Genomic DNA, 42,691 nt, shown 5'->3' on the forward strand with positions numbered 1-42,691 from the left:
CCCACGACGAGGGGGAGCCCCCGGGCGGCGATCGACTGGAGGAAGCGCACGTGACCAGACGGTCCCCACCCCCCTTCGCGTTACCGGGGTCAGGCCGGTGCGGTGCCCAGGACCCCGCTGATGTGGCGCACCCGGTGGAAGACCGGCCGGGTGGGGGAGAGCGCCGAACACGTGCTGGGGCACTCGGTGCCCTCCTCGGTCTCCACCGACACCGAGTACAGGCCTCCGTCGTGGCCCAGGAGCACCCGGGCCCCGCGCTCGGTCTCCTCCTCGGCCAGGTGGGCGAGTGCGTCGACGCCCACGGGGACGCCCAACCGGGAACGCAGCGCGGCCTCGGCGGCCTGGGCGGGGGAGGAGTCGGTGCAGCGGCCCCGGTAGTTCTCCGGGAGCACCAGTCCGCGCTCGAGGGCGGCCACGGTGTCCTGGGCCGACTCGGGTGTGAGGCGGCCGAAGTAGACGCCCTGGGGCAGGGCCACGAGGTTGGCGGCGAAGCGGTCGCCGCCCACGTGGGTGGTCTCCCAGACCTCGGCCTCGCCTCCGGCCAGCGCGGCGGCGACGGGACGGCCCAGCATGGCGCAGCAGGGGTCCTTCTTGGCGTGGGTGCACACCAGGTAGAGGGTGTGGTCCACGGGACTGCCGAAGGCGGGCGGCTCGGGGCGTTCGGCCGCGGTGACGTCGACGTCCAGCAGCTCGGCGAGGTCGTGGAAGTCGATCCGGCGCACCCAGGGCCGGGCCCGGCTGGTGTGGACGAGGTAGGCGCGCAGCGGGCGGTCGTCGCGGGTGCGCCGTTCGCGGGTCCCGGGCCGCTTGATGAGCTGGGGCCGTACGTCGCGTCCGGCGATGCGCCGGGACAGTTCGGAGACGACCGCGCGGTCGAGGCCCTCGCTGGCGAAGGCCGGGTTGCGCCAGGGGCCGTCGTGCTCGATCAGCAGCCATCCGCCGGTGCGGCCCGCGGTGCCCGCGATCTGTTCGTCGGTGTGGCGGGCCAGGGCCGAACAGCCGCGTCGGCCGTCGGGGGTGGTGGGAAGACGCACGGGTCCGTCCAATCGGATGGGGCTCACTGCCGCGCGCACACGAAGGGCCGGCAGGGGCGTCACCCTCGGCCGTGTGGCGGTTTGGTTAGGCTACCCTACCCCGTTCGGCCCGTGCGGGTCGGGTCGACGGCGGCCCCCGCGCGCCCCGGGGTTTCCCCGGGAAGAGGTCCTGACCAGGCGTGGTCATCCGACCCTTCGCTGTTCACGTGTCCCAAATGTGCCCCGGTCACACCTTGACCCGGTGATGCGGATCACCTATGTTCACTTTCAGAACACATGTTCGCTAGGCGTACAAACGTGGGTGGCCGCGCCCCCACCCCTCACAGTTGGAGTTGCGATGCGTCGTCCCACCCCGGCCGCCCTCGCCGCGACGGCCGCCCTGCTGGCCGCCACGGCCTGCGGCGGCACCCCGACCGCCGACGACGCCGACGGTCTGACCACCGTCACCGCCGGGGTGATCCCGATCGTCGACGTCGCCCCCGTGTACCTGGGCGTCGAACAGGGCTTCTTCGAGGACCGCGGCATCGACCTGCGGCTGGAGTCCGGCTCCGGCGGGGCCGCGGTCGTCCCCGGCGTGATCAGCGGCGAGTTCGACTTCGCCTTCAGCAACATCGTCTCGCTCGTCATCGCCCGTGAACAGGGCCTCCCCCTGACCGCGCTCAGCAACGGCGTCACCAGCGCCGGTGAACAGGGGGCCGACTTCGGCGGCGTGTTCGTCCTCTCCGACAGCGACGTCACCGGCGCGGCCGACCTGGAGGGCCTGACCGTGGCCGCCAATAACCTCAACAACATCGGCGACACCACCGTCCGCCAGTCCGTGCGCGCGGCCGGAGGCGACCCCGCCGAGGTCGACTTCGTCGAACTGCCCTTCCCGGACATGCCCGCCGCGCTGGAGACCGGCCAGATCGACGCCGTCTGGGCGGTGGAACCCTTCGCCTCCACCATCCGCGAGGCGGGCCACCGCGAGATCGCCTCCAACTTCGTCGACACCCACCCCGACCTGTCCGTCGCCGCCTACTTCACCTCCGAAACCCGGATCGCCGAGGACCCCGACCTCTTCGAGGACGTCACCGCGGCCCTCCACGAGTCCCTGGCCTACGCCGACGCCAACCCCGACGAGGTCCGCCGCATCCTGGCCGACTACACCGAGATCGACCCCTCCCTCATCGAGCGCATGGCCCTGCCCCGCTTCCCCGAGGAGATCCACGAGGAGTCCGTGCGCACCCTCGCCGACCTCATGGTCACCGACGGACTCGTGGACGAGGCCCCCGACCTCGACGGCCTCCTGCGCTGACCGCCCCCCGCCCCCGCCCCCGCGCCCCCGCTCCCGCCATCCCCGCCCCACCTCCCGCCTCCCACCCTGACCCCGCCCGTCCCCAGGAGTGACCACATGACCGCCAAGAAGACCGGACCGGGCGTCCTCGCCGCCGTGGCCGCGCTGACCCTGACCGCCACCGCCTGCGGTTCCACCGGAACCGACACCACCGAGGACGGCCTCACCCCCGTCACCGTGGGCGTCCTGCCGATCACCGCGGTCGCCCCGCTCTACCTCGGCGTCGAACAGGGCTTCTTCGAGGAGCGCGGCCTGGACGTGACCATCGAGACCGGCGGGGGCGGCGCCACCACCGTCCCCCGCGTCGTCAGCGGCGAACTCGACTTCGCCTTCGGCAACGTCGCCTCCCTGATCATCGCCCGCGAACAGGGACTCCCGCTGACCGTGGTCGCCAACGGCATGACCACCACCGGTGACGCCGCCACGGACTACAGCGCCCTGGTCGTCGGAGCCGACAGCGACGTCACCAGCGCGGCCGACCTGGACGGCGCCACCGTGGCCATCGACAACCTCAACAACATCGGCGACACCTCGGTCCGCAACTCCGTGCGCGTGGCGGGCGGCGACCCCGCCGACCTCGACTTCATCGAACTCGCCTTCCCCGACATGCCCGGTGCCCTGGACAACGGCCAGGTCGACGCCGCCTGGGTCGTCGAACCCTTCCTCACCATCGCCCTCGAACAGGGCGCCACCGAGATCGCCGGCAACTTCGTCGACCTGCACCCCGAACTGTCCATCGCCACCTACTTCACCTCCGACGACCTCATCGGGAGCGACCCCGACACCGTGGACGCCTTCACCGAGGCCATGAACGAGTCCCTGGCGTTCGCGTCCGACAACCCCGAGGAGACCGCCCAGAACCTCACCGCCTACACCGAGATCGACCCGGCCCTGTTCGACCAGCTGCGCTGGCCGCGCTTTCGCGCCGAGATCGACCGCGACGCCCTGGAGACCCTCGCCGACCTGATGGTCACCGACGGCATCGTCGACGCCGACCCCGACCTGGACTCACTGATCCGATGACCACCACACGGACCGCCCCGCCCCGGGGCGCGGCCCGACGCGCCGCGCCCCGCCGCCCCCTCCTGGGCGCCCTGGGCATCGCCGGCCTGCTGACCCTGTGGGAACTGGCCCCCCGCCTCGGCGCGGTGCCCGAACGCTACTTCCCACCCGTCTCCGAGGTCCTGGCCACCCTGGCCGGGCGCGCCACCACCGCCCCCTTCTGGGAGGCGGTCGGCCACACCCTGTACGGATGGGCCCTGGGCCTGGCCATCGCCCTGGCCGCCGCCGTCCTGCTCGGCTTCGCCCTCGGTTCCACACCGCGGCTGCGCGCCTTCACGACCTCCACGGTGGACTTCCTACGCCCCATCCCCTCGGTGGCGCTCATCCCGCTCGCCGTCCTCATGTACGGCACCGACATCCGCTCCACCCTGCTCCTGGTCGTCTACGCCTGCTTCTGGCTGATCTACATCCAGGTGCTCTACGGAGTCGCCGACGTGGACCCGGTCGCCGAACAGACCGCGCGCTCCTACGGTCTGGGGCGCCTGGCCCGCATCCGCCACGTCGTGTGGCCCACCACCCTGCCCTACCTCATGACCGGCCTCCGCCTGGCCGCGGCCGTCGGGCTCATCCTGTCCATCACCGCCCAGCTGATCATCGGCTCCCCCGGCATCGGGGACCAGATCACCAACGCCCAACAGGGCGGCGCCGTCGCCCTCGTCTACGCCTGGATCGTCGCCACCGGCCTCCTCGGCGTGGTCATCAACACCGGTGTGCGCGCCCTGGAACGCCGCGTCCTGCGCTGGCACACGTCCGTCCGCGGGGAGGCCGCAGCATGAGTCAGCCCGCACCCGCGCCCGCCCGCCGCAGGCCCGCGACCCCCGGCTACGCACTGCGCCTGCTGCACGTGCTCGCGCTGCCCACCGTCATCGTCGGCGTGTACTGGGCCGTCACCGCCCAGCCCGGCGCGAGCTTCTACACGCCCACCCCCGCCGCCATCGCCTCGGCCTTCGCCGAACTGTGGTTCTCCGAACGCTTCTTCGTGGACGTGCTGCCCAGCCTGGGCCGACTCCTCGTCGGGTTCGCGCTCGCCGCCGTGATCGGCGTCGGGCTGGGAATCGTCCTCGGCCTCGACGCGCGCGTGCGCGCCACCGTCGAACCCGTCCTGGAGTTCCTGCGCGCCATCCCGCCGCCCGTGCTCGTCCCGCTCATGATCATGCTCGCCGGTATCGACGACTCCATGAAGATCATGGTCATCGTCTTCGGCTGCGTGTGGCCGGTCCTGCTCAACACCGTGGAGGGCGTGCGCGCCGTGGACCCCGTGCTCGCCGACACCGCGCGCTGCTACGGCCTCTCCGGCCCGACCCGGCTGCGGGTCCTGGTGCTGCGCTCGGCGAGCCCGCAGATCATGGCGGGACTGCGCCTGGCCCTCGCCCTGGCCATCATCCTCATGGTGATCAGCGAGATGTTCGCCAGTTCCAGCGGCCTGGGCTTCGCCATCGTGCAGTTCCAGCGCACCTTCGCCATCCCCGAGATGTGGGCCGGGATGGTCCTGCTCGGCGTCATCGGATTCCTGCTCTCGTCCGTGTTCGAGTTCGTCGAAGGGCGCGTCCTGGGCTGGTACCGCGGCCTGCGCGCGGCCAACCGGGGGGAGTGAGCCACCATGCACCACCGCGACCACCAGGGAGAACGCCCCGCCATGCTGAAGGTCACCGGCCTACAGAAGATCTACAACGGGGGAGCGTCGGCCGTGGAGGCCGTCCGCGACCTCACCTTCGAACTCGCCGAGGGGGAACTGGTCTGCCTCGTGGGCCCCTCCGGCTGCGGCAAGACCACACTCCTCAAGTGCATCGCCGGGCTCATGGCCCCCACCAGCGGAACCGTGGAGCTGGCCGACCAGCCCGTGCTGGCCCCGCCGCCCGGCATGGCCGTCGTCTTCCAGGAGTACGGCCGCAGCCTGTTCGCGTGGATGAGCGTGCGCGACAACGTCGAACTCCCGCTCAAGGAGAAGAAACTGCCCAAGGCGCGGCGCACCGCGCTCGTCGAGGAGTCCCTGGAGGCGGTCGGCCTCACCGCCTTCGCCGACTCCTACCCCTGGCAGCTCTCCGGCGGCATGCAGCAGCGCGTGGCCATCGCCCGCGCCATCGCCTACGAACCCCAGGTGCTGCTCATGGACGAACCCTTCGCGGCCGTGGACGCCCAGACCCGTGCCGATCTGGAGGACCTGGTCCGCCAGATCTGGCAGCGCCTGGGCGTCACCGTCCTGTTCGTCACCCACGACATCGACGAGGCCGTCTACCTCGGCGAACGCGTCCTGGTGCTGTCCAACTCGCCCACCGTGGTCCAGGACGACATCACCGTGGACCTGCCCGTGGAACGCGACCAGCTCACCACCCGCCAGGACGAACGCTTCACCGACCTGCGCGCCCGCGTCTACGCCCAGATCCAGCACGCCAAACGCGGCACCGCCCCGACCACCGACCGTCACCCGTAGGGAGCCCACCATGAGCCTACTCACCGCCGAGGAGTACACCTCCGCCGTCTTCACCGGGGCGTGGACCCCGGCCCGGGGCGGGGACGCCGAGGTCGTCTCGCCCTCCAGCGGCACCGTCCTCGGCCGCACCGGCATCGCCGACGCCGAGGACGTGCGGGAGGCCGCCGCACGCGCGGCCGCGGCCCAGCGCGCCTGGGCCGCCACCTCCTACGAGCGGCGCGCCGCCGTGCTGCGCCGCGCCGGGGACCTCCTGGAGGCCCACGAGGAGGAGATCATCGGGTGGCTGCGCCGCGAGGGCGGCGCGGCCGCCGGGATGGCCGGGTTCCAGGTGCACGTTGCCTCCGGGGAGTGCTTCGAGGCGGCCGCACTGGCCTCCCAGCCCCACGGGGAGATCCTGCGCACCGGCAAGCCCCGCCTCAGCTTCTCCCGACAGGTCCCGGCGGGCGTGGTCGGCGTCATCGCCCCCTTCAACGTCCCCCTCATCCTGGGCATCCGCTCGGTCGCCCCCGCACTGGCGCTGGGCAACGCCGTCATCCTCAAGCCCGACCCCCGCACCGCCGTGTGCGGTGGAGCCGTCCTGGCCGAGGTCTTCCGCCTGGCGGGCGTCCCCGAGGGCGTGTTCCAGGTGTTGCCCGGCGGCGTCGAGGCGGGCGAGGCGCTGGTGGCCGACCCGCACGTGCGCGTCATCTCCTTCACCGGCTCCACCCCCGCCGGACGCCGGGTGGGGGAGGCCGCCGCCCGCCACCTCAAGCGCGCCCACCTGGAGCTGGGCGGCAACTCGCCGCTGGTCGTCCTGGAGGACGCCGACGTGGAGCACGCCGCCTCCATCGGCGCCTGGGGCTCCTTCCTGCACCAGGGCCAGATCTGCATGACCACCGGCCGCCACCTGGTGCACGAGTCGATCGCCGACGCCTACGTGGAGCGCCTCGCCGCCAAGGCGGACGCCCTGGCGGTGGGCAGCACGGAGGAGGACGGCGCCGCCCTGGGGCCGATCATCGACGCCGCCCAGCGCGACAAGATCCACCACCTGGTCACCAGCAGCGTCGAGGCCGGAGCCCGGCTGCGGGCGGGCGGCACCTACGAGGACCTGTTCTACCGGCCCACCGTCCTGGACCGGGTACGCCCGGACACCCCCGCCTACGCCGACGAGGTGTTCGGCCCGGTCGCCCCGGTGGTGCGCTTCTCCACCGTCGACGAACTGGTGGACCTGGCCAACTCCACCGAGTACGGGCTGTCCCTGGGGGTGGTCACCACCAACCCGATGCGCGGCATGGAGATCGCCGACCGCATCCCCACCGGGATCGTGCACATCAACGACCAGACCGTGGACGACGAGGCCGTGGCGCCCTTCGGCGGGGTCGGGTCCTCCGGGACCGGCTCGCGCTTCGGCGGCACCCGCGCCAACCTGGAGGCCTTCACCGAGACCCAGTGGATCACCATGCAGGCCGACCCCGCCCGCTACCCCTTCTAGGAGGAGATCCCGCCGTCGCTGCGCAGGAGCTGGCCGTTGACCCAGCCGCCCTGCGCCGAACACAGGAAGTCGACCAGGTGCGCGGTGTCGCCCGGGGTGCCCAGCCTCCCCAGCGGCGTGTGCGCGGCGCACTCCTCGCGCACCTGGTCGGGCATCCATCCGGTGTCCACCGGACCCGGGTTGACGACGTTCGCGGTCACGCCCCTGTCGGCGAGCTCGCGCGCGGAGGCCAGCACGATCCGGTCCAGGGCGCCCTTGCTCGCCCCATAGGGCAGGTTGCCCACCACGTGGTCGCTGGTCAGGGCGATGATCCGACCGCTTCCGTGCTCACCCTGGAAGCGCCGCCCGAACTCGCGGACCAGCAGCCAGGAGGCACGGGCGTTCACGGCGAAGTGACGGTCGAAGCTCTCCACGGTGGTGTCCAGCAGCCCCGAGTCCACCGACTCGCAGTGGCACATGACCAGGGCCCGTACCGGTCCCAGCCTTCGTTCGACCTCGTCGAGGACCCGCGCGGGCGCCTCGGGGTCGGCCAGGTCGGCCTCGATCGCGACCGTGGCGGCGCCGCGAGCCGTCAGTTCGGCGCCCACCGCGTCCGCGGCACCGTCCTCCACGCCCCAGGGCATCCGGTCGTCGTAGGGCGTCCACTGGGTGCGGGCCACGTCCCAGCCCGAGCCGGCCAGGCGCCGTGCGACGGCCGCCCCGATCCCCACGGTGCGGCCCACCCCCGTCACCAGTGCGACCGGACGGTTCGGTGAGGTGTCGCGGTGTGCGTTCATGGCGCCCATACTGGTGCCGCCACGCCCTCCCCACAACGGGTTTTCCCCACCGGGGGACCCGCTTCGGCCCGGGGCGGCCAAGACCCGGCCCGGACCCACCCACGGCGCGGGCACGGCACGATCTGAGGACGCCGAGCCCTCACCCCGTGAGGTCCGGGATCACCCTCGGCCCCACCCGGCGCACGTAGTCACGGAACAACGCCACCGCCGGGGGCACGTAACCGCCTCCCGACCCCTCCTCCGGCCAGACCACGCCCACCGGCCGCTCGGCGGCGCCGTCGCTGATCGCCAGTTCCACCGTTCCACCGAGGGCGCCCCTGGGGCGGGCGGGGAGCACGGACACCCCCAGCCCCGCCGCCACCAGCCCCCGCGCCGTCGCGATGTCGTCGGCCTCGAAGGCCACCCGGGGCGTGAACCCCGCCCGGTCGCCGAGACGGTCCGTCAGGTGCCGCACCCCGCGCCCCGGCTTGAGCAGGATGAACTCGTCGCGCACCTCGGCCAGCGACACCGGCCCCGCGCCCGCCAGACCGTGGCTCTCCGGCACCACCAACCGCAACGACTGGGTGTGCAGCACCGCGGAGACCAGCCCCGGCCCCGAGGGGAGCGGCGAGGTCAGCGCCAGATCCGCCCCGCCCGAGGCCACCCGGCGCAGCGACTCCGCCCACGCCTCCTGGGTGAGGGCGAACCGCACCCCCGGGTGCTCGGCCCGAAACCCCCGCAGCAGCACCGGCACTACCTCCACCCCCAACGTGGGCAGGAAGGTCAGCGCCACCCGGCCCTCCTCCGCGCCCGTGAGTTCGGCCACCCCCTGGCGCAGGTCGTCCAGCGCGCGCTCCACGTGGGGCAGCAGCAGCCGACCGGCCCGGGTCAGCCGCACACCCCGCCCGGTGCGCTCCACCAACGCCATCCCCAGCTCCTCCTGCAAGCGGGCCAAAGCCCTGCTCAGCGTGGGTTGGGGCATGTTCAACGCCTCGGCCGCCTGGGTGACGTGCTCGGTCCGGGCGACGGCCTGGATCATCCGCAGCCGGGGCGCCAACGACCGGGTCAACGCCTCCACATCCGGGTCATTCATACGTATCAGTATGCAACAACGTGAAATCATGCATTGGACGTATGAAAGCGGGCTTCCTAGCGTTGAGCCATGACCGTGACCAGTAGTTCCCCCACCCATCTGGACCCGCGCCCCCGCGCGGGCACGGCCGCCTACCGGCGCACGGTCATCGCCCTGGTGGCGGCAGCCGTGGCCACCTTCGCCCAACTGTGGTCGGTCCAGCCGATCCTGCCCGCCATCGCCTCCGGCTTCGGCACCTCCGCAGGCCAGGCGGCCCTGGCCGTCTCCCTGTCCACCGGCGGCCTGGCCGGGTTCACCCTGGTCTGGAGCGGTGTCTCCGACCGCGTCGGCCGCGCCCGCGTCATCGCGCTGTCCCTGCTGCTGGCCACGCTCCTGGGCGCCGCCGTCCCCTTCTCCACCGACCTGTGGGCCCTCCTGCTCCTGCGCACCCTCCAGGGCGCCGCCCTCGGCGGGGTCTCCGCCGCCGCCGTGGCCTACCTCGCCGAGGAGATCCACCCCCGCGACGCCGCCAAGGCCACCGGCCTCTACATCGCCGGTAACCCGCTCGGCGGCATGGGCGGACGCCTCCTCGCCGGATTCGCCGCCGAACACGGCGGCTGGCAGTGGGGGGTCGCCGCCAACACCCTCCTCGGGTTGGCCGCCCTCCTGGTGTTCGTCCTGGTCCTGCCCCGCCAGAAGCCCACCGGGCGCACGCGTCCCGCGGGGCGGGGCGAGCGTCCCCGCGGGCGGCTCAGAGCCGCCCTGACCACTCGAGGGCTCGTGCCCATGTACGCCCAGGCCCTCCTGCTCATGGGCGCGTTCATGGCCGTCTACAACGTCCTCGGCTTCCGCCTCACCGACCCGCCCTTCGGCCTCTCCCAGGCGGTCGCCTCCCTGCTGTTCCTCTCCTACACGGCGGGCATGGTCGGATCGGCGCTGGCGGGGTCGGCCACCCAGCGCTGGGGGCGGTACGGGGTCCTCACCACCGCCACACTGCTCCTCCTCGTCGGCCTGGGCGGGCTGTTCACCACCACGGTCCTGCTCCTGCTGGTGGCGCTGCTCCTGCTGACCTTCGCGTTCTTCTGCGCCCACGCCACGGCCTCCGCCTGGGTGGGCTCGCACGCGGTCGGCGGCCGGGCCCAGGCCGCCGCCGTCTACACCCTCGCCTACTACCTGGGAGCCAGCCTCTTCGGCTGGCTCGGCGGCGTCGTCTACGACGCGGTCGGGTGGAACGGCACCGTGGCCCTGGCCCTCACCCTGACCGTGCTCGCGGGGCTGATCGCCCTGCGCCTGCGCCGCCTGCCCGCCCCCGCCTGAGCCGCGCGCCGGACCAGGTCAGGCCACCCGAACCGGGGACTCACCCCAACGGCCGCACCGTGAGGCACTGCTCGGCCGTCCCGACCTCGCCCAGCCGGTCGTGCAGCACCGTGCTGGTCAGCCCCAGGCCCGTGGGCCCGAACACCACCCGGGTGTCCAGGCCCACCCACGGGCCCCGCGGACGCCGGTGCAGGTGCACCGTGAGATCCACGTTCGGGAACATCCACTCGGTGGGGGACTGGCGCACGGCGACGCCGTTGGCCGTGTCCACCAGGGCGAGGTAGGACGCCACCGGTCCCGCCCGCTCGCCCTCGACCAGCGCCACGTCCGTGGTCAGCCAGGCGGTGCCCCGGCCCCGTTCGGGTGCCCCGACCGGTCGTACGTCCAGCGAGGCGATGTAGCCGCCCGGCCACAGGTCACCCATCGTCCGGGTCGCGAGCCCCTCCGGCGAGGGGAGCGGTTCGGTGGCGCCCCCCGCCACCGCCCGGGTGTCCCCGGGCATCAGCAGCCAGGCCCGCGCCCGCACCAGTGCGCGCTCCCCGGCGTACACACGGGCCTCCACGAGCTCGATGGTGCGCCCGGGCCGCAGGACCTCCACCTCGGTGCGGCACTCCGTCATGGGAAGCCGGCCCAGGATGTCGAAGGAGATCCACGACAGCAGCAGGCCCCTCTCCTCGGAGTGGGCCTCGATGACGTGGGTCACCAGACCGCCCAGGGGGCTGAAGTGCTGTTCGGCGGTGTTCCAGGCGCCGCTGACGTGTTCGGTGGGCAGGTAGCGGTCGGTGCCCGCCCGAACGAAGTACGCGTTCTGTCCCAAGGTGATCTCCTGTACGACGGGTGCCTGACCCGGGCATCATGCCCCACCCGCCCGCACCTGCCCTCCACCGAGGTCCTCCGGAGAGGGGTCCGTGCTCCTCGTCGCCAGGTGCCGCCAGACGCACAGGGCCACGGGCAGGGCCATCACCGCGGCGACCGTCCACAGGTGACCCGCAAGGACCCCGAACTCCGGAAACAGGTGCGGCGGGATGTCCAGGGGCGCGTCAGGGCCGCGGAACTCCCGCATGCGTCCTTCCAACGTGGCGGGTGTGCCGTAGCCGACGAACACCGTGGTCGCGAGGGCCACCAGCCCCCACCCGGCGGCCCACGCGAAGCTGCGCACCCCCGCCGACCAGGCCGCGGCGAACAGCGCGAACAGGACGAAGAAGGAGAGGCCGGTCCCCGGAGTGGCGTAGCCCCAGCCCTGGGGGGTGTGCGTCGCGGCCTCGATCAGTCTGCCGATGCTCACGTCCTCGACCCCGGCCTCCCCCTGGCTCCGGAAATCGAATCTCATGATCGGAACCAGGACGGCCGCGGCCGCCGCGGCGACGAAACCGACAACGCACAGACAGCGCTCCCACACCGTGCTCACGTGTGCTCCCTTCGGTCGACGGGCTCCTGGGCGGAGCGATGACGGACCTCCAACGGGGATTGTTCCAGGAGGGCGGTCGTCCTAGGAGGTAAACGGCCCGTTGGGTGGGACGCCCCGCCGGGAGGAGTGAGCCGAGGGGGCGCGGCCGGCCCCGACGGGTGTGAACTTGGCCAAGCGCCTGCGGGCCGTGAAGCCGAGTGGCTACTGTGGCCCCACCTGTTCCCGCGATCACGAGGTAGCCGATGAACCACGAGTCGTTGTTCGGACTTCCCGAGCTCACCCCCGTGCCGGTGGTGATGAGTCTGGACGACCAGTGGTACCAGCGGATGTGGAACGGCCAGAAGTCGCACGAGTACCGGCGCCGCTACGTCACCGGCGCCCCCACCCAGTGGTTCGTCTACCTCGCCGCCCCCGAGAGCCGCCTGTGCGCGGTGATCGACCTGGGCCGGGCGGTCGAGGGCTCGCCGCAGGAGATCGCGCGGCTCGCGGAGCGGGAGCACCCGGGCGACGGGGCGCCCGTGCTCGACTACCTGGCCAAGGGCAGGAACCGCACCGGGTACGCGATGCCGATCCTGCGCATCCGGGAGTTCGCCGGGTTCACCGCCTCCGAGCTGGACCGGATGCTCGACGGCGGGTTCCGCCCGCCGGAGGGCCACGTCCCGGTCGACCGGGGGTCCGGCTGGCGTACGGTGTGCGACCGGCTGGTCTCGGGCCCGGTGCTGCGCGAGACGATGGTCATCGCGGCCTACTGACGCGGGGCGCGTCGAACGCCCGAAAGGGGGTAGGTCGCGCCGCGAACCGAGGAGGAGCCATGCCGACGTGCGACCACCAGTGGGTCCCGGGGCCCAACAGCGGGACCGAGCAGTGCTCGAACTGCGTGGCCATCCGGTCCCGGAACTACTGAGCGCCGACCTCGCGCACCGCCGTTCGGCCGCAGTCCGCGCAGTCGGCGCGGCACGCGGTGGCGAAGTTGTTCATGCTCATGGACTTGCAGCGCGCGCACACCAGGCGCTGCCCACCCGGCGGGTCGTGGCGCCACTCGTGATGGCCGCGGCGGCAGATCCCTGAGGGGAGGATGCGGGTGGGGTCGCTCGTGCTCATGGGGACACCGTAACCGTGGACCACGGGGCCGGGGAAGGGCGGCCGAGGAACGTCACGGTATGCGCCACATCCGTGTGTTGGGCGGGAGTGCCCCACCGTCGGCGGACCGTCCGGGGCCGGTACGCCGGGGCCCCTCCGGGATCGTGCGCCCTTTCTTTGCGCCGCCTTGGGCGGCGGGTCCTTCTTCGCCGGGGAGGTAGGGGAGACAGCGGTCGGCAGATAGTTTAAGATTCAACTTGTTCGGCCGGACGAGGAAGGGTGAAGGACATGGACGTGCGTCCCTCGGGTATCCACCACGTGACCGCGATCGCGAGCGCCCCCCAGGCCAACGCCGACTTCTACCTGAACGCGCTGGGTATGCGCATGGTGAAGCGGACGGTCAACTTCGACGCCCCGCAGACCTACCACTTCTACTACGGCGACCGCGCGGGCAACCCCGGCACCATCATGACCTTCTTCCCCTGGCCCGACGCGCCCCGGGGCACGATCGGAGCGGGGCAGGCCACCACCACGACCTTCTCCGTCCCCGAGGGTTCCCTGGGCTGGTGGGCCGAGCACCTGGCCGCTCTGGACGTGCCCGCCTCCCGCCCCGCCGAACGCGGCGAGGAGGACGTGCTGACCCTGCGCGACCCCGACGGGCTGGTGATCGAGCTGGCCGCCAGCGCCGACCACCACGACACCGACCCCTGGGACGGGGGAGCGGTTCCCGTCGAGCACGCGATCCGGGGCATCCGCGCCGTGACCCTCACCGAGCACGACGCGGACGCCACCGCCCTGATGCTCGGTGACCAGCTCGGCTTCCACCTGCACAGCGAGGACGGGAACCGGATGCGGTTCCGGACCAACGACACCGGTGACGGGGTCGGCACCATCGTCGACGTGCTGGCCGATCCCCGCGCGGAGCGCGGCGTGGTCGCCGCCGGAACGGTGCACCACGTGGCCTACCGGGCCCCGGACACTCCCGTGCAGGAGGCCTGGCGCCAGCGGTTGGAGGACGACGGCGTGGGGGTGACCGAGATCCGCGACCGTACGTACTTCACCTCGATCTACTTCCGTGAACCCGGCGGGGTCCTGTTGGAGATCGCCACCGACGGCCCGGGGTTCGACTACGACGAACCGCTGTTGGAGCTGGGCCGTTCGCTGCGGCTGCCGCCCTGGCTGGAACCCGACCACGAGCGGATCGCCGCCCGCCTGCCGCGCGTGGAGGTCGACCGGTGACCCCGCCCGCGACCTCGGTGGAGGACTTCGTCCACGTCTTCGAGCCGGCCACCGTCCCGGACACCCCGGCGCTTCTCCTGCTGCACGGGACGGGCGCGGACGAGCGCGACCTGCTGCCCCTGGGCCGTGCCCTGGCTCCGGGGTCGGCACTGTTGTCCCCGCGCGGCAAGGTCGACGAGAACGGCATGAACCGCTGGTTCCGGAGGCTGCGCGAGGGGGTCTTCGACGTCGAGGACCTCATCGAGCGCACCGCGGAGCTGGCCGGGTTCGTCGAGGCCGCGACCGCCGCCTACGACCTCGACCCGGAGCGGATCGTCGTGAGCGGCTTCTCGAACGGGGCCAACACGGGCGCGGGCCTGTTGCTGCTCAATCCCGGACTGTTCGTGGGCGCGGCCCTGTTCGCGGGCGGAGCCCCGCTCCAGGGGCGCGAGCCCGCTCCGGTGGACCTCTCGGGCACGCGGGTGTTCCTGGGCAACGGCGCGGCCGACCCGATCACCCCCGTCGGCCAGGCGCGCCTGCTCGCCTCCCAGCTGGGGGAGCGTGGCGCTGACGTCGTGGTCCACGAGCACCCGGGAGGACACCAGCTGACCCCCGAGGTGCTGGCCGGTGCCCAGGACTGGTTCTCCCGCGCGGAGTTCTGAGCCGGGCCCCGGACGCGGGGGTCCGTCCCTCGGGCCCTCGTCGAGAGGCGGTGACACCCCCTGGCCCCGGGTGTCACCGCCTCTCTTGGCCCGGCAGTGAATCTACGTCGTAAAGGCCTCCCGATTCCTCCTTCGCCACGACCCACACCCTCACCCACCTCGCCAGATGTAAGGGGATCACTGCCCCGGTCCCGTGACGAAGCGGTACACAACGGTCGCTACATTGGCTCGCGCCCCGTTCACCGTCACGGAAAGACACCCCATGATCCCCTCGCACACCACACGGCTCCGGTGATGGACCCCGAGGTCCTCGCGCTGCTGCTGCTCGCCGCCGTCGCCGCGGGCTGGATCGACGCCGTCGTCGGGGGAGGGGGCCTGCTCCTCCTTCCCGCCCTGATGGTCGCGGCCCCCACCACACCCCTGGCCACGCTCCTGGGCACCAACAAGCTCGGCGCCGTGTTCGGCACCACCTCGGCCGCCATCGCCTATGCCCGCAAGGTGCGCATCGACCGCCGCGTCGTCGTCCCCACGGCCGGGCTCGCCCTCCTCGGCTCCGGGCTGGGCGCAGCCCTGGCCACCGCCCTCACCGCCGACGTGCTCAAACCGGTGATCATGGTGGTCCTGGCCGGAGTCGCCCTCATGGTGGTGTTCCGTCCCGCGATGGGAACCTCTGCCGACCCCGCGCTGCGCACCCGCAACCGCGTCCTGGCGGTCCTGGCGCTGGCCGGGCTCGGCGTGAGCTTCTACGACGGCGTCATCGGCCCCGGCACGGGCGTGTTCCTGATCATCGCCTTCACCGCCGTGCTCGGCATGGACTTCCTCCAGGCCTCGGCCTCGGCGAAGATCGTCAACGTGTGCACGAACATCGGCGCCCTGGTGGTCTTCGCCCTCGGCGGGCACGTGGACTGGCTCCTCGGACTCGGACTGGCCGTGTGCACCATCCTGGGGGCCCAGGTCGGCGCGCGCATGGCCCTCCGACGCGGGGCGGGGTTCGTCCGCGCGGTGCTGCTGGTCGTGGTGCTGGCACTGCTCGCCCGCATGGGCTGGGACGTTTTCGCCTGAGACCGGTCCGCTCGGGCCCGCCGCCGAGCCCTCACACGGCCGGTTCCGCCTCCCCGGTGAGCGCGGCGGTGACGTCCCCGATGATCCGGTGGGCGCCGTGGTGGTTGGCCGATCCCCAGAAGTCGTGGTCCACCCGGTAGATCCGCCCGTCGGCGACCGCGTCCAGGGAACCCCAGAGCCCGTCGGAGAAGGTCTCCGGTGCGTCCGGGTACCCGGACCCGGCCATGACGAACACGACGTCCCCGTCGGCCTGGTCCAGGTTCTCGTAACCGCGCGGGACGAAGTCGGTACCGCCCTCGCCCGCGAGCTGCCCCTCGGGCCGCGCGAACCCGAGGTCGGCCACGACCTGCCCAGGGAACGACTCCGGAGTCTCCAACCGGATCTCGGTCCCACTCTGCAACCGCACCAGGGACAGCTCGGTCCCGGCCGGGTCCACCCCGGCCCCGGCGAGGTCGGCGCGGGCGTCCTCGACGGCGGCGTCGTAGGCGGCCACGGCCTCGCGTGCCCGGTCCTCGGCGTCCAGGACCCGCGCGACCTCCTCCAGGTGACCGCGCCAGGAACCGGTACCCTCCCACTCCAGCAGTACCGTGGGGGCGATCGCCTCCAAGGTGTCCAGCAGTTCGGCCTGGCCTCCGTTGGGCGTGCTCACCCCGATGATGAGGTCGGGAGCCGCGGTGGCCAGCTCCTCGACGTTGACGTCGTCCTCGACGGGCGAGCTGGTGACCAGGGTGAGACCGGCGCCGTCCACGCCCTCGGGCAGGAAGGGAGCCAGCCCGTGGTCGGGATCGCCGGGGGAGCCCATGGTCGCGACCGGCGTGTGTCCCAGCTGGGTCAGCGCGGCCAGTGTGGGACGCCACAGGACGGCGATCCGCTCCGGGGAAGCGGGGATCTCCACGGCCCCGTTGGCCCCCTCGACCACCCGGGTGGGGCCTCCCGCGCCCGGGTCGGAGCCCGTGCCCTCGGGGGAGCAGGACGTCAGCGCCAGGGCCCCGGCCAGGGCGAACACGCCCAGGGAGCGCGGCACGCGGGTGAGATCGAACATCTGGGGGACCCTTCCGTGCGAACAGGATGTAGGTAAGGCTAACCTGTCCGGGTGGGTTTCGGCTGATTCGGGTCGGCCCCGCGACGCTCCGCCGGTCCCGTCACGGGCGAGCCCCACCACAACACACCCATCAACCGCCCAGCCAGACGAACGGGGGACCCGTGGCCCTGCGCGCGCCCGCGCCAACACGCCCCACCCTCACCAGACGCATCGTGCGCCCCATCGGCCTCATCATCGCCATGGGCGTCCTCGCCGTGTGCGCACTCCTGAGCATCACCGTCGGTGCCAAACCCATCCCCGCCACCGACGTGTGGGCCGCCCTGACCGCCTACGACGGCTCCTACGACCACGACGTCATCCGCACCCTGCGCGTCCCCCGCACCGTCATCGGGATCTTCGTCGGTGCCGCCCTCGGCCTGGCCGGAGCCCTCATGCAGGCCCTCACCCGCAACCCCCTCGCCGAACCCGGCATCCTCGGCGTCAACTCCGGGGCCGCGGCGGCCGTGGTCGTGGCCGTCTTCCTCTTCGGCGCCAGCGGCTCCGCCCTGGTCTGGCCCGCCTTCCTCGGCGCCGCCGTCGCCGCCGTCGCCGTCTACGCCCTGGGCTCACGCGGCCGCTCCAGCGCCACCCCCGTACGACTGGCCCTGGCCGGAACCGCCCTGGCCGCCGTCCTCCAAGGGCTCATCTACGGTGTCATCGTCCTCAACGACTTCGTCTTCGACCGCATCCGGTTCTGGCAGGTCGGCTCCCTCACCGGACGGGACCTGGACCTCTTCCTCCAGATCGCGCCCTTCCTCGTCGCGGGAATCCTCGTCACCCTGGCCCTGGGACCCTCCCTCAACGCCATGGCGCTCGGCGACGACCTGGCCGCCACCCTGGGCGCCCGCATCCCCCTCATCCGCGCCGGGACCGCCGTGGGGGTCATCCTGCTGTGCGGCGCCGCCACCGCCGCCGCCGGACCCATCTGGTTCGTGGGCCTGATCATCCCGCACGCCGCGCGGGTGGTCACCGGCCCCGACCAACGCTGGCTACTGCCCTACGCGGCCGTCCTCGGAGCGATCCTGCTCACCGCCGCCGACACCGTGGGCCGCGTCATCCTCCCCGGCTCCGAACTGGAGGTCGGCATCATCACCGCACTCGTCGGGGCGCCCCTGTTCATCGCCCTGGTCCGCAGCAGAAGGATGGCCCAGCTGTGAGCGACACCCTCACACCCCCGCCGCCCGCCGACGCGCCCGCGCGCCTGACCCCGCGCGGCGCGCGCGCCTGGCGGACCCCGGGCGGCCGGGTCTCGCTGCTGGTACGCCCGCGCACCCTCCTGGTCGGCCTGGCCCTGGTCGCCGTCACCCTGGCGGCCCTGGTGGTGTCCGTCGCGGTCGGCGACTACGAGATCCCGCTCCCGGCCGTGCCGGGCGCCCTGCTCGGGTACGGCGAACGCCTCGACGTGTTCTTCGTCCAGGGAGTGCGGCTTCCCCGGGCCCTGACCGCCATCGGCGTGGGTGCCGCGCTCGGGATCGCCGGAGCCGTCTTCCAGAGCCTGTCCCGCAACGCACTTGGCAGTCCCGACATCATCGGGTTCACCTCCGGCGCGGCCACCGGCGCCGTCGCCGCCATCCTCCTGCTGGGCGCCGGCCGCCTCGTGGTCTCCCTCGGCGCCATCACGGGCGGTCTGGTCACCGCGGCGGTGGTGTACCTGCTGGCCATGAAGAACGGGGTCCAGGGATACCGGCTGGTCCTGGTCGGGATCGGTGTGAGCGCCATGCTCTCCTCGGTCCGCGACTACCTCATGACCCGCGCCGACCTCACCGACGCCCTGGGCGCGCAGATCTGGATGATCGGCAGCCTCAACGGGCGGGGGTGGTCGGAGACGGCCGCCGTGTGGATCGGCCTGGCCGTGCTGGCCCCCGTCATCCTCGCCGTCGGTCAGCGCCTGCGCTTCCTCGAACTGGGTGAGGACACCGCACGCGGACTGGGCGTGGACGCCCGGTCCACGCAGATCATCGCCCTGGCCGCGGCCAGCGCCCTGACCGGGGCCGCCATCGCCGTGGCGGGCCCGATCGGGTTCGTGGCCCTGGCCGCGCCCCAGCTGGCCCGGCGCCTGGCCCGTACCGGAGGCACCACCCTGGTCGGCTCGGCGCTCATGGGCGCCGCCCTGCTGTCGGTGGCCGACCTGGTCGCCCTACGCCTGATGGCCCCCACACAACTGCCGGTGGGGGTCGTCACCGCCGTCATCGGCGGCACCTACCTCATCTGGCTCCTCTACACGGAGTGGCGCGGAGGCCGGGCCTGACCCGCCCGCGCACCGTGTCGCGAACCGAGCAGCCACCGCAGAGCCCCACCCGAAAGAGAACGATGACCGACGACGCCAGCACCCGCCTCTCGGGACGGGACCTCACCCTGTCCTACGACCAGCGCGTCATCTCCCGCGACCTGGCCGTGCGCATCCCCGACCACTCCTTCACGGTCATCGTGGGACCCAACGCGTGCGGCAAGTCCACTCTGCTGCGCGCCCTGTCGCGCACGCTCAGGCCCGCCCAGGGCAACGTGCTCCTGGACGGGCAGGTGATCGGCTCCTATCCGGCCAAGGAGGTGGCGCGCCGCCTGGGCCTGCTTCCGCAGTCCTCGATCGCCCCGGACGGGATCGGCGTGGCCGACCTGGTGGCCCGGGGCCGGTTCCCGCACCAGAGCTTCCTGCGGCAGTGGTCGGCCCAGGACGAGGCGGTGGTCACCGAGGCGATGGCAGCCACCGGGGTGGAGGCGCTCGCCGACCGGTCGGTGGACGAGCTCTCCGGCGGTCAGCGCCAACGGGTGTGGCTGGCCATGGTCCTGGCCCAGCAGACACCGCTGCTCCTGCTCGACGAGCCGACCACGTACCTGGACATCGCCCACCAGATGGACATGCTCGACCTGTGTGCCGACCTGCACGCGGAGCGGGGGCACACCCTGGTGGCGGTCCTGCACGACCTCAACCACGCCTGCCGCTACGCCACACACCTGATCGTCATGAAGGACGGCGCGATCGTCGCCGAGGGCGACCCCGCCACGGTGGTCACCGCCGACCTGGTGGAGAAGGTGTTCGGGCTGCCGGTGCGGATCATCCCGGACCCCGAGACGCACACTCCGATGATCGTTCCGGTCGACCGCAGGGGCCGGGCCCGCGAACGGGGATGAGCGGGGCCCCGGCCCGGCCGGTCGACTGTGCGGGCCGGGGCGGGGCGTTCCCGTTCAGCGCTCCAGCAGCCCGCGCAGCTCCGCCACCACCCCGGCCGGGTCCTGCTCGGCCATGAAGTGCCCGCTGTCCACGGTGGCGTGCCGCAGGTCGCTCGCCCAGGCCCCCCACAGCGCGGCGGCGTCGTACCCCAGGGCCGCCCCCCAGTCCTGCTGGAGCACCGTCACGGGCATCTCCAGACGGCGCCCGGCGGCCCGGTCGGCCTCGTCGTGTTCGAGGTCGACGCCGGCCGAGGCCCGGTAGTCGGCCACGATCGAGTCCACCGCCCCCGCACTGGCCTCCAGGTAGGCCCGGCGCACCTCGGGCGGGATCGCCGAGGGGTCCGCCGACCAGGCGTCGAGGAAGGACCCGAAGAACTCCTCCGCGCACGCGGCGATCATCCGCTCGGGCAGCCCGGGCGGCTGGGCCATCAGGTACAGGTGGTAGCCGACCGCGCCCCGCACCCCGTGCAGGGCCTCCCACATGTCCGGGGTCGGCAGCACGTCCAGGCTGGCCAGGTGAGTGACGGCGTCGGGGTGGTCGAGTCCGGCGCGGATCGCCACCAGCGCCCCCCGGTCGTGGCCCGCCAGCGCGAACCGTTCGTGGCCCAGCACCCGGGCCAGCTCCACCACGTCCGCGCCCATGGTGCGTTTGGCGTACACCTCGGGGCCGGTCGCCCCGGGTTTGTCACTGGCCCCGTAGCCGCGCAGGTCGGGACAGATGACCGTGTGGTCGGCGGCGAGGTCGGCGGCCACGTGCCGCCACATCAGGTGGGTCTGCGGGAACCCGTGCAGGAGCACCAGGGCGGGCCCCGAACCCCCGACCGCCGCGTTGAGCGACACCCCGGGCGCCACCGGCACCCGCACGTACTCGAAACCCTCGATGACCGGAGCCATGTGTTCGCCTCTTCCTTGTTGGTTGACTCCAGACTCGCGGCCCCCGATGAGCAACGGATGAGCGCGCCCCGCGACGCCTGCGGGGCGCCCGCTCGGGTCCCGGGGGCGTGACGCCCGCGCGGGCCGGGGCGCGCGGCAGGACGAGTCGGCCCACCGGGGACCAGGAGGTACGTTGACCACGAAGAACGCGTCCGACAGGGGGGAGGGGGCCGCCGTTGCGGGTCCGTTTCGGAGTACTGGGGCCGGTCACCGCGTGGGACGGGGCCGGGACCGAGCTCGCCCTGCGCGGACCCCGCCACCGCGCCGTCCTGGCCCGCCTGATCGTCGCCCGTCGGCGGGTGGTCCCCGTCGACCTGCTCGTCGACGACCTGTGGGACGGCTCCCCGCCCGGCGGGGCCACCGGTGCCGTCCGCACCTTCGTCGCCGCGCTGCGCCGCACCCTGGAACCGGACCGGCCGCCGCGCGCCCCGGCGGCGCTGCTCACCACCCGTGGGCCCGGTTACGCCCTGGAGGCCGCCCCCGACACCGTCGACTCCTGGGAGTTCGAACGGGCCCTGCGCCGAGCGGCCGACCTGCCGCCCGAGCGGGCCCTGCCCGGCCTCCACAGCGCTCTGGCGCCCTGGCGCGGCCCCGCCTACGCCGACTTCCCGGAGGCGGCCTGGGCCCGTGCCGAGCGCGCCCGCCTGGCGGAACTGCGCCTGGGCGCACTGGAACAGCTGGCCCGCGCCCGGTTGGACCTGGGGCGGGCGGACCAGGCCATCCCCGACCTGGACGCCCACGTGACCGAGCACCCCTGGCGTGAGGAGGCCTGGCGGCTGCTGGCGCTGGCCCTGTACCGGACCGGACGCCAGGGGGACGCCCTGGCGGTGCTCAGGAGGGCCCGGGCCCTGTTCGTCGAGCAGTTGGGCGCGGACCCGGGGCCCGCACTGCGCCAGCTCGAACACGACGTCCTGCGCCAGGCCGACCACCTGGACGCCGACGAGGTGCGTCGGACCGTGCTGCCCTGGGACGCCGACCCCCGCCCCTTCGGCGCGCGGCGGTGGGTCCACCCCGTGGACCCCGACCACGCGGGGGAGCGCGGACCGCGCGGGGACGCCGCTCCCACAGACGAGGTGCGCCGCGACTCGGCCTCACCGGCTCCCGGCGACGAGCTGTGGAACCGCGCCGCCGACACCTACCGTCGCTCCGTCGCTCCCGGCGCGCGGCTGCGGCTCGCCTCCACCGTCGGCCTCCTGCGCGACCTCGCCGTCACCGGTCCCGAGGGTCTCCAGGCCTCCCGGGCGCAACGCCTGGCCGCGGTGGAGGCGGCCGAGGAGCTGGGCGACCCGGTCCTGACCGCCCGCGTGATCGGCGCCTACGACGTTCCCGCCAACTGGACCCGGGTGGATGACCCCGAGCGGTCGGCTCGGGTGGTGGCGGCGGCCGAGCGCACCCTGGCCGCGCTGCCCGTCTCCGGCCACGAGGGCGCCCGTGCCCGGCTGTCGGCCACGGTCGCTATGGAGTCGCGCGGCACCCGGGGGCCGCGCGGCCCCGAGGCCGCCGCCGAGGCCGAGCGGCTCGCACGCGGCCTCGGCGACCCCACCCTGCTGGCCTTCGCCCTCAACGCCCGCTACATGCAGACCTTCCAGCGCAGTGGGCTGGCGCCCGAACGCGACGCCCTCGGAGAGGAGCTCATCGCCCTGGCCTCCCGGCACGACCTGGCCACCTTCCGTATCCTGGGCCACCTGGTCCGGGTGCAGTCCAGGGCGGCGCTGGCGGACCTGGCGGGGGCCGACCACCACGCGGAGGCCGCGCGTCAGCTGGGGGAGCGGTTCGAGAGCCCGCTGACCTCGGTCTTCGTCGACGGCTACCGGGCCCTGCGGGCGGCCGCCGACGACCGCGTCCCCTTCGACACCGCCCGGGCCGCTCTGCGCGACGCGATCGGGCGCGCGGAGGGGTCGGGTATGCCCGGGCTCACGCGGGGGTTGGAGCCCCTGGCCCTGCTGTGTCTGCGACTGCGGCGCGGGTTGCCCGCGCCCACGGAACCCGCGGACCACGGTCCGCACGAGCCCTGGGCCCGGCCGCACGTGCTGCTCGCCCGGGGGCGGCCGGACGAGGCGGCCCGGGCGCTGGCACGCGTTCCGGAGCCGCCCCGCGACCTGCTCCTGGAGGCCCGGTGGGCGCTGGTGGCGCGTGCCGCCGTGGCCCTGGACGACCACGGCGCTGCGCGCCGGGCGCTGGTCGGGCTCGCACCGGCCGAGGCGGAGGACGCCGGGGCCCAGACGGGGTGGCTCACGCTGGGGCCGGTCGCCGCCCACCTGGAGGCACTCCGGCGCCTCCTGAACCCCCTGAACGGACATTCCAGGCAATAGAGGCTTCTTGATTCCATCCCCGGGGGTGCAACTCCAAAACCCTCAACCGGGGCGTGGAAGGTTTCACTGGAACCCGACGGGCTTTCGGCCCGCACCCGCCCACCCCGGCTAGGCCCCCGACAACTCCAGACGCAACACCAACGACACCAACTCCACCACGACCTCCTTGACCGACTCACGATCACGGGCATCGCACAACAACACCGGAACCCCCTCCACCACGTCCAACGCCACCCGCACGTCCTCCGCACGGTGCGTGCGCTGACCGTCGAAACAGTTCACCGCCACCACGAACGGCACCCCGCGCGACTCGAAGAAGTCGATCGCGTCGAAGGAGTCCGCCAACCGGCGCGTGTCCGCCAGCACCACCGCTCCCAACGCGCCCTGCGCCAGCTCCTCCCACATGAACGAGAACCGCCGCTGCCCCGGAGTACCGAACAGGTACACCACCGTCGACTCGTCCAGCGTGATCCGACCGAAGTCCAGCGCCACCGTCGTCGTGGTCTTGCCCTCCACACCGTCCAGATCGTCCACGCCCACGCTCTCGGAGGTCATCACCTCCTCCGTGTGCAACGACTCCACCTCACTCAACGCCGAGACCAGCGTCGTCTTGCCCGCCCCGAAACCACCCGCGACCACGATCTTCAACGTGTCCGGAACGGGACCACCCTGGGCCTCCGAGCCCTCCATCAACACCTCACAACTCCCGGATACGGTCCAGAACGGACCGCAACGTGCGCGCGTCAGGCCTCTGCCTCTCCCAGTCGGAGGTGTGCACCACCACCAGACCCTGATCCAACAGGTCGGCCAACAGCACCCGCAACACCCCCAACGCGAACCCCGACCGCGCGGCCACCTCCGCCACCGACACCGGGCGCGCGCACACCGCCAGGATCAGCTCCAACTCCGGGTCCACCTCCCACCGCTCCTGCGCAGACACCGCCACCACCTGCGAAGTCATCGAGAAGTCCGTCCGAGACGGACGCGTACGACCCCCCGTCAACGAGTACGGGCGAATCAGACTCGACTCCGCCGACCACCCCTCCTCCGCAGGCACCGGCCTCATCCCCGCCCTCCCCGCCTCCGTGGCAGAGCCGACAGGTAGGGACCGACCTGGCGCACCAGGCGGTGCACCTCGAAGGCGGCCTGCCCCATGTCGCACGTGGAGTCGGCCACCAAGGCCAACTGCGCACCCCGCCCGGCGGGCAACACGAAGAAGAACACGTTGTCCATCTCCACCACGCACTGGCGCACCTCCGCCGCGCCCACCTGCGCCCGCGCGCCCCGGGCCAGACTCGCGAACCCCGACGCGATGGCCGCCAGCCTCTCACCCTCCTCGCGCCCCACACCCGCCGAACCCGACAGGAGCAACCCGTCCGCCGACGACAGCAACGCCTGACGCGCCCCCGCCACCCGCTCCACCAGGTCACCCATCAACCAGTCCAGACGCTGTCCGGCGGACTCCCCGTCCACACCGCCGCGCTCCTCAGCCGTCATACCAGCGGACACCGACATCACCCTTTCGTGCTCTCACCCGGACGCGCCGCCCGATCGGGCGCGCCCCCAACCTCTCCGGAACCGGCGGCGTCCGCGCGACCGCGCACGGTACCGGCCTGGAAGGCGCTCATCATGGACCTGATCTCCGACAGGGAACGCTGCCCGCCGGTGGGCTCCCCGGCCTCCTCACCCGCGGGCGCACCGGCCCCGGCCACACCCGGCTCCGGGGCAGCGTCCGACCCCCGGCGACGACGTACCGGCAACCCCATGTAGGTCCGACCCGACGCCGAAGAGGCCGACGGTCCGCCCGGCAGGGCCTCCACCCGCTCCGTCCCGGGCCCCTCACCAGCACCCCCGGGGACGCCACCCGTGTCCACTCCCCGGGCCACCGCCGTCACGGGGGCGGAACCCTCCACCGGGCCCCTCCCGGCCGCCGCCTCGGGACCCAACAGGTCCTCACGGCGCAGCGGCCCGGTCACGCCCCTGCGCTCCACCAGCCCCTCCGGGACGCGCACCAGCGCCCGCGTCCCCCGGTAGGGACTGGCCCTCAGCTCCACCCCGAACCCGTGCCGTTCCGCGATCGTGCCCACCACGAACAACCCCAGCTGGGAGTCCTCACGCATACGCGCCAGGTCGAACCCCGGAGGTTCGGACAGCAACGCGTTGGCCCACTCCACCTGGTCGGAGGTCATCCCCAGACCCTCGTCCTCGACCTCGACCAGGCAGCCACCGCCCTCCAGCGTGCGACCGCGCACGGTCACCTCCGTCCCCGGCGGCGAGAACGACGCCGCGTTCTCCACCAGCTCCGCCAACAGCCGCACCAGGTCGGAACCGGCCTCGGCGGGCAACGTCACCTGCGGCAGGGCCAGGACCCGCACCCGGGCGTAGTCCTCGATCTCGCTGGCCGCCGCCCGTACCGCCTCGTGCAACCCCACGCACGCGCCCCCGACCCGCGAGGGACGGTCGCCGCTGAGCAGCATCAGGTTCTCCGCGTTGCGCCGCATCTGCGTGCTGAAGTGGTCGATCCGAAACAGCGACTCCAACACCTGAGGATCGGTCTCGGTCCGTTCCAGACGGTCCAGCAGCGACAACTGCCGGTGCACCAGCGACTGCGTGCGCCGCGTGATGTTGCGGAACACGTTGCGCACCCCCGCCCGCACCTGGGCCTCTTCCACGGCGGCCACCACCGCGGCCCTCTGGGCGTCGTCGAACGCCTCCGCCACCTGCCCCAGCTCGTCCCGGGGCGAACCCGTGGGCGGGGGAGCCTCGGCGTCCACGTCCACACTCTCGCCGGCGCGCAGCCGCGCGGTCAGCTGGGGCAGCCGGAACCGGGCGTGGTGCAGGGTGTGCGTGCGCAGGTCCTGGAGGCGCCGACCCAGCTTCTGGGAGCCGGTCACCGCCACCACCACCGACGCCAGGGCGACCACCAGGGCGACGACGCTGACCAGGAGCACGCTCAGGAGCAGGTCGCGTGAGTGGGTGTGGCCCAGGTCGACGATCTGTGCCATACGGGCGCGCTCCATGGCGCGCAGGCGTTCGTCCAGGGCACCGGTGGCCTCGCTCCAGCTGCGGGCGTTGACGGGGATGCGGGCTCCGGGGCCGCCGGGGTTGCCGATGACCATCTCCTGGAGGCGGTATACCGACCTCTGCTGGCTGGACCCGCTGAGTTCGTGGTGGTCCTGGCCGCCCTGGGCGCTGCTGGCGGGTTCCACCCGGGCCCAGGTGTGGCGCTGCGCGCCCGCGGCGGAGGCGAACCGGGTGTGGGCCCCGGCGGTGAAGGTGTTGGTGGCCATGGAGTGGGCCAGGACGGCGTCCTGCTGGCTGAGGTACTCCCGGGAGCGCAGCAGGGAGGCGAGGGAGCGCAGGCGGGGGGAGAGGGCGACGTCGGTGCGGTCCACCTGGGCGTCCCAGATCTCCAGCCCCGACTCGATCATGCGGTCGTAGGGCTCGGCCGCCGCCTCCAGGGCGTCGTCGTCGGGGGAGAGGCCGTCGACCTCCTCGGTGCGGTGGCGGGGCAGCATGTTCAGCTGGCTCCGGAGGGCGTGGACCTCGGCGGAGAGGTCGTCCCGGTCGTAGGGGGCCAGCGCTCGTTCGAGGGTGAGGACGGCGTCGTCGGTGGCGGTACGGGCGGTGTCGAGGCGTTCGAGGGCGCCACGGGTGGGCCGGTGGCTGGCGGCCATGGTGGTGCGCCGCTCCCGCTGGAGGTGGGTGATGACGTCCACGACGGGTTCGCCGACCTCGTCGATGAAGGCCGTGGTGGCGTTCAGGTCGCGGATGTCGGTGGCCAGGACGGTACTCAGCACCGCCCACAGGACCAGGAGGGCGGTGCTGGGCAGGAGCACCAGGCTGATCATGCGGGCACGAAGCGAGGAGCGCTTCTGGTGGGGCATGGGCTCGCTTCCGGGGGGAGGGGCGCGCTTGGCCGGTGGGGGCGCGGGTGGGGGAGCGGGGGCGTGGTTTCCCAGAGTGAACCGCTCTGGAGGGGGATTTGCAAGGTTTCGGGGGTGGCCGGATGCGGATGTCACGGTGGGGATCGGGGGTGTCTCACGGAGTACCGAGAGAGAAGCTTTATGAATCTACGTCGTAAAGGTCCGGCGTCCTTTCAAGAAACGACCTCATCACACAATGGAGCGGCTCACGCCGCACCGACCACCGACGGGCTCCGTTCGAAGCGGACATCATGACCCCGCTGGGGCGGCCGGTTCCGGCCAATCCCGGATTGGCACCGAAACCGGCACCCTCCGTCAGGGTTCCACTACGACACGGATGGATGCGCTTCACCCCGCACCGGGTAGGGGACCACAACGGAGCGTCCGACGAACGAGGGGGAATCCATGGCGCGCCTGAACGACGACGAGATCCGTGACGGGCTCGAACACCTGGAGGACTGGGAGTGGGACGCCGAGGGCGGCCTCATCCACCGCACGGTGCGACTGGTCGGCTTCCTGGAGGCGGTGTCACTGGTGAACGAGGTGGCACAGGCCGCCGAACAGGCGGGGCACCATCCCGACATCGACATCCGGTACGCCACCGTACGGCTGGCGTTGAGCACCCACGACGAGGGCGGCCTCACCGAGCGGGACATGGCCCTGGCGGCCCGGCTCGACGACCTGGTGCGCGACACGGCCCAACTGGCGGACTGACTCGCCCACGGGCCCGCGAGGCCGACACCGCCACGAGGTCGCGGCCCCACCGCCGCGGTCCGCCCCTGGGCAACGGTACGGGCGCCGCCCGACCGTTCACGAGCGGGCCCGCAGGGCCGCGCACCGCACGAGCGTGTCGACGAGCCGGATCAGGTCCTGTGCGCCCGCGGGGTCGTCGGCGTGGCGGGGGAGTTGCAGGGGACCGACCTGGTCGAGCCCCCTGCCCTCGCGTGCCAGGACGAAGACGAGGGTGAGCAGGGCGGCGCGGGCGTTGCCGTCCTCGAAGGGGTGGAAGAAGGCCACGTCGAGGTAGGCGCGTGCCGCGCGGGCCGGGAGGGGGACGTGGGGCTGTCGGCTCTGGGCGAGCGCGCGGGCGTAGGTGGTCCACGTGTTCGGGCGCAGGCCGTAGCGTTCGGCGCCGTTCTTGGCGTGTGCGGGGTGGGTGCGGAGCGGGGGTGGGTCGGGTGTGCCCAGGACGCGCTGTTGCCAGTGGGCGGTGAGGCGGGGGGTGAGGGGGGCTCCGCGTCGGGCGTCGCGGGTGGTCAGTTGGTGGGCGGCCAGGAGGCGTCGGGCGCGTTGTGGGTCGCGGGGGTGGACGGTGGTGTGGCACCAGTGGGTGAAGCCGTCGCGTGTGGGGGTGAAGGGGGCGGTGGGGGGTGTGGTGAGGGTGTGGGTCCAGTCGGTGTGGTGGCGGGTGTGGAGCCAGGTGGTGAGCGCGTCGCTGGTCATCGTGGTGTGAAGGCGTGGGCGATGTCGGTGGCGACGGTGGTGGTCGTGGTGGGGTCGGGGCCGGTCCAGCTGTCGAAGCGGTCCTCGAGGAGGGTCTCGATCTGTTCGTGGAGGTCGGGGTGGGTGTGTCCCTGGTGGGTGAGGTAGAGGGCGAGGAGGTGGTGGAGTTCGAGGTACCAGGCGTCCATGGCGTCGGTGTGGGTGACGGCGAGGTTGATGAGGCGGGTGGTGGCCTGGTGGAGGTGGCGGGTGTGTTGGGCGGCGGTCTGGTGTGGGGGTGGGGTGAGTTCGGTGAAGACGGTGGCGAGGTGTTCGTACCAGGCGCGTTGGCGTCGGAGGTTGTCGGTGATGAGGGTCGCGGTGGTGCGGGGGTGTTCGGGGTCGACGGAGTGGGGTGTGCAGCACCAGGTGTCGGGGGTGGGGGTGTGGTGGGTGGACCAGGTTCGGGCCCAGGGGCCGTAGTGGTGGGTGAGGTGGTGGGTGATGGTGTGGTGGAAGGCGGGGGTGCCGTGGTGGGTGGTGATGAGTCGGGTGAGGGTGTGCTCCAGGTCGTGGAGTTCGTCGGGTGTGGTGGGGGCGGGGTGGCGTTGGGGGTCGCAGTCGGCCCAGGTGAGCGGGGTCATCGTAGGCGGGCGCGGCGCATCTTTCCGGAGGCGGTGCGGGGGAGTTCGTCGGTGAAGTCGATGGTGTGGGGTGCGGCGTGGGGGGCGAAGCGGGTGCGGACCCATGCGCGGAGTTCTTCGGCGAGTTCTGGTGTGCCGGTGTGTCCCTGGGTGAGGACGACGCGGGCGCCGACGAGGTGTCCGGCGAGGTCGTCGGGGATGGCGTAGACGCCGCTCTCTTCGACGGCGGGGTGGGTGTTGAGGACGGCTTCGACTTCGGTGGGGCCGATGCGGTAGCTGCGGGTGATGATGGCGCCGTTGTCGCGGGTGGAGAAGTGCAGGTTGCCTTGGCGGTCCATGATGCCGGTGTCGCCGGTGAGGTGGTAGGCGCCGTCTGGTGTGTGGCGGATGTCGATGGTGTTCTCGTAGCCGAGGTAGCCGTGGAACCAGTCGAGGGGGCTGTGGGCGCGGTCGATGGCGATGCGGCCGTAGGCGCCCAGGGGTGCGGGTTCGTCGGTGAGGGCTTCGAGGACTTGGATGTTCCAGCCGGGGAGGGCGGGGCCGATGGCTCCGGGGGGTGTGGTGGTGGCGGGGGTGGGGTGGTCGCCGTTGGGCAGTCCGGCGCACCAGCCGAGTTCGGTTTGGCCGTAGTGGTCGCGGATGGGGACGCCGAAGAGGTCGGTGGCCCAGTCGATGACGTCGGGGGAGAGGGGTTCTCCGGCGCTGGCGAGGCGTTGGACGACGATCTCGGGGGGGAGGGTTTTGGTGGCGGCGCGGAGGGTGCGGTAGGTGGTGGGGTCGGAGGCGAAGTTGGTGACCTGGTAGAGGCCGAGGACGTCGAGGGTGAGTTCGGGGTCGAAGAAGCCGGCGCGGAGGGCGAGGGAGTTGTGTCCGGCGAGGAGGGGGGAGATGAGGCCGTGGTAGAGGCCGTAGGCGGAGCCGGGGTCGGCGGTGTTCCAGTAGACGTCGTCGTCGTGGACGCCGAGGCCGTAGTGGTGGTAGGCGTGCATGGCCGAGAGGGCGCGGGCGGGGACGCGGACGCCGCGGGGTGGGCCGATGAGGTTGGAGACGTAGACGGTGGCGATGTCGCCGTTGCCGGTGGTGGTGTGGGGGGTGGTGTGTGGGGGGTGGTTGCTGAGGGTGGTGAGGGTGTGGTCGCCGTTGCGGAGGGGTTGGTTTCCGGTGGTGGCGATGGTCCAGGTGGGGTGGGTGGGTGTGTGGGGGGTGGGGTCGAGTTTGGTGCGGTATTCGTCGGCGCAGATGACGAGGCGGGTGTGGGAGTCGGTGAGGCGTTGGGTGATGGCGGAGGGGGCGAAGGAGGAGAGGAGGGGGACGAGGACGGCGCCGATGCGCCAGGTGGCGAGGGCGGTGATGGTGAGGTCGATGCCCTTGGGGATGAGGGTGGCGATGCGGTCGCCGGGTTGGATGCCGAGGTGGGTGAGGCCGGTGGCGAGGGATTGGGAGCGTTCTCGGAGTTGGCCGTAGGTGAGGGTGGTGGGTTCGAGAGTGGGGCCGATTTCGGTGGTGGCGGTGGTGTGGGGGTCGTGGCGGTCGCAGAGGAGGTGGGCCACCGACGTGGTGGGGGTGTCGTAGGTGGCGATCCAGTCGCGCAGGAGTTGCGCTGGGTCGGACATCGGTGGTGTTCCTCGTCTTCGGTGGGTGTGGTGCTTGGTGGGTGGTCACAACTCTATGCCCCCTGGGTGTGGTGGTGTGGGTCTGGTCTCATCGGGTGGGTTGTGCGGGTGGGGGGTAGGGGTGTTTTGCGGTGTTTGGGGGTGGTGTTGTTCTTCCCTTGGGGTGGGGTGGGGCGTCAGGATGTGCGCATGGACAGTGCGCGTGTGGTGGATCGGTTCGGGCTCGACGAGGGTGTGCGTGAGTGGTTGGCGGCGTGTGAGGGGTTGCCGGAACCGGGGGTGGGGTTGAGGGTGCCTTCGTTGGCGGAGGCGGGTGGGGTGTTGGACATGTTCGTCCTTGCGGAGGACGACCGTGTGGAGGTGGAGGGGTTGTGGCCGGGGTCGGAGGGGCCGGGGGGTGTGTGGCCGGAGGAGTTGTGGCACCTGGTGGGGTGTATGTACCGGCGGTTGTGGGCTGACGCGGATCTGCCGGTGGGGGTGTGGCGGCCGTGGCCGACGTTGGTGGGGGCTGAGGACGCGCGGGTGCGGGTGGCGGCGTTGTGGGCGTTCGTGGCGATGGTGCCGGAGCAGTTGCGGCGGGGTGCGGAGCGGGGTGTGGACCGTTCGGTGACGGTGGCGTCGTTGGCTGACGTGGGTGTGCAGGTGGCGCGGTCGCGGTGGTTGTTCGGTCGGTTGAGTGTGGAGACGGCGGCGTGGGTGGCGGCGCAGTTCCGCGGGCGGTTGTTCTGGGTGGGGGGTTTGCAGTTGGAGCCCGCGGTGTTGGGGGATCAGGGGGTGGTGAGCTGGTATTCGGCCGAGGAGGCGGCTGGTTGGGGTGAGGGGTTGGCTCCGGGAGATCCCGTGTTGAGGTTGCACATTCCGTCGGGTGGGTTGGACCCGGCGTCGGTGGATGAGGCGTTGGCGTTGGCGGGGCCGTTCGCTCGGGAGCAGTTGGGGATCGATCCGGTGGTGGCGACGTGTACGTCGTGGTTGTTGGACCCGTGGTGGGGTGAGGTGTTGGGGGAGGGGTCGAACATCGTGCGGTTCCAGCGGCGGTTCACGTTGGTGGGTGGGGGTTCGCCGGGTGAGGGGGATGTGTTCCGGTTCGTGTTCGGGATGCCGCGGGTGGATGTGGGGGCGGCGCCGCGGCGGACGCGGTTGGAGCGAGCGGCGGTGGAGCGGTTGGAATCGGGTGCGGGGTTGCGGGTGTGTACGGGGTGGTTGCGTCTGCCGTGAGCGGGTGCGTGTGTGGGGGGTCTGCCGGGTGGCGGGCCCCCTTTTTTGTGGTGAGGCTGGTGTGTGGTGTTGCTGGAGGTGTGGTGGGTGTGACGGGTGTGTGTGGGTGTGGTGCGGGGTGTGACCCGGTGGCGGGTGGGCGTGCGGCGCGGCGGGCGTTGGCGTGGGTGCGTGGGGCGTCGTGGGGTGGTGGGTTCGAGCGGGGGTGGTCGGTGACGTTGAACTTTCATCCGGATCGTGGGGTGGGCCGGTCGACCGTGGTGGAGCGGATGGCGGCGGAGGGGGTGTACCGGTCGCAGTTCGTGACGGGGGTGGGTAACGGCGGGTTGACGGCGTTCGAGGGCGGTGACCGGTGGCGGTGGGAGAGCCGGATGTTTGGTGGGGCCTATGACCGGGCGCCGGTGTGTGCGCGGCCGGTGTACGGGGCGTTGGACTGGGCGGGGAGTGCTGTGGGGGCGGCGCCGAGGTTCGGGTCGTGTTTCTTCCGGTTGGGGGAGTCGGTGGTGGGTCGGACGACGTTCTGTTATCCGGACAGCACGTTCGAGCCGTCGGCGTTCGGGGTGGGGGAGCGGATGGGGTTGGTGGGGTTGGCTCGTGCCGGGGGTGGGCGGGATGTGTTGGACGAGTACGTGGAGGCGCAGGTGCATGGGCCCGTGCGGTGGGGCGCGGACGTGGTGGAGGTGGTGTTGGATCCGAGTTTTCGTGGGACCTGGGTGGAGGAGGCGGCGGGTCGGTTGGGGTGTGCGGTGTCGTGGCACGGGGGGTTTCGGTTGGGGGTGGGGGAGTTGCGTCGGCGTCGGGGGTTTCGGGGGTCGGAGGTGGTGGAGGCGGGTGAGCGGGTGGCGGTGCGGGGGTGGTTGACGCCGTGGGTGGTGGGTGGGGCGGCGCGGTCGGGGTTGTTCGAGCCGCGGGTGGTGAAGCGGTTGTGGCACTGTCTGGCGAGGTTTGGTGCGCCGGGTGGGGGGTGAGGTGGTGGTGTCTGTGGTGTCTGTGGTGTGGCCGGGTGGTGTGGGCGCCGGGTGGTGGTTCAGTCGGGGTGGGTGTCCCAGGTGGCGCGGGCGTGGTCGAGGTCGATGTCGCGGCCCAGGGCGGGCAGGGCCCGGTAGGTGCTCAGGAGTGTGGCGGTGAGCAGCAGCGTCCACAGGATGAGGGCGTTGGCCCAGGTGGGCAGTGGGGACAGGAGGGGGAAGGCGCAGGCGAGGAGGGTCAGGGTGGTGGGGGTGATCCAGTCGCGGCCGGTGGGGTGGCCCTGTCGTCTGCGGGTGGTGGAGACGATGAGGGGGAGCAGGGCGATGGTGCCGGTGATCAGGGCGGGGGCGGCGGCCAGTGGTGCGGTGAGGATGAGGGCCCACCAGGGCAGCCAGGGGGTGAGGGCCCACAGGGTGCTGGCGGTGGCGGCGAGGGAGACGGCCAGGCCCAGGGTGACGAGGGGGAGGGGTAGTCCTTGGGGGCGTGGGTCGGTGCGCTCGGGGTGGTGGGGGTGGGGCGTGTGTTGGGTGAGGGAGTGGGCGGCGGTCAGTGTGCGGCGTAGTGACAGGGCGGCCAGGTACTGCTGGCTGTGGTCGTGTTCGGGGGTGTGCTGGCTGTCGTCCATGTTCTGCCGTTGCTGGTGGGGGTCGGGGCTCGTGTTCGAGTGTAGGAGCGTGGGCGGGGGGTGAACTCGGTGGCGGGGCGGGGCATCGGACCCGGAGACCGTGTCTGTGAGGAGCGCCGTTGAGTACTGAGCCCGAGTCCGCTCTTGAGTCCGAGCCCGTTGAGGAGTCCGGGAGCCGTCTGGCCGTGGCGGAGCGTGCCGGGTCGGAGGGGGCGCCGCCGTGGACGGGTGTGGGGTGTGTGCTGCTGTTGGCGCCGTTGTGGGGGTTGCTGCTGCCGGCGTCGGTGGTGGTGGGCGGGTTCGCTCTGGGTGCCGATGACGGTGCGGTGGCGTTGGTTGCGTTGGCGGGTTTTGCGGTGGTCGGGGGGACGTGGTGGGGGTTTCGTGTGTGGATGCGGCGCCATGGTGCGGTGGAGCGGTCGTGGGAGTTGCCGTTGGTGGTGCTGACGTCGGCGGGTGTTGGTGCTGTGGTGGGGGCGCTGCGGTTGTGGTGGGGGGTGGCGGTGGCCCCCGACCCGGTGGCGTTGGCGGGGTGGTGTCTGGTCGTGGCGCTGGTGGGTGCGGCGGTGGTGTGGGTGATGCGGTCGGGTGTGTTGCGGGTGGTGGTCTCGGTGGGGGTGGTGTTGGTGTTGAGTGCTGCGGCGTTGGGGGTGTCGTGGGGGCAACGGCGTGCTGAGGAGATGCGGGAGAACGATGCGTTGGCGCGGGAGGTCGCGGGGTTGGCAGTGGTGGTCGGGGTGTTGGAGGCGCCGGGGTGGGAGCCGGTGTCGATGGAGGTGAGGGGTGGTCGATCGCCGGTGGAGATCTCCTATGAGCCGCGTGGGGTGGGGGAGAAGGGGTTGACGTTGGAGGTGCGCACGATCGTGCGGGAGGAGGAGGGGCCAGGGGAGTCGGGGTTGCCGCGCTGGGTGGAGTGTGCGGGTGAGGAGGCGGGGGGTGAGTGGTGTGCGCGGCATGGTGCGGTGACGGTGTATGACAACACCGGTGGTGCGTTTCGGTCGTTGCAGGCGTGGGTGGAGGTTGAGGAGGGGGTCGTGGTGTTGTTGAGTCCGCGTGTGCCCAGGTTGAAGGATGGGACGCCGACGATGGAGATGCCGGAGTTGGACATGGTGGAGCTGGCGGGGTCCGTGCGGGGTGTTGGGGGTGAGCAGGCGCAGGAGGTGGTGGCGCGGGTGCGGTGAGGGGGTGTCCGCGTGGGAGTGGCTGTGTGGGGCGGGATGGTCGGGGTGTGTTCCGCGGTCGTGGGGGTCTGGGGACGGTGTGCGGTGGCGTGTGTGGGTCGGGACGCTTCGTGTTCGGGTGTGTGTTGTGGGGTGGGCCGGTTCGCTCTCTGGGAAGGGGCGGAGGTGGTGGGTTCGGGTGCGGTGACGAGGGGCTCGGGTGCGGGAGGGCGATTTTCCTGGTTCTTGGTGCGACGCGGGGGTGTTGGTGGTGGCGGGGAGCCCTTCACTCGCTCTACTTGACATAATGTGCATTATCGGCGATAGGGGAAGGCCGGTGGGGAAGGGGTTTTCGCGCTTTGGGTGGGTTCTGGGGGCCCGCAGGTGCGCCGCCGGGAGCCGTTGAGGGCCTGGTCGTGGGGACCGTGGAGGAACCGGGGCGCACCGCGCTGCGGGCGCCGTGCGCGTCACCCTTGGTGGGGCTGTTGTCCACAGGGAGCTGGGTGCGTACTGGCGGGCGCAGGCGTTCTCGGGCTAGCGTCGATGCGGGGGCGCTGTGAGCGTCCGCTGGCGGAGCGTGGAGCCCCCGCATTCGAGCGTGCTCCTCAGCGGCCCGATCTGACAACCCCCGAGCCGACGCCTGTGGACAACGTCGCTTCTCGGGACGTGGACGAACGGCGCCTCGGGCCTGTTCAGGGCCCTGCGGACGAATCCCCGGCCAGTGGCGAGCCCTCGGGTCACACGGTCTGTAGTCGTGGCCCGTTCGGGTGAATCCGCCCGGATCTGTCGTTGTGGCCCCTTGGGGGCCTTCGTGTGCCGACGCCGTGTGTTCCCGTCCGTGTTCGGGCGGGAGATTCCCGCATGGCCGGGGGTGTCCGTGGTTCACTCGCTGACCTGCGGTTGTTCATGGCGGGTGGGGTCTGACCCGAGGCCCCTTCTGGGGCGCGACCTCTCCATGTTTCATGCATAAACGGTGTTATGCATCCTTTTGTGGTTGTTTGACGACACATGACCGAGATGACTTGCAGAGTGCTCGGTGTCGGCTTCCCCGCCCTCGCTGGCGGGAGTCGCCCTCCTTGCTGGGGCGATCCACTGTCGAACACCTGTTCCCCTGGGTGCGGGGTGCACACTCCTTGGACGGCCGTACACATCCGTTCCGCCACTCCCCTGGCTCGCGTCCCCGAGTCCCCGCCTGCCCGCCGCAAGAAGCCAAAGCCTAAGTCTTCGCAGGTCAGATGTGATCGATGGGGCCCCACTCCCCCGGAGTCACCGCTCGCACCCGGTGTGAGCGCGCACGTCCGATCGTGTGGACGTACGTACACAACGGCGGCGTGGAAGACCTCCCCCTGGCGGTGTCGCTGACTGGGTGTCTCCCGAAGTCGCGGGCGCCGCGCAGTGCGGTGGTGAGTCGCCGCCGCGGATCAGGGAGGCGCGGGCGATGGCGGTGGTGGGGTGCAGGGCGCTGACGACGGTTTCGGCTGCGGCCTTTGGCCGCTCCGTGGGGGTGAGGGGGTCGGGGTGGGTTGGGGGGCCCGGTGTGGGCCGGGATCGGGAATGCTGGGGGCATGAGTGGTGACGGTGTGTCGGTGGAGCGGGCGATCGAGCGGTATTTGGTGGCGCGGCGGGCGGCGAAGCCGTCCCCGCACACGGTGGCGGCGTATCGGCGGGATCTGGTGGGTGTGTTGGGGTGTGTGGGGCGGGCGTTGGGGTGTGAGCCGGGTGGGGTGGGGTTGGTGGAGTTGGAGGCGGGGGTGTTGCGGGAGGGGTTCGCGGAGTTCGCTGAGGAGCGGGCGGCGTCGAGTGTGTTGCGGGCGTGGTCGACGTGGAACGGGTTCTTCGCGTTCTGGGTGTCGGAGGGGGTGGTGGCGGGGAATCCGATGTCGGCGGTGCCTCGGCCGCGGGTGCGTCCTTCGGGTCCCAAGCCGTTGATGGGTGAGGACACTCCGGAGCGGTTGTTGGAGGCGTTGGCGCGGGGGGCGCGGCGTGCGCGAGATCCGTGGCCGGAGCGGGATCTGGCGGTGTTGGCGTTGGCGTTGCTGACGGGGATGCGGTCGGCGGAGATGTTGTCGTTGCGGGTGGAGTCGTTGGGTGGGCGGCCGGGCGAGCGGCGGATTCGGGTGGTGGGCAAGGGGGGCGGTGAGCGTGTGTTGCCGATCGAGGTGCCGTTGGAGGCGTTGTTGGAGGCGTATCTGGAGTCGCGGCGGGTGCGGTTCGGGGTGGCGGTGCGGGGTGGTGATCCGTTGTTGGTGGACAACCGGGGTGAGGGGTTGCGTCGGGGTGGGTTGCAGTACCTGGTGAGGCAGTGTTATCGGCATGCGGGGGTGAATGATCGGGTGGCGCGGGGGACGTTGGTGCACGCGTTGCGGCATACGTTCGCGACGCGGTTGGCGGAGGACGGTGCGTCGGTCACGGAGATCATGCACTTGTTGGGGCATGCGTCGGTGACGTCGTCGCAGGCCTATATCGAGGTGACGGCACGGGCGCAGCGTGAGGCGGCGGGGTCGAACCGTACGTATGGGGTGTTGCGGCGGTTGGCTGGGGAGGAGGTGGGTGGGGTGGGGTGAGGGTGTTGTGTGGGGCTGGTGTGGGGGTGGGCTGTGGCTACTCTGTGGGGCGTGAATCAGTCGAGTTTTGTTGTGTCCAGCGTCAACGTCAACGGGTTGCGGGCGGCTGCGAGGAAGGAACCGGGGTTCGGGTCGTGGTTGTCGGCCACGGAGGCGGACGTGGTGTGTTTGCAGGAGACGCGTGCGGAGGCGGGGCAGCTTCCTGAGGGGGTGGCCTCTCCCCCGGGGTGGCATGTGGTGTTGTGTCCGGCGTTGGCGAAGGGGCGTGCGGGGGTGGCGCTGTATTCGCGGGTGGAGCCTGATGAGGTGCGGGTGGGGTTCGGTGCGCCCGAGTTCGCGGAGTCGGGTCGGTATGTGGAGGCTGATTTCGGTGCGGTGAGCGTGGCGAGTCTGTATCTGCCCTCGGGTGAGGTGGGGACGGCGCGTCAGGAGGAGAAGGAGCGTTTCATGGCGGCGTTCCTGCCGTATCTGGTGGAGCGGCGTGCTCGGGTGGAGGAGCGGGGTCGGGATCTGGTGGTGTGTGGTGACTGGAACATCGCGCACACGGAGGCGGATCTGCGGAACTGGCGGGGGAATCTGAAGAACTCGGGGTTCTTGCCGGAGGAGCGTGCGTGGTTGTCTCGGGTGTTCGACGAGGCGGGGTATGTGGATGTGGTGCGGTCGTTGTATCCGGGTCAGGAGGGGCCGTACTCGTGGTGGTCGTATCGGGGTCGGGCCTTTGACAATGACACGGGGTGGCGGATCGACTATCAGGTGGCGACGCCGGGGTTGGCGGGTCGGGCACTGTCGGGGCGGGTGGAGCGTTATCCCAGCCGTGAGGAGCGCTGGTCGGATCACGCTCCGGTGACGGTGTTCTATGGGGCCGGGAGGTAGGTGTGGTGATGGGTGTTCCGATCGTGTTGGCGCACGGGTTGCGTTCGTCGTCGAGTATGTGGCGGCCGCAGGTGGAGTTCCTTCGGGAGCAGGGGCGGACGGTGGTGGCTCCTGATCTTCCGGCGCACGGGTCCCGTCGGGGTGAGGAGTTCTCGGTGGGGCGGGCGGTGGACACGTTGTTGGATGCCATCGACTCGGTGGGTGGGCGTGCCCTGTTGGTGGGGTTGAGTATGGGCGGGATGGTGTCGATCGCGGCGGCGGGTGTGGCGCCGGGGCGGGTCGCTGGGTTGGTGGCGGCCAGTTGTACGGCGCAGCCGGATCAGTCGTTGGCGCAGGTGTATCGGATTCCGGCGGTGTTGATGGAGCGGTTGCCGGACAAGGGTGCGGCGGTCAATGAGCGGTTTCATCGGTTGACGTTGCGTGATGGTGCTGCGGACGCGGTGGTGGACGGTGGTTTGGCGGTGGAGTCGGCGACGGCGGTGATCGATGAGTTGGCGACGATCGACGCGTTGTCGGCGTTGTCGGCGTATGGGGGGCCGGTGTGGTTGGTGAACGGGTCGCGGGATCATTTCCGGATTCATGAGAAGGCGTTCTTCGACGCGTGTGTCGAGGGGCGTTTGGTGAATGTTCCGCGTGCGGGGCACATGGTGAGTCTGGATCAGCCGGTGATCTTCTCGCGGATGGTGTCCGATGCCGCTGATGTGGTGGGGGTGCGTGAGGCGCGGGCTGGTGTGGAGGGTGGGTCGGCTGTGGAGTTGGAGGCTGACGGGGGCTGAGGTGTTGGTGTGTGAGGGGGCGGTGGGCCGTGTGGCCTGCCGCCCCCTCTTTTTGTGCTGTGGGTGGGGTGGTGTTCAGCTGTGGGTGGGGTCATGGGTGGGGTCGTCGTGGTGGGTGCGGGGTCGGGGTGGGCGGGGGACGGCTTGTCCGGGGCGGGGGCGTTCGGGGAGGCGGAAGAAGATCATGGGGTTGTGGGTGGAGTCGCGGACGGGTGTGTCCAGGCCGAGTTCGGCTTTGAGGTCGTTGAGGGCTTGGTGGTGGTGAGGTGCGCGGGCGGCTGAGGCGGTGAAGTAGTCGGTGGTGTTGTTGGCGAGCCATTTGAGGATGACGGCGCCTTCGGTGAAGGGGAGGGCGTAGCGCTGGTGGAAGACGTCGTGGACGCTGACGGGGATGTGGGCGGGCAGGGTGGGCAGGAGGTGGTGGATGTACCAGCGGGCGAACCAGCCGTTGTGGGCGGCGTCGATGAAGAGGTAGTCGGTGCTGGAGGGGATGTGGGTGATCTTGGCGCGGACGTCGCCTTTGGTGAAGGTCCAGCGGTCGTCGGAGAGTTCGGGGGGGACGTGGGTGGTGGCGTGGTCGACGATGTCGAAGGAGTGGAGGTGGCCGGTGCCGTTGTCGCGGAGGGCGGAGAGAATCCAGGAGGTGGACCAGCCGTAGTAGGTGCCGATTTCGACGACGTTGGCGGGGCGGTGGTGGCGTAGGAGGAGGTAGGTGATTTCGGCTTCGAGGTCGTCGAGTTGGGGGGTCATGGCGGGGTCGGCGTCGGCGTGGTGGAGGCGTTGTTGGTCGCGGACGCGGGCGAGGTCGTCGCGGTGGGTGGTGTAGAGGGTGGTGATGAGGTCGAGGTCGATGTTTGGGGTTGTGGGCATGGGTGCTCCAGGGGTGGGTGGTGTCAGCCGCCTTTGCTTGCAGAAAGTAACAGTGTTGTTGCTTTTAGTTAGTGGTTTCGTGGGTGTGTCGTGGGTTTCGGGGGTGGGTGGCGGGTGCTGGCGGGGGTCGGTTGGGGTGGTGGTGGGCGTGGGGTGTGTCACTTTCGTTGGTTGATGGGTTGTTTTGCGGGGTCGGTGCGGGGGGTGGCCGTGGTCGCGCCCTAGGGTGGGGCCGTGACAGGCAGTGAGAAGTCGTCCCCCGAGACGACCAGGAAAGACGAAGAGTCGGGGCTGGCGCACACGTTGCGTCGCCGCCACATGACGTTGATCGCGATCGGCGGGTCGGTGGGCGCGGGGCTGTTCATCGGTTCCGGTGCGGTGATCCAGACGGCGGGTCCGGCGGCGGTGGTGTCCTACGCGTTGGCGGGGGCGCTGGTGTTCCTGACGTTGCGGGCCCTGGGTGAGATGGTGGTGTCGGTTCCGGCCGGGGGTTCCTTCTCCGACTACGCCCGGTTGGCGTTCGGGCCGCGGGCGGGGTTCGCGATCGGCTGGGTGTACTGGTGGATGTACGCGGTGTTGGTGGCCGCGGAGTCGGTGGCCGGTGCGGCGATCCTGGGCCAGTGGGTGGAGGGTGTGCCGCCGTGGGCGTTGGCGTTGGCCGTGTTGCTCACGATGACGGTGGCCAACCTGGTCTCGGTGCGGGTGTTCGCGGAGACCGAGTCGTTGTTCTCGCTGGTGAAGGTGGCCACGATCGTGGCGTTTTTGCTGGTGGGCGGGTTGTACGCGTTGGGTTTGTGGAGTGGTTCGCAAGGGGCGACGTTCGCGCACCTGTGGGATCTGGGCGGGTTCGCTCCCAATGGTTGGGTGGCGGTGCTGGGTGCCACGGTGGTGGTGCTGTTCGCGTTCGGCGGGGTGGAGATCATCACGATCGCCGCTGGGGAGAGTGCGGAGCCGGAGCGGGGGGTGGCCTCGGCGATCACGAACGTGTTGTGGCGTATCGGGTTGTTCTACGTGGCTTCGATCCTGGTGGTGGTGATGGTCGTGCCGTGGAATTCCACGGATCTGGACCGCAGCCCGTTCGTGGTGGTCATGGAGACGGTGGGGATTCCGGGCGCGGCGCTCATTATGGAGATCGTGGTGCTGATCGCGGTGTTGAGCGTGCTCAACGCGGCGATGTACACGTCGTCGCGGATGTTGTTCATGCTGACGCGCCAGGGTGACGCTCCGCGGGTGCTCAAGGGCGTCAACCGTCGCGGGGTGCCGGTGCGGGCGATCCTGTTGGGCACGGTGGTGGGGTACGCGGCGGTGGTCGCGGACTTCCTGTTCCCGGGTCGTGTGTTCGCGTTCCTGGTGGCGTCGATCGGCGCGATCCTGTTGGTGTTGTTCCTGACGATCTGTGCTTCGCAGTTGGTGGTGGGGGCGCGGGTGCGTCGTCGTGCGCCGGAGCGGTTGACGTTGCGGATGTGGGGTTTTCCCTATGTGACGTGGGCGACGTTGGTGGGTTTGGTGGCGATCTTCTTGGCGATGGCGACTCTTCAGGAGCACCGTCAGGCGTTGTGGGCGTCGGTGGCGGCCGTGGTGGTGGCGGTGGTGGCCTATGAGGTGCGTCGTGTGTTCGGTGCGACGGCACCCAGCCGTCTGGTGTTGGGTGTGGAGGGTCGGGCGACGCCCGAGGAGTTGGATCGGGTGGCGGGTGCCGGTGCCCGGCGGGGGTCGGGTTCGAGGGTGCGGGGGCCTGTGGACGAGGGCGGTGGCGGTGCGGGGCGCTGATCGGGTGCGTTCCGGTAGTGGTGTGGCGTCGCTTGCCTGGTGGGGGGCGGCGCCGCGCCGTTGTGCGGGGGGCGTGGGTGGGGCTGGGGGTGCCCCCTCCCCCGGGATGTCCGAGATGCCCATCTTGGTGGTTATGGTGCTGAACTTCGTTTTTGTCGCTAGGGTGCTGCGCAACCCCTGAGAGGAGCACCCCCGTGCGACACTTCGTCGGCTTCCTGTCGGGCCTGATCCTGGGTCCGGTTCTACTCTTGCTGACCGGCTGGGCCTTCGCCCACCTGCGGGGCCTGCACGCCGTCCAGGCCAGCGCCCTTCAGGGCACCGGCCCGGTGGCCCTGGCCGGGCTGGTGGGCGTGGGCCTGCTGGTGGCCCTGGTCGCGGTCCCGCCGCGCCTGACCCCCCTGCTGCCCTTCGCGGCCTCCCTGGTCCTGGCCGGGGCGACCGCCACCGCGCTGCTGCGTGCGCACCTGTTGGAGCGCCTGCCGGTCCTGCCCGGTGTGGAGGGCGCCCTGACCCTGCTGCCCCTGGGCGTGTTCGTGCCCCTGGCCCTGGTCCTGGCCACCCCGGTGTTCGTGGGCGCCCGCTGGGTCCGCGACGACGAGGACGGCCCCACCAGGGAGGAGTACTTCGAGGGCCTCCACGACGACGAGGACGAGGACCGGCCCCGCCCCGGCGCCGCCCGTTCCGAGCCGGTCACGGCCGCCCAGCACCAGCCCCGGCACCGACTGGAGGACGCCTGAGGAGCGGACCGCCCCGAATGCCGTGGGGCCCGGGAGAGGGACGGCTACGGGGCACCCGGCGACGAGACCGAGGACGCCCACGTCCTCGCCACCGCGAACGCGTTCGTCGCGGATCTGGCGCAGGGGAC

General features: G+C 71.7%; 41 protein-coding genes. 24 read left to right on the forward strand and 17 right to left on the reverse strand.

The features are described 5' to 3' along the window. Positions 1-89 precede the first annotated feature (89 nt). Entirely contained in the window at positions 90-1,034 is a 945-nt protein-coding gene (locus ABZ635_RS21265; RefSeq protein WP_357767913.1) for a sucrase ferredoxin, read from the reverse strand. A 337-nt stretch (positions 1,035-1,371) separates the two neighbouring features. On the opposite strand from ABZ635_RS21265, the gene ABZ635_RS21270 reads away from it, so the two are divergent. The 6 genes from ABZ635_RS21270 to ABZ635_RS21295 all read left to right on the forward strand — a co-directional run bounded on the left by ABZ635_RS21270 (position 1,372) and on the right by ABZ635_RS21295 (position 7,331). After that, entirely contained in the window at positions 1,372-2,328 is a 957-nt protein-coding gene (locus tag ABZ635_RS21270) for an ABC transporter substrate-binding protein (protein WP_357767916.1), read from the forward strand. Positions 2,329-2,424: 96 nt separating this feature from the next. Then, positions 2,425-3,390 (forward strand): ABC transporter substrate-binding protein, encoded by a 966-nt coding sequence (locus tag ABZ635_RS21275; RefSeq protein ID WP_357767918.1) that lies wholly within the window; start codon positions 2,425-2,427, stop codon positions 3,388-3,390. Beyond that, positions 3,387-4,205 (forward strand): ABC transporter permease, encoded by an 819-nt coding sequence (locus ABZ635_RS21280; RefSeq protein WP_357767920.1) that lies wholly within the window; start codon positions 3,387-3,389, stop codon positions 4,203-4,205. The genes ABZ635_RS21275 and ABZ635_RS21280 overlap by 4 nt, the downstream gene beginning before the upstream one ends. Next, positions 4,202-5,023 (forward strand): ABC transporter permease, encoded by an 822-nt coding sequence (locus ABZ635_RS21285; RefSeq protein WP_357767923.1) that lies wholly within the window; start codon positions 4,202-4,204, stop codon positions 5,021-5,023. Before ABZ635_RS21280 ends, ABZ635_RS21285 begins: the two co-directional genes overlap by 4 nt. Before the next feature lie 6 nt (positions 5,024-5,029). After that, positions 5,030-5,860: an ABC transporter ATP-binding protein gene (locus ABZ635_RS21290; RefSeq protein ID WP_357767926.1), complete on the forward strand. Its 831-nt coding sequence runs from the start codon at positions 5,030-5,032 to the stop codon at positions 5,858-5,860. 10 nt (positions 5,861-5,870) lie between these two features. Then, positions 5,871-7,331 carry an aldehyde dehydrogenase family protein gene (locus tag ABZ635_RS21295; protein ID WP_357767928.1) on the forward strand — a complete coding sequence of 487 codons (1,461 nt, stop codon included), beginning with the start codon at positions 5,871-5,873 and terminating at the stop codon, positions 7,329-7,331. On the opposite strand, the gene ABZ635_RS21300 is transcribed toward ABZ635_RS21295, so the two are convergent. Both ABZ635_RS21300 and ABZ635_RS21305 read right to left on the reverse strand, forming a co-directional pair. Then, positions 7,328-8,107: an SDR family oxidoreductase gene (locus ABZ635_RS21300; protein ID WP_357767931.1), complete on the reverse strand. Its 780-nt coding sequence runs from the start codon at positions 8,105-8,107 to the stop codon at positions 7,328-7,330. The two genes, ABZ635_RS21295 and ABZ635_RS21300, sit on opposite strands and share 4 nt — an antisense overlap. A gap of 139 nt (positions 8,108-8,246) precedes the next feature. Then, positions 8,247-9,179, reverse strand: coding sequence for a LysR family transcriptional regulator (locus tag ABZ635_RS21305; RefSeq protein ID WP_357767934.1), 933 nt, complete (start codon positions 9,177-9,179; stop codon positions 8,247-8,249). Between the two features lie 69 nt (positions 9,180-9,248). Between ABZ635_RS21305 and ABZ635_RS21310 the strand changes: the two genes are divergently transcribed. Next, positions 9,249-10,475, forward strand: coding sequence for an MFS transporter (locus ABZ635_RS21310; RefSeq protein ID WP_357767937.1), 1,227 nt, complete (start codon positions 9,249-9,251; stop codon positions 10,473-10,475). A gap of 40 nt (positions 10,476-10,515) precedes the next feature. On the opposite strand, the gene ABZ635_RS21315 is transcribed toward ABZ635_RS21310, so the two are convergent. Together ABZ635_RS21315 and ABZ635_RS21320 are read right to left on the reverse strand one after the other, a co-directional pair. Then, on the reverse strand, positions 10,516-11,292 hold the full coding sequence (locus ABZ635_RS21315; RefSeq protein ID WP_357767940.1) for a thioesterase family protein: 777 nt from the start codon (positions 11,290-11,292) through the stop codon (positions 10,516-10,518). 36 nt (positions 11,293-11,328) lie between these two features. Continuing rightward, the gene (locus ABZ635_RS21320) at positions 11,329-11,883 is read right to left on the reverse strand and encodes a hypothetical protein (RefSeq protein ID WP_357767943.1); all 555 of its coding nucleotides are present in this window, start codon (positions 11,881-11,883) and stop codon (positions 11,329-11,331) included. Positions 11,884-12,125: 242 nt separating this feature from the next. Between ABZ635_RS21320 and ABZ635_RS21325 the strand changes: the two genes are divergently transcribed. Next, a complete protein-coding gene (locus ABZ635_RS21325) occupies positions 12,126-12,635 on the forward strand; it encodes a hypothetical protein (protein ID WP_357767946.1) in 510 nt (169 codons plus the stop codon). A 145-nt stretch (positions 12,636-12,780) separates the two neighbouring features. Here the strand turns inward: ABZ635_RS21325 and ABZ635_RS21330 are convergent, their stop codons facing one another. Beyond that, the gene (locus tag ABZ635_RS21330) at positions 12,781-12,984 is read right to left on the reverse strand and encodes a hypothetical protein (RefSeq protein WP_357767949.1); all 204 of its coding nucleotides are present in this window, start codon (positions 12,982-12,984) and stop codon (positions 12,781-12,783) included. Positions 12,985-13,251: 267 nt separating this feature from the next. Between ABZ635_RS21330 and ABZ635_RS21335 the strand changes: the two genes are divergently transcribed. The 3 genes from ABZ635_RS21335 to ABZ635_RS21345 all read left to right on the forward strand — a co-directional run bounded on the left by ABZ635_RS21335 (position 13,252) and on the right by ABZ635_RS21345 (position 15,905). Beyond that, complete coding sequence (locus tag ABZ635_RS21335; protein ID WP_357767952.1) at positions 13,252-14,202, forward strand: ring-cleaving dioxygenase; 951 nt, start codon at positions 13,252-13,254, stop codon at positions 14,200-14,202. Next, a complete protein-coding gene (locus tag ABZ635_RS21340; RefSeq protein WP_357767955.1) occupies positions 14,199-14,843 on the forward strand; it encodes an alpha/beta hydrolase in 645 nt (214 codons plus the stop codon). Before ABZ635_RS21335 ends, ABZ635_RS21340 begins: the two co-directional genes overlap by 4 nt. A 294-nt stretch (positions 14,844-15,137) precedes the next feature. Next, positions 15,138-15,905: a TSUP family transporter gene (locus ABZ635_RS21345; protein ID WP_357767958.1), complete on the forward strand. Its 768-nt coding sequence runs from the start codon at positions 15,138-15,140 to the stop codon at positions 15,903-15,905. Positions 15,906-15,936: 31 nt separating this feature from the next. On the opposite strand, the gene ABZ635_RS21350 is transcribed toward ABZ635_RS21345, so the two are convergent. Next, positions 15,937-16,947, reverse strand: coding sequence for an iron-siderophore ABC transporter substrate-binding protein (locus ABZ635_RS21350; RefSeq protein ID WP_357767961.1), 1,011 nt, complete (start codon positions 16,945-16,947; stop codon positions 15,937-15,939). A gap of 161 nt (positions 16,948-17,108) precedes the next feature. Between ABZ635_RS21350 and ABZ635_RS21355 the strand changes: the two genes are divergently transcribed. The 3 genes from ABZ635_RS21355 (at position 17,109) to ABZ635_RS21365 (ending at position 20,115) form a co-directional block, all read left to right on the forward strand. After that, positions 17,109-18,143, forward strand: coding sequence for an iron chelate uptake ABC transporter family permease subunit (locus tag ABZ635_RS21355; RefSeq protein WP_357767964.1), 1,035 nt, complete (start codon positions 17,109-17,111; stop codon positions 18,141-18,143). Then, the gene (locus tag ABZ635_RS21360) at positions 18,140-19,234 is read left to right on the forward strand and encodes an iron chelate uptake ABC transporter family permease subunit (RefSeq protein WP_357767967.1); all 1,095 of its coding nucleotides are present in this window, start codon (positions 18,140-18,142) and stop codon (positions 19,232-19,234) included. Before ABZ635_RS21355 ends, ABZ635_RS21360 begins: the two co-directional genes overlap by 4 nt. Before the next feature lie 62 nt (positions 19,235-19,296). Continuing rightward, complete coding sequence (locus ABZ635_RS21365) at positions 19,297-20,115, forward strand: ABC transporter ATP-binding protein (protein ID WP_357767970.1); 819 nt, start codon at positions 19,297-19,299, stop codon at positions 20,113-20,115. Between the two features lie 54 nt (positions 20,116-20,169). On the opposite strand, the gene ABZ635_RS21370 is transcribed toward ABZ635_RS21365, so the two are convergent. Next, a complete protein-coding gene (locus tag ABZ635_RS21370; protein ID WP_357767972.1) occupies positions 20,170-21,048 on the reverse strand; it encodes an alpha/beta hydrolase in 879 nt (292 codons plus the stop codon). A 215-nt stretch (positions 21,049-21,263) separates the two neighbouring features. On the opposite strand from ABZ635_RS21370, the gene ABZ635_RS21375 reads away from it, so the two are divergent. Then, positions 21,264-23,399, forward strand: a complete 2,136-nt coding sequence (locus ABZ635_RS21375; RefSeq protein WP_357767975.1) for a BTAD domain-containing putative transcriptional regulator — start codon at positions 21,264-21,266, stop codon at positions 23,397-23,399. Between the two features lie 108 nt (positions 23,400-23,507). Here ABZ635_RS21375 and ABZ635_RS21380 read toward each other — a convergent pair whose 3' ends face one another. Genes ABZ635_RS21380 through ABZ635_RS21395 form a run of 4 tightly spaced genes read right to left on the reverse strand, consistent with a single transcriptional unit; the run spans position 23,508 to position 27,286 of the window. After that, a complete protein-coding gene (locus ABZ635_RS21380; protein WP_357767978.1) occupies positions 23,508-24,089 on the reverse strand; it encodes an ATP/GTP-binding protein in 582 nt (193 codons plus the stop codon). Between the two features lie 7 nt (positions 24,090-24,096). After that, positions 24,097-24,465: a DUF742 domain-containing protein gene (locus tag ABZ635_RS21385; protein WP_357767980.1), complete on the reverse strand. Its 369-nt coding sequence runs from the start codon at positions 24,463-24,465 to the stop codon at positions 24,097-24,099. Continuing rightward, on the reverse strand, positions 24,462-24,914 hold the full coding sequence (locus tag ABZ635_RS21390; RefSeq protein ID WP_357767983.1) for a roadblock/LC7 domain-containing protein: 453 nt from the start codon (positions 24,912-24,914) through the stop codon (positions 24,462-24,464). The genes ABZ635_RS21385 and ABZ635_RS21390 overlap by 4 nt, the downstream gene beginning before the upstream one ends. Continuing rightward, on the reverse strand, positions 24,914-27,286 hold the full coding sequence (locus tag ABZ635_RS21395) for a nitrate- and nitrite sensing domain-containing protein (RefSeq protein WP_357767986.1): 2,373 nt from the start codon (positions 27,284-27,286) through the stop codon (positions 24,914-24,916). The genes ABZ635_RS21390 and ABZ635_RS21395 overlap by 1 nt, the downstream gene beginning before the upstream one ends. Before the next feature lie 444 nt (positions 27,287-27,730). Between ABZ635_RS21395 and ABZ635_RS21400 the strand changes: the two genes are divergently transcribed. Continuing rightward, positions 27,731-28,039 carry a 4a-hydroxytetrahydrobiopterin dehydratase gene (locus tag ABZ635_RS21400; protein WP_357767989.1) on the forward strand — a complete coding sequence of 103 codons (309 nt, stop codon included), beginning with the start codon at positions 27,731-27,733 and terminating at the stop codon, positions 28,037-28,039. Positions 28,040-28,135: 96 nt separating this feature from the next. On the opposite strand, the gene ABZ635_RS21405 is transcribed toward ABZ635_RS21400, so the two are convergent. Genes ABZ635_RS21405 through ABZ635_RS21415 form a run of 3 tightly spaced genes read right to left on the reverse strand, consistent with a single transcriptional unit; the run spans position 28,136 to position 31,004 of the window. Beyond that, positions 28,136-28,768, reverse strand: coding sequence for a Fic family protein (locus tag ABZ635_RS21405; RefSeq protein WP_357767992.1), 633 nt, complete (start codon positions 28,766-28,768; stop codon positions 28,136-28,138). After that, positions 28,765-29,391: a hypothetical protein gene (locus ABZ635_RS21410; protein ID WP_357767994.1), complete on the reverse strand. Its 627-nt coding sequence runs from the start codon at positions 29,389-29,391 to the stop codon at positions 28,765-28,767. Before ABZ635_RS21410 ends, ABZ635_RS21405 begins: the two co-directional genes overlap by 4 nt. Beyond that, positions 29,388-31,004: an AMP-binding protein gene (locus ABZ635_RS21415; RefSeq protein WP_357767997.1), complete on the reverse strand. Its 1,617-nt coding sequence runs from the start codon at positions 31,002-31,004 to the stop codon at positions 29,388-29,390. The genes ABZ635_RS21410 and ABZ635_RS21415 overlap by 4 nt, the downstream gene beginning before the upstream one ends. A gap of 189 nt (positions 31,005-31,193) precedes the next feature. Between ABZ635_RS21415 and ABZ635_RS21420 the strand changes: the two genes are divergently transcribed. Then, positions 31,194-32,219, forward strand: coding sequence for an acyltransferase domain-containing protein (locus ABZ635_RS21420; RefSeq protein ID WP_357768023.1), 1,026 nt, complete (start codon positions 31,194-31,196; stop codon positions 32,217-32,219). A gap of 212 nt (positions 32,220-32,431) precedes the next feature. Continuing rightward, complete coding sequence (locus tag ABZ635_RS21425; protein ID WP_357768000.1) at positions 32,432-33,187, forward strand: DUF3626 domain-containing protein; 756 nt, start codon at positions 32,432-32,434, stop codon at positions 33,185-33,187. Between the two features lie 59 nt (positions 33,188-33,246). On the opposite strand, the gene ABZ635_RS21430 is transcribed toward ABZ635_RS21425, so the two are convergent. Next, positions 33,247-33,813, reverse strand: coding sequence for a hypothetical protein (locus ABZ635_RS21430; protein ID WP_357768003.1), 567 nt, complete (start codon positions 33,811-33,813; stop codon positions 33,247-33,249). Between the two features lie 239 nt (positions 33,814-34,052). On the opposite strand from ABZ635_RS21430, the gene ABZ635_RS21435 reads away from it, so the two are divergent. The 4 genes from ABZ635_RS21435 to ABZ635_RS21450 all read left to right on the forward strand — a co-directional run bounded on the left by ABZ635_RS21435 (position 34,053) and on the right by ABZ635_RS21450 (position 39,186). Next, positions 34,053-34,994 (forward strand): hypothetical protein, encoded by a 942-nt coding sequence (locus tag ABZ635_RS21435; RefSeq protein WP_357768005.1) that lies wholly within the window; start codon positions 34,053-34,055, stop codon positions 34,992-34,994. A 1,544-nt stretch (positions 34,995-36,538) separates the two neighbouring features. Beyond that, entirely contained in the window at positions 36,539-37,537 is a 999-nt protein-coding gene (locus tag ABZ635_RS21440) for a tyrosine-type recombinase/integrase (RefSeq protein ID WP_357768008.1), read from the forward strand. Between the two features lie 51 nt (positions 37,538-37,588). Next, complete coding sequence (locus tag ABZ635_RS21445) at positions 37,589-38,410, forward strand: exodeoxyribonuclease III (RefSeq protein ID WP_357768011.1); 822 nt, start codon at positions 37,589-37,591, stop codon at positions 38,408-38,410. Between the two features lie 8 nt (positions 38,411-38,418). Then, positions 38,419-39,186 carry an alpha/beta hydrolase gene (locus tag ABZ635_RS21450; RefSeq protein ID WP_357768014.1) on the forward strand — a complete coding sequence of 256 codons (768 nt, stop codon included), beginning with the start codon at positions 38,419-38,421 and terminating at the stop codon, positions 39,184-39,186. 75 nt (positions 39,187-39,261) lie between these two features. On the opposite strand, the gene ABZ635_RS21455 is transcribed toward ABZ635_RS21450, so the two are convergent. Beyond that, a complete protein-coding gene (locus tag ABZ635_RS21455; RefSeq protein ID WP_357768017.1) occupies positions 39,262-40,056 on the reverse strand; it encodes a class I SAM-dependent methyltransferase in 795 nt (264 codons plus the stop codon). Between the two features lie 318 nt (positions 40,057-40,374). Here ABZ635_RS21455 and ABZ635_RS21460 point away from each other — a divergent pair, with 318 nt between their 5' ends. Both ABZ635_RS21460 and ABZ635_RS21465 read left to right on the forward strand, forming a co-directional pair. Next, entirely contained in the window at positions 40,375-41,826 is a 1,452-nt protein-coding gene (locus tag ABZ635_RS21460; RefSeq protein WP_357768026.1) for an amino acid permease, read from the forward strand. 194 nt (positions 41,827-42,020) lie between these two features. After that, the gene (locus ABZ635_RS21465; protein WP_357768020.1) at positions 42,021-42,563 is read left to right on the forward strand and encodes a hypothetical protein; all 543 of its coding nucleotides are present in this window, start codon (positions 42,021-42,023) and stop codon (positions 42,561-42,563) included. Positions 42,564-42,691: the final 128 nt, after the last annotated feature.

The organism is Nocardiopsis sp. NPDC007018 (assembly GCF_040635075.1).
In the GTDB taxonomy this organism is placed as follows: domain Bacteria; phylum Actinomycetota; class Actinomycetes; order Streptosporangiales; family Streptosporangiaceae; genus Nocardiopsis.

What these genes read in the sequence shown, in the direction of transcription:
- ABZ635_RS21270 (WP_357767916.1), top strand. Translation starts at nt 1,372, where the DNA reads ATGCGTCGTCCCACCCCGGCCGCCCTCGCCGCGACGGCCGCCCTGCTG.
- ABZ635_RS21275 (WP_357767918.1), top strand. Translation starts at nt 2,425, where the DNA reads ATGACCGCCAAGAAGACCGGACCGGGCGTCCTCGCCGCCGTGGCCGCG.
- ABZ635_RS21280 (WP_357767920.1), top strand. Translation starts at nt 3,387, where the DNA reads ATGACCACCACACGGACCGCCCCGCCCCGGGGCGCGGCCCGACGCGCC.
- ABZ635_RS21285 (WP_357767923.1), top strand. Translation starts at nt 4,202, where the DNA reads ATGAGTCAGCCCGCACCCGCGCCCGCCCGCCGCAGGCCCGCGACCCCC.
- ABZ635_RS21290 (WP_357767926.1), top strand. Translation starts at nt 5,030, where the DNA reads ATGCACCACCGCGACCACCAGGGAGAACGCCCCGCCATGCTGAAGGTC.
- ABZ635_RS21295 (WP_357767928.1), top strand. Translation starts at nt 5,871, where the DNA reads ATGAGCCTACTCACCGCCGAGGAGTACACCTCCGCCGTCTTCACCGGG.
- ABZ635_RS21300 (WP_357767931.1), bottom strand. Translation starts at nt 8,107, where the DNA reads ATGAACGCACACCGCGACACCTCACCGAACCGTCCGGTCGCACTGGTG.
- ABZ635_RS21305 (WP_357767934.1), bottom strand. Translation starts at nt 9,179, where the DNA reads ATGAATGACCCGGATGTGGAGGCGTTGACCCGGTCGTTGGCGCCCCGG.
- ABZ635_RS21310 (WP_357767937.1), top strand. Translation starts at nt 9,249, where the DNA reads ATGACCGTGACCAGTAGTTCCCCCACCCATCTGGACCCGCGCCCCCGC.
- ABZ635_RS21325 (WP_357767946.1), top strand. Translation starts at nt 12,126, where the DNA reads ATGAACCACGAGTCGTTGTTCGGACTTCCCGAGCTCACCCCCGTGCCG.
- ABZ635_RS21330 (WP_357767949.1), bottom strand. Translation starts at nt 12,984, where the DNA reads ATGAGCACGAGCGACCCCACCCGCATCCTCCCCTCAGGGATCTGCCGC.
- ABZ635_RS21335 (WP_357767952.1), top strand. Translation starts at nt 13,252, where the DNA reads ATGGACGTGCGTCCCTCGGGTATCCACCACGTGACCGCGATCGCGAGC.
- ABZ635_RS21345 (WP_357767958.1), top strand. Translation starts at nt 15,138, where the DNA reads ATGGACCCCGAGGTCCTCGCGCTGCTGCTGCTCGCCGCCGTCGCCGCG.
- ABZ635_RS21350 (WP_357767961.1), bottom strand. Translation starts at nt 16,947, where the DNA reads ATGTTCGATCTCACCCGCGTGCCGCGCTCCCTGGGCGTGTTCGCCCTG.
- ABZ635_RS21365 (WP_357767970.1), top strand. Translation starts at nt 19,297, where the DNA reads ATGACCGACGACGCCAGCACCCGCCTCTCGGGACGGGACCTCACCCTG.
- ABZ635_RS21370 (WP_357767972.1), bottom strand. Translation starts at nt 21,048, where the DNA reads ATGGCTCCGGTCATCGAGGGTTTCGAGTACGTGCGGGTGCCGGTGGCG.
- ABZ635_RS21380 (WP_357767978.1), bottom strand. Translation starts at nt 24,089, where the DNA reads ATGGAGGGCTCGGAGGCCCAGGGTGGTCCCGTTCCGGACACGTTGAAG.
- ABZ635_RS21385 (WP_357767980.1), bottom strand. Translation starts at nt 24,465, where the DNA reads ATGAGGCCGGTGCCTGCGGAGGAGGGGTGGTCGGCGGAGTCGAGTCTG.
- ABZ635_RS21390 (WP_357767983.1), bottom strand. Translation starts at nt 24,914, where the DNA reads ATGTCGGTGTCCGCTGGTATGACGGCTGAGGAGCGCGGCGGTGTGGAC.
- ABZ635_RS21395 (WP_357767986.1), bottom strand. Translation starts at nt 27,286, where the DNA reads ATGCCCCACCAGAAGCGCTCCTCGCTTCGTGCCCGCATGATCAGCCTG.
- ABZ635_RS21400 (WP_357767989.1), top strand. Translation starts at nt 27,731, where the DNA reads ATGGCGCGCCTGAACGACGACGAGATCCGTGACGGGCTCGAACACCTG.
- ABZ635_RS21405 (WP_357767992.1), bottom strand. Translation starts at nt 28,768, where the DNA reads ATGACCAGCGACGCGCTCACCACCTGGCTCCACACCCGCCACCACACC.
- ABZ635_RS21410 (WP_357767994.1), bottom strand. Translation starts at nt 29,391, where the DNA reads ATGACCCCGCTCACCTGGGCCGACTGCGACCCCCAACGCCACCCCGCC.
- ABZ635_RS21415 (WP_357767997.1), bottom strand. Translation starts at nt 31,004, where the DNA reads ATGTCCGACCCAGCGCAACTCCTGCGCGACTGGATCGCCACCTACGAC.
- ABZ635_RS21420 (WP_357768023.1), top strand. Translation starts at nt 31,194, where the DNA reads ATGGACAGTGCGCGTGTGGTGGATCGGTTCGGGCTCGACGAGGGTGTG.
- ABZ635_RS21430 (WP_357768003.1), bottom strand. Translation starts at nt 33,813, where the DNA reads ATGGACGACAGCCAGCACACCCCCGAACACGACCACAGCCAGCAGTAC.
- ABZ635_RS21440 (WP_357768008.1), top strand. Translation starts at nt 36,539, where the DNA reads ATGAGTGGTGACGGTGTGTCGGTGGAGCGGGCGATCGAGCGGTATTTG.
- ABZ635_RS21450 (WP_357768014.1), top strand. Translation starts at nt 38,419, where the DNA reads ATGGGTGTTCCGATCGTGTTGGCGCACGGGTTGCGTTCGTCGTCGAGT.
- ABZ635_RS21455 (WP_357768017.1), bottom strand. Translation starts at nt 40,056, where the DNA reads ATGCCCACAACCCCAAACATCGACCTCGACCTCATCACCACCCTCTAC.
- ABZ635_RS21460 (WP_357768026.1), top strand. Translation starts at nt 40,375, where the DNA reads ATGACGTTGATCGCGATCGGCGGGTCGGTGGGCGCGGGGCTGTTCATC.